This is a genomic window from Pseudomonas sp. R4-15 (assembly GCF_055768815.1).
Genome location: NZ_CM147293.1, coordinates 112,489 through 168,606 on the forward strand (window position 1 = coordinate 112,489; position 56,118 = coordinate 168,606).

Annotated in this window: 59 protein-coding genes, 6 tRNA genes and 3 rRNA genes (2 of these 68 cut by a window edge); 6 read left to right on the top strand and 62 right to left on the bottom strand. The window is 60.1% G+C overall.

Features of this window, described 5'->3' with window-relative positions; all coding sequences use genetic code 11:
- Positions 1–111: the end of an OmpW/AlkL family protein gene (locus tag ACYRGX_RS00565; protein ID WP_473054689.1), read on the top strand. Its footprint begins 555 nt before the window's first position; 111 of the gene's 666 nt are visible here — the last part of the coding sequence; its start codon lies beyond the left edge, outside the window; its stop codon occupies positions 109–111.
- A 53-nt stretch (positions 112–164) separates the two neighbouring features.
- Here the strand turns inward: ACYRGX_RS00565 and ACYRGX_RS00570 are convergent, their stop codons facing one another.
- The 4 genes from ACYRGX_RS00570 to ACYRGX_RS00585 are packed head-to-tail and all read right to left on the bottom strand — an operon-like array spanning position 165 to position 3,879.
- On the bottom strand, positions 165–1,085 hold the full coding sequence (locus ACYRGX_RS00570; protein WP_473054690.1) for an NAD-dependent epimerase/dehydratase family protein: 921 nt from the start codon (positions 1,083–1,085) through the stop codon (positions 165–167).
- Positions 1,078–1,962, bottom strand: a complete 885-nt coding sequence (locus ACYRGX_RS00575) for a sugar nucleotide-binding protein (protein ID WP_473054691.1) — start codon at positions 1,960–1,962, stop codon at positions 1,078–1,080. The genes ACYRGX_RS00570 and ACYRGX_RS00575 overlap by 8 nt, the downstream gene beginning before the upstream one ends.
- A gap of 21 nt (positions 1,963–1,983) precedes the next feature.
- Positions 1,984–2,475: a single-stranded DNA-binding protein gene (locus ACYRGX_RS00580; protein WP_473054692.1), complete on the bottom strand. Its 492-nt coding sequence runs from the start codon at positions 2,473–2,475 to the stop codon at positions 1,984–1,986.
- Between the two features lie 15 nt (positions 2,476–2,490).
- Positions 2,491–3,879 (bottom strand): MFS transporter, encoded by a 1,389-nt coding sequence (locus tag ACYRGX_RS00585; RefSeq protein ID WP_473054693.1) that lies wholly within the window; start codon positions 3,877–3,879, stop codon positions 2,491–2,493.
- A gap of 188 nt (positions 3,880–4,067) precedes the next feature.
- On the opposite strand from ACYRGX_RS00585, the gene uvrA reads away from it, so the two are divergent.
- Entirely contained in the window at positions 4,068–6,899 is a 2,832-nt protein-coding gene (uvrA, locus tag ACYRGX_RS00590; RefSeq protein WP_473054694.1) for an excinuclease ABC subunit UvrA, read from the top strand.
- A gap of 62 nt (positions 6,900–6,961) precedes the next feature.
- Here uvrA and bfr read toward each other — a convergent pair whose 3' ends face one another.
- From bfr to tyrS, 56 genes are all read right to left on the bottom strand, one after another.
- Positions 6,962–7,426 (bottom strand): bacterioferritin, encoded by a 465-nt coding sequence (bfr, locus tag ACYRGX_RS00595; RefSeq protein ID WP_473054695.1) that lies wholly within the window; start codon positions 7,424–7,426, stop codon positions 6,962–6,964.
- A gap of 258 nt (positions 7,427–7,684) precedes the next feature.
- Positions 7,685–9,967, bottom strand: a complete 2,283-nt coding sequence (katG, locus tag ACYRGX_RS00600) for a catalase/peroxidase HPI (RefSeq protein ID WP_473054696.1) — start codon at positions 9,965–9,967, stop codon at positions 7,685–7,687.
- A 169-nt stretch (positions 9,968–10,136) separates the two neighbouring features.
- Positions 10,137–10,523, bottom strand: a complete 387-nt coding sequence (gene rplQ, locus ACYRGX_RS00605) for a 50S ribosomal protein L17 (protein WP_473054697.1) — start codon at positions 10,521–10,523, stop codon at positions 10,137–10,139.
- A gap of 46 nt (positions 10,524–10,569) precedes the next feature.
- Positions 10,570–11,571: a DNA-directed RNA polymerase subunit alpha gene (locus ACYRGX_RS00610; protein ID WP_473054698.1), complete on the bottom strand. Its 1,002-nt coding sequence runs from the start codon at positions 11,569–11,571 to the stop codon at positions 10,570–10,572.
- Between the two features lie 22 nt (positions 11,572–11,593).
- Positions 11,594–12,214, bottom strand: coding sequence for a 30S ribosomal protein S4 (gene rpsD / locus ACYRGX_RS00615; protein ID WP_473054699.1), 621 nt, complete (start codon positions 12,212–12,214; stop codon positions 11,594–11,596).
- Between the two features lie 16 nt (positions 12,215–12,230).
- Positions 12,231–12,620, bottom strand: a complete 390-nt coding sequence (rpsK, locus tag ACYRGX_RS00620; protein ID WP_068387654.1) for a 30S ribosomal protein S11 — start codon at positions 12,618–12,620, stop codon at positions 12,231–12,233.
- A gap of 30 nt (positions 12,621–12,650) precedes the next feature.
- Positions 12,651–13,007 carry a 30S ribosomal protein S13 gene (gene rpsM / locus ACYRGX_RS00625; protein ID WP_473054700.1) on the bottom strand — a complete coding sequence of 119 codons (357 nt, stop codon included), beginning with the start codon at positions 13,005–13,007 and terminating at the stop codon, positions 12,651–12,653.
- A gap of 130 nt (positions 13,008–13,137) precedes the next feature.
- Positions 13,138–13,254, bottom strand: a complete 117-nt coding sequence (gene rpmJ, locus ACYRGX_RS00630) for a 50S ribosomal protein L36 (protein WP_003281814.1) — start codon at positions 13,252–13,254, stop codon at positions 13,138–13,140.
- Positions 13,255–13,278: 24 nt separating this feature from the next.
- Entirely contained in the window at positions 13,279–14,607 is a 1,329-nt protein-coding gene (gene secY / locus ACYRGX_RS00635) for a preprotein translocase subunit SecY (RefSeq protein WP_473054701.1), read from the bottom strand.
- Positions 14,608–15,042 carry a 50S ribosomal protein L15 gene (gene rplO, locus ACYRGX_RS00640; protein WP_473054702.1) on the bottom strand — a complete coding sequence of 145 codons (435 nt, stop codon included), beginning with the start codon at positions 15,040–15,042 and terminating at the stop codon, positions 14,608–14,610.
- A 4-nt stretch (positions 15,043–15,046) separates the two neighbouring features.
- Entirely contained in the window at positions 15,047–15,226 is a 180-nt protein-coding gene (rpmD, locus tag ACYRGX_RS00645; RefSeq protein WP_473054703.1) for a 50S ribosomal protein L30, read from the bottom strand.
- A complete protein-coding gene (gene rpsE / locus ACYRGX_RS00650; protein ID WP_473054704.1) occupies positions 15,226–15,753 on the bottom strand; it encodes a 30S ribosomal protein S5 in 528 nt (175 codons plus the stop codon). The genes rpmD and rpsE overlap by 1 nt, the downstream gene beginning before the upstream one ends.
- Position 15,754: 1 nt before the next feature.
- Positions 15,755–16,105, bottom strand: coding sequence for a 50S ribosomal protein L18 (gene rplR / locus ACYRGX_RS00655; RefSeq protein WP_473054705.1), 351 nt, complete (start codon positions 16,103–16,105; stop codon positions 15,755–15,757).
- A 10-nt stretch (positions 16,106–16,115) separates the two neighbouring features.
- Entirely contained in the window at positions 16,116–16,649 is a 534-nt protein-coding gene (gene rplF / locus ACYRGX_RS00660; RefSeq protein WP_473054706.1) for a 50S ribosomal protein L6, read from the bottom strand.
- Positions 16,650–16,662: 13 nt separating this feature from the next.
- Positions 16,663–17,055, bottom strand: coding sequence for a 30S ribosomal protein S8 (gene rpsH, locus ACYRGX_RS00665; protein WP_473054707.1), 393 nt, complete (start codon positions 17,053–17,055; stop codon positions 16,663–16,665).
- Positions 17,056–17,231: 176 nt separating this feature from the next.
- Positions 17,232–17,537: a 30S ribosomal protein S14 gene (rpsN, locus tag ACYRGX_RS00670; RefSeq protein ID WP_473054708.1), complete on the bottom strand. Its 306-nt coding sequence runs from the start codon at positions 17,535–17,537 to the stop codon at positions 17,232–17,234.
- Positions 17,538–17,549: 12 nt separating this feature from the next.
- Positions 17,550–18,089, bottom strand: coding sequence for a 50S ribosomal protein L5 (gene rplE, locus ACYRGX_RS00675; RefSeq protein WP_473054709.1), 540 nt, complete (start codon positions 18,087–18,089; stop codon positions 17,550–17,552).
- 18 nt (positions 18,090–18,107) lie between these two features.
- Complete coding sequence (rplX, locus tag ACYRGX_RS00680) at positions 18,108–18,422, bottom strand: 50S ribosomal protein L24 (protein WP_473054710.1); 315 nt, start codon at positions 18,420–18,422, stop codon at positions 18,108–18,110.
- 12 nt (positions 18,423–18,434) lie between these two features.
- Positions 18,435–18,803, bottom strand: a complete 369-nt coding sequence (gene rplN / locus ACYRGX_RS00685) for a 50S ribosomal protein L14 (protein WP_003448734.1) — start codon at positions 18,801–18,803, stop codon at positions 18,435–18,437.
- Between the two features lie 23 nt (positions 18,804–18,826).
- A complete protein-coding gene (gene rpsQ, locus ACYRGX_RS00690; RefSeq protein ID WP_473054711.1) occupies positions 18,827–19,093 on the bottom strand; it encodes a 30S ribosomal protein S17 in 267 nt (88 codons plus the stop codon).
- Between the two features lie 2 nt (positions 19,094–19,095).
- A complete protein-coding gene (gene rpmC / locus ACYRGX_RS00695; RefSeq protein ID WP_003093720.1) occupies positions 19,096–19,287 on the bottom strand; it encodes a 50S ribosomal protein L29 in 192 nt (63 codons plus the stop codon).
- Positions 19,287–19,700 carry a 50S ribosomal protein L16 gene (gene rplP / locus ACYRGX_RS00700; protein WP_028238758.1) on the bottom strand — a complete coding sequence of 138 codons (414 nt, stop codon included), beginning with the start codon at positions 19,698–19,700 and terminating at the stop codon, positions 19,287–19,289. The genes rpmC and rplP overlap by 1 nt, the downstream gene beginning before the upstream one ends.
- 12 nt (positions 19,701–19,712) lie before the next feature.
- Entirely contained in the window at positions 19,713–20,399 is a 687-nt protein-coding gene (rpsC, locus tag ACYRGX_RS00705) for a 30S ribosomal protein S3 (protein ID WP_473054712.1), read from the bottom strand.
- Between the two features lie 13 nt (positions 20,400–20,412).
- Positions 20,413–20,745 carry a 50S ribosomal protein L22 gene (gene rplV, locus ACYRGX_RS00710; protein ID WP_473054713.1) on the bottom strand — a complete coding sequence of 111 codons (333 nt, stop codon included), beginning with the start codon at positions 20,743–20,745 and terminating at the stop codon, positions 20,413–20,415.
- 12 nt (positions 20,746–20,757) lie between these two features.
- Entirely contained in the window at positions 20,758–21,033 is a 276-nt protein-coding gene (gene rpsS, locus ACYRGX_RS00715; RefSeq protein ID WP_473054714.1) for a 30S ribosomal protein S19, read from the bottom strand.
- Positions 21,034–21,049: 16 nt separating this feature from the next.
- Complete coding sequence (gene rplB, locus ACYRGX_RS00720) at positions 21,050–21,871, bottom strand: 50S ribosomal protein L2 (RefSeq protein WP_473054715.1); 822 nt, start codon at positions 21,869–21,871, stop codon at positions 21,050–21,052.
- Between the two features lie 11 nt (positions 21,872–21,882).
- Positions 21,883–22,182, bottom strand: coding sequence for a 50S ribosomal protein L23 (rplW, locus tag ACYRGX_RS00725; protein WP_473054716.1), 300 nt, complete (start codon positions 22,180–22,182; stop codon positions 21,883–21,885).
- Positions 22,179–22,781 carry a 50S ribosomal protein L4 gene (rplD, locus tag ACYRGX_RS00730; RefSeq protein ID WP_473054717.1) on the bottom strand — a complete coding sequence of 201 codons (603 nt, stop codon included), beginning with the start codon at positions 22,779–22,781 and terminating at the stop codon, positions 22,179–22,181. The genes rplW and rplD overlap by 4 nt, the downstream gene beginning before the upstream one ends.
- A 14-nt stretch (positions 22,782–22,795) precedes the next feature.
- Positions 22,796–23,425, bottom strand: coding sequence for a 50S ribosomal protein L3 (gene rplC / locus ACYRGX_RS00735; RefSeq protein WP_473054718.1), 630 nt, complete (start codon positions 23,423–23,425; stop codon positions 22,796–22,798).
- Positions 23,426–23,508: 83 nt separating this feature from the next.
- Positions 23,509–23,820: a 30S ribosomal protein S10 gene (gene rpsJ / locus ACYRGX_RS00740; RefSeq protein WP_003463313.1), complete on the bottom strand. Its 312-nt coding sequence runs from the start codon at positions 23,818–23,820 to the stop codon at positions 23,509–23,511.
- A gap of 151 nt (positions 23,821–23,971) precedes the next feature.
- Positions 23,972–25,165 (bottom strand): elongation factor Tu, encoded by a 1,194-nt coding sequence (gene tuf / locus ACYRGX_RS00745; protein WP_473054719.1) that lies wholly within the window; start codon positions 25,163–25,165, stop codon positions 23,972–23,974.
- A gap of 30 nt (positions 25,166–25,195) precedes the next feature.
- Positions 25,196–27,343 carry an elongation factor G gene (gene fusA, locus ACYRGX_RS00750; protein WP_473054720.1) on the bottom strand — a complete coding sequence of 716 codons (2,148 nt, stop codon included), beginning with the start codon at positions 27,341–27,343 and terminating at the stop codon, positions 25,196–25,198.
- A gap of 30 nt (positions 27,344–27,373) precedes the next feature.
- Positions 27,374–27,844 (bottom strand): 30S ribosomal protein S7, encoded by a 471-nt coding sequence (gene rpsG, locus ACYRGX_RS00755; RefSeq protein ID WP_131298958.1) that lies wholly within the window; start codon positions 27,842–27,844, stop codon positions 27,374–27,376.
- Between the two features lie 99 nt (positions 27,845–27,943).
- Positions 27,944–28,315, bottom strand: a complete 372-nt coding sequence (gene rpsL, locus ACYRGX_RS00760; protein WP_473054721.1) for a 30S ribosomal protein S12 — start codon at positions 28,313–28,315, stop codon at positions 27,944–27,946.
- A 157-nt stretch (positions 28,316–28,472) separates the two neighbouring features.
- A complete protein-coding gene (rpoC, locus tag ACYRGX_RS00765) occupies positions 28,473–32,672 on the bottom strand; it encodes a DNA-directed RNA polymerase subunit beta' (RefSeq protein ID WP_473054722.1) in 4,200 nt (1,399 codons plus the stop codon).
- A 63-nt stretch (positions 32,673–32,735) separates the two neighbouring features.
- Positions 32,736–36,809, bottom strand: a complete 4,074-nt coding sequence (rpoB, locus tag ACYRGX_RS00770; protein ID WP_473054723.1) for a DNA-directed RNA polymerase subunit beta — start codon at positions 36,807–36,809, stop codon at positions 32,736–32,738.
- A 212-nt stretch (positions 36,810–37,021) separates the two neighbouring features.
- Positions 37,022–37,390, bottom strand: a complete 369-nt coding sequence (gene rplL / locus ACYRGX_RS00775; RefSeq protein ID WP_473054724.1) for a 50S ribosomal protein L7/L12 — start codon at positions 37,388–37,390, stop codon at positions 37,022–37,024.
- 75 nt (positions 37,391–37,465) lie between these two features.
- Positions 37,466–37,966 carry a 50S ribosomal protein L10 gene (gene rplJ / locus ACYRGX_RS00780; RefSeq protein ID WP_473054725.1) on the bottom strand — a complete coding sequence of 167 codons (501 nt, stop codon included), beginning with the start codon at positions 37,964–37,966 and terminating at the stop codon, positions 37,466–37,468.
- Positions 37,967–38,168: 202 nt separating this feature from the next.
- The gene (rplA, locus tag ACYRGX_RS00785; protein ID WP_473054726.1) at positions 38,169–38,864 is read right to left on the bottom strand and encodes a 50S ribosomal protein L1; all 696 of its coding nucleotides are present in this window, start codon (positions 38,862–38,864) and stop codon (positions 38,169–38,171) included.
- Positions 38,864–39,295, bottom strand: coding sequence for a 50S ribosomal protein L11 (gene rplK / locus ACYRGX_RS00790; protein ID WP_473054727.1), 432 nt, complete (start codon positions 39,293–39,295; stop codon positions 38,864–38,866). Before rplK ends, rplA begins: the two co-directional genes overlap by 1 nt.
- Positions 39,296–39,412: 117 nt before the next feature.
- Entirely contained in the window at positions 39,413–39,946 is a 534-nt protein-coding gene (gene nusG / locus ACYRGX_RS00795) for a transcription termination/antitermination protein NusG (RefSeq protein WP_473054728.1), read from the bottom strand.
- A gap of 9 nt (positions 39,947–39,955) precedes the next feature.
- Positions 39,956–40,324 (bottom strand): preprotein translocase subunit SecE, encoded by a 369-nt coding sequence (gene secE / locus ACYRGX_RS00800; RefSeq protein ID WP_473054729.1) that lies wholly within the window; start codon positions 40,322–40,324, stop codon positions 39,956–39,958.
- A 46-nt stretch (positions 40,325–40,370) separates the two neighbouring features.
- Positions 40,371–40,446, bottom strand: a tRNA-Trp gene (locus tag ACYRGX_RS00805).
- Positions 40,447–40,498: 52 nt separating this feature from the next.
- On the bottom strand, positions 40,499–41,692 hold the full coding sequence (tuf, locus tag ACYRGX_RS00810; RefSeq protein WP_473054719.1) for an elongation factor Tu: 1,194 nt from the start codon (positions 41,690–41,692) through the stop codon (positions 40,499–40,501).
- 81 nt (positions 41,693–41,773) lie between these two features.
- A tRNA-Thr gene (locus tag ACYRGX_RS00815) sits at positions 41,774–41,849 on the bottom strand.
- A gap of 25 nt (positions 41,850–41,874) precedes the next feature.
- Positions 41,875–41,948 (bottom strand) — tRNA-Gly (locus ACYRGX_RS00820).
- Positions 41,949–41,973: 25 nt separating this feature from the next.
- Positions 41,974–42,058: transfer RNA gene (locus tag ACYRGX_RS00825), tRNA-Tyr, on the bottom strand.
- Positions 42,059–42,203: 145 nt separating this feature from the next.
- Positions 42,204–42,887 carry an SPOR domain-containing protein gene (locus ACYRGX_RS00830; protein WP_473054730.1) on the bottom strand — a complete coding sequence of 228 codons (684 nt, stop codon included), beginning with the start codon at positions 42,885–42,887 and terminating at the stop codon, positions 42,204–42,206.
- Between the two features lie 2 nt (positions 42,888–42,889).
- Positions 42,890–43,633 carry a pantothenate kinase gene (locus tag ACYRGX_RS00835; RefSeq protein ID WP_473054731.1) on the bottom strand — a complete coding sequence of 248 codons (744 nt, stop codon included), beginning with the start codon at positions 43,631–43,633 and terminating at the stop codon, positions 42,890–42,892.
- Complete coding sequence (birA, locus tag ACYRGX_RS00840) at positions 43,630–44,577, bottom strand: bifunctional biotin--[acetyl-CoA-carboxylase] ligase/biotin operon repressor BirA (RefSeq protein ID WP_473054732.1); 948 nt, start codon at positions 44,575–44,577, stop codon at positions 43,630–43,632. Before birA ends, ACYRGX_RS00835 begins: the two co-directional genes overlap by 4 nt.
- A 135-nt stretch (positions 44,578–44,712) precedes the next feature.
- Positions 44,713–44,828, bottom strand: a 5S ribosomal RNA gene (gene rrf, locus ACYRGX_RS00845).
- 146 nt (positions 44,829–44,974) lie between these two features.
- A 23S ribosomal RNA gene (locus tag ACYRGX_RS00850) occupies positions 44,975–47,865 on the bottom strand.
- A gap of 250 nt (positions 47,866–48,115) precedes the next feature.
- Positions 48,116–48,191 (bottom strand) — tRNA-Ala (locus ACYRGX_RS00855).
- Positions 48,192–48,197: 6 nt separating this feature from the next.
- Positions 48,198–48,274, bottom strand: a tRNA-Ile gene (locus ACYRGX_RS00860).
- A gap of 95 nt (positions 48,275–48,369) precedes the next feature.
- Positions 48,370–49,906, bottom strand: a 16S ribosomal RNA gene (locus ACYRGX_RS00865).
- The 16S, 23S and 5S rRNA genes sit together here with 2 tRNA genes alongside, the layout of an rRNA operon.
- Before the next feature lie 500 nt (positions 49,907–50,406).
- Entirely contained in the window at positions 50,407–51,606 is a 1,200-nt protein-coding gene (tyrS, locus tag ACYRGX_RS00870) for a tyrosine--tRNA ligase (protein WP_473054733.1), read from the bottom strand.
- 187 nt (positions 51,607–51,793) lie between these two features.
- On the opposite strand from tyrS, the gene ACYRGX_RS00875 reads away from it, so the two are divergent.
- Complete coding sequence (locus tag ACYRGX_RS00875) at positions 51,794–53,200, top strand: peptidoglycan DD-metalloendopeptidase family protein (RefSeq protein ID WP_473054734.1); 1,407 nt, start codon at positions 51,794–51,796, stop codon at positions 53,198–53,200.
- Positions 53,200–54,288, top strand: a complete 1,089-nt coding sequence (locus tag ACYRGX_RS00880; protein WP_473054735.1) for an anhydro-N-acetylmuramic acid kinase — start codon at positions 53,200–53,202, stop codon at positions 54,286–54,288. Before ACYRGX_RS00875 ends, ACYRGX_RS00880 begins: the two co-directional genes overlap by 1 nt.
- A gap of 39 nt (positions 54,289–54,327) precedes the next feature.
- Here ACYRGX_RS00880 and erpA read toward each other — a convergent pair whose 3' ends face one another.
- Positions 54,328–54,678 (bottom strand): iron-sulfur cluster insertion protein ErpA, encoded by a 351-nt coding sequence (gene erpA / locus ACYRGX_RS00885; RefSeq protein ID WP_473056606.1) that lies wholly within the window; start codon positions 54,676–54,678, stop codon positions 54,328–54,330.
- Between the two features lie 224 nt (positions 54,679–54,902).
- Between erpA and hemJ the strand changes: the two genes are divergently transcribed.
- Positions 54,903–55,328 carry a protoporphyrinogen oxidase HemJ gene (hemJ, locus tag ACYRGX_RS00890; RefSeq protein ID WP_473054736.1) on the top strand — a complete coding sequence of 142 codons (426 nt, stop codon included), beginning with the start codon at positions 54,903–54,905 and terminating at the stop codon, positions 55,326–55,328.
- An 83-nt stretch (positions 55,329–55,411) separates the two neighbouring features.
- Entirely contained in the window at positions 55,412–56,062 is a 651-nt protein-coding gene (coq7, locus tag ACYRGX_RS00895; protein WP_473054737.1) for a 2-polyprenyl-3-methyl-6-methoxy-1,4-benzoquinone monooxygenase, read from the top strand.
- A 54-nt stretch (positions 56,063–56,116) separates the two neighbouring features.
- Here coq7 and ACYRGX_RS00900 read toward each other — a convergent pair whose 3' ends face one another.
- Positions 56,117–56,118 carry a 2-nt sliver of an OsmC family protein gene (locus ACYRGX_RS00900; protein ID WP_473054738.1) on the bottom strand. 421 nt of this gene lie beyond the right edge of the window, so just 2 of its 423 coding nucleotides fall inside the window; its start codon lies off the right edge, out of view; only part of the stop codon is in view: it crosses the right edge, with 2 bases visible at positions 56,117–56,118.

Here is a 56,118-nt window from a genome sequence, read left to right on the forward strand (position 1 = left end):
TACATGGATATCGATACCAAGGCGACCGTCGACCTGGGCGCTAGCCGGGTCAAGGCGGATGTGGACATCGACCCCTGGGTCTACATGGTCGGCCTGGGCTACAAGTTCTAAGTCGAACCACGAAAGAAAACAGGCGCCTCGGCGCCTGTTTTCGTTTCATCGTTTCAAGCCTGGAGCAAACGCCGCAAGCCACTATCGATGGGCGTGGGCTGCCCCAGCCGATAGTGCTGGAGCAAACGCGCGTTGTCCGCCCGGGAATGGCGAATATCACCGGCACGCGACGGCTGGTAATTGATCGCCGGCAACCCTCCACAGAGTTTCCCCAGTGCCTCGAGCAACTGGTTCAAGCTCGTCGCACCGCCCAGCCCCACGTTCACCGCCCCCTGAGCAGGGCAGCGATCCAGCGCCTGCAGCAGCAACTGCACAAGATCGCCTACATAGAAGAAGTCACGGGTCTGCTCGCCATCGCCAAAGACGGTGATCGGCAAACGGCGACGCACGCGATCGACGAAAATGCTGATCACCCCCGAATAGGGCGAAGCGGGATCCTGGCGGGGACCGTAGACGTTGAAGAAACGAAACACCGCCGGCTCGAGCGCATGTTCGCGACGGTAGAAATCCAGGTAGTGCTCGCTGGCCAGCTTGTCCGCCGCATAGGGCGTCAGCGGCGCCAGCGGCGTGTCCTCGCGAATCGCCTCGCCTTCACCGTTCTGCCCATACACTGCCGCGCTGGAGGCAAACACCACACGGCGCACGCCCTGTTCGCGCATCGCCTCGCACAACGTCAGGGTTCCGATGAAGTTGCTCCGGTGCGTACCCGCCGGATCCTCCACCGAGGCTTGTACCGAGGCCACCGCGGCTAGGTGCACCACCGCCTGGCAGCCGCGCAAGGCAGTGGCAACGCGGGTAGCGTCAGCCACATCGCCCTCGATGAAGCGCAGCGCAGGATGCTCCAGCGGCAGGTTGTGACGATGCCCTGCAGAGAGATTATCAAGCACCGTGACCCGATCGCCCCGCGCCAGCAGTGCGTCGACCAGGTGCGAACCAATGAAGCCGGCGCCGCCGGTTACCAGGATGTCAGCCACGGCGGTAATAACGCTCCAGCAGGGCCGGCAGGGCCGCACGCCAGGCGCGCGGCTTGACGCCGAAGGTGTTGAAAATCTTCTTGCAGGCGAGCACTGCGTTCTGCGGTTCCAGGGCGGTATCGCTCAGGCTGCCATGGGCCTGGGCCTCGATCTGCGCCGGCAAAACGGCGCGCAGGTTGCGCGCCTCGGCGATGATCGCCTGCCCAAGGGCCAGCGCCGTCGTAGCCTCCTGACCACCGTAATGGTAGGTGCCCCAGAGCGGTGCCTCGCAGTCCAGTTGCTTGAGTACCGCCAGCATTACCCGGGCGACGTCATCCACCGGGCAGGGATTGCCACGCCGGTCGTCCGCCAGCGGCAGCAAGCCATCCTGCGCGGCGCGACCGAGGAAGCGGCCGAGCAGGCCGTCCTCGCTGTCGTCTAGCAGCCAGCCGAAACGCAGCAGCACATGCCGCGGACAGAGCTCGCGCACGCGCTGCTCGATCCGCCACAGCGCGTGGCCGCGAGCCCCCAGTGGCGCGGGCTCGTCGCGCTCCGAATAAGCGGTGGCACGCGCGCCATCGAAGAGCAGATAGCTGGACGGCTGCAGCAGCACGATGTGATGGTGCTGGCACAGCTCGGCGAGGCGTTCGACGGCCTGTTCCTGTTCGGCCAGACGCGCGGGATCGACCTGTTCGAGCTGGAACCAGTCCCGGTAGAAAGCCAGATTGACCAGAGCGTCCGGACGGGTGTCGTCGAGTAGCTGGGTGAGGCTGGCAACATCCCAGCCTGCCGCCGGCGGGCGCGGCGCGAGGAAGCTGATGTCATCCTCGGCACCGAGCCGGATCAGGGCGTGGCCCAGTGCGTTACCGCCACCGAGCAGCATGAGGCGCATGCGCATGTCGCGTGTTCGGACCTGCGCTTAGAACGGGATGTCGTCGTCGAAGCTGTCGTAGTCCGGTGCCGGTTGCGGCGCAGGCTGCGAGGGCTGCGGACGCTCCTGGCGCGGTGCGGCCTGCGGACGCTCCTGACGCGGCGCACGGGGGGCGTCGTCGCCGGCGTTGCCACCACGGCTACCGAGCAGCTGCATGGTGCCGCCCATGTCCACCACGATCTCGGTGGTGTAACGATCCTGGCCGTCCTGCCCCTGCCATTTACGCGTCTGCAGGCGTCCTTCGACGTAGCATTGCGAACCCTTGCGCAGGTACTCACCAGCGATTTCCGCAACCTTGCCGAAGAACACCACGCGGTGCCATTCGGTACGCTCCTGGAGCTGGCCGGTCTGCTTGTCCTTCCAGCTGTCGGTGGTGGCCAGGGTGACGTTGGTCACCGCATTGCCATTGGGCAGGTAGCGAGTTTCCGGATCGCCACCGATGTTACCGACCAGGATGACTTTGTTAACCCCACGGGCCATGACGATCTCCTCGACTCAAGCGTTCCCCGCCGCCGGGTCGAGCAGGCGTTGCAGGGAAGCGCGATCAATAATTTTGGTATCCACTTTGACGTAGACGGCCGACTCCTCGTCGGCTATCAGGGCATCCGTCACCCCGGGCACTGCCAACAAGCGCTCGGTGAGCCCGGCATCGCTCGCCTGGAGAGGCGACAGCGGCAGGCGCAGACTGGTGACGTACGGCGGTTCACGCATGGTAACAGTAATGCCAAGCCAGATCACACCAAGCAGCGCACAACCCAAAAACACCCCCGACAATCCACCATGCTGGAATAGCCAGCCGCCGAGGATGCCGCCCAGCGCAGCACCGAGAAACTGGCTGGTCGAGTAGATCCCCATCGCCGTGCCCTTGCCACCGGCGGGTGCCACCTTGCTGATCAGCGATGGCAGGGAGGCCTCGAGCAGGTTGAACGCCGTAAAGAACAGCACGCAGCCGGCGACCAGCGCACCGAGATGCTCGCCGAAGCCCCAGAAGAACAGCTCGCAGGCCGTCAGCAGTGCGACTGCACCGATCATCACCCGGCGCATGCGTCGACGCTTCTCGGCGTAGATGATGAACGGCACCATGCCGAAGAAGCCCAGCAGCAGCGCGGTCAGATACACCCACCAGTGCTGCTCGCGCGGCAGCCCGGCCTGCTCCACCAGGGCCAACGGCAAGGCCACGAAACTGGCCATCAACAGTGCATGCAAACAGAAAATGCTGGCATCGAGCTTGAGCAGTTCCGTGTGCTTGAGCGTGGCCAGCAGGTTCTGCCCCGCGACCGCAGACTCCCGGTGCATCAATTGCCGGGGGGCCGACGGGACTACCAGGGCCACCAGACCTATACCGATCACCGCCATCGCGGCGGTGACGAGAAACAAGCCGCTCAACCCATACCAACGGGTGATCACCGGCCCCAGCACCATCGCCACGGCGAACGACAGGCCGATGCTCATGCCGATCATCGCCATGGCCTTGGTACGGTGCTGCTCCCGGGTGAGGTCCGACAGCAAGGCCATGATCGCCGCCGAGATCGCCCCGGCGCCCTGCAGCACGCGTCCGGCGATGACCCCCCAGATCGAATCGGCCTGCGCCGCTAGCAGGCTGCCAGCGGCGAACACCAGCAGACCGAAGAAAATGATCGGACGCCGCCCGATGCGGTCAGAGAGCATGCCGAAGGGAATCTGCAGCACGGCCTGAGTCAGACCGTAGGCACCGATGGCCAGACCGATCAGCGCGGGCGTAGAGCCGGCCAGATCCTGGCCGTAGGTCGCCAGGACCGGCAGCACCATGAACATACCAAGCATGCGGAAGGCGAACACCAGCGCCAGGCTGCCGGCCGCACGCAGCTCTGTCGGGCTCATGCTATCGCTGTGCGGATCGTGCATTGAATTGTCCCATTGATAAGCAAGGCGGCGATTCTAGCAGTCAACCCTCTGCATTACTTCCCGCCGCAGGCGCGATGGCCGCCCAGGCGCGTTTCCTGGCCCGGACAGACAGCTCCCGTTCCGCTTTGCCGTGACATTCGCCACAGACCTATAATCGCGGGTTTTCCCGCTCGCCCAGCGAGGCCGTTTTGGACAAGATCCTGATTCGTGGGGCACGCACCCACAACCTGAAGAACATCGACCTGACCCTGCCCCGCGATCGCCTCATCGTGATCACCGGGCTGTCCGGCTCGGGCAAGTCCTCTCTGGCCTTCGACACCCTCTATGCCGAAGGCCAGCGGCGCTACGTGGAGTCCCTGTCGGCCTACGCGCGGCAGTTCCTGTCGATGATGGAAAAGCCCGACGTGGACACCATCGAAGGCCTTTCACCGGCGATTTCCATCGAGCAGAAGTCCACCTCGCATAACCCGCGCTCCACCGTCGGCACCATCACCGAGATCTACGACTATCTGCGCCTGCTCTACGCCCGCGTGGGTACGCCACGCTGCCCCGACCACGACATCCCGCTGGAGGCGCAGACCGTCAGCCAGATGGTCGACCAGGTGTTGGCCATGGAGGAAGGTGCTCGTCTGATGCTGCTGGCGCCGATCGTCCGCGAGCGCAAGGGCGAGCACCTGGCAGTGTTCGACGAACTGCGCGCCCAGGGCTTCGTGCGTGCGCGGATCGACGGTCGCCTCTACGAACTCGATGAAATACCCGCGCTGGACAAGCAGAAGAAGCACAGCATCGACGTGGTGGTGGACCGCTTCAAGGTACGTAGCGATCTCCAGCAGCGCCTGGCGGAATCCTTCGAAACCGCCCTGGGCCTGGCCGACGGCATCGCCCTGGTGGCGCCGATGGAAGGTGAGGGAGAAGAAACCATCTTCTCCGCACGCTTCGCCTGCCCGGTTTGCGGACACTCGATCAGTGAGCTCGAACCCAAGCTGTTTTCCTTCAACAACCCCGCCGGCGCCTGCCCGACCTGCGACGGCCTGGGCGTGAAGCAGTACTTCGACGCCAAGCGCGTGGTCAACGCCGAACTCAGCCTGGCCGAGGGCGCCATCCGCGGCTGGGACCGACGCAACGTCTACTACTTTCAGATGCTCGGCTCGCTGGCCGCGCACTTCGGCTTCAGCCTGGAGAAGCCCTTCGGCACGCTCGATGCGGAACAGCAGAAGTTGATCCTGCAGGGCTCCGGACGCAACAACGTCGAGTTCCGCTACCTCAACGACCGTGGCGATATCGTCAGCCGTGCCCACCCTTTCGAGGGCATCCTGCCGAACCTGGAGCGCCGCTATCGCGAGACGGAGTCACAGAGCGTGCGCGAGGAACTCGCCAAGTACCTGTCGACCCAGCCCTGCCCCGATTGTCACGGCACCCGCCTGCGTCGCGAAGCACGCCACGTCTGGGTCGGCGAGAAGACCCTGCCGGCGGTGACCCGCCTGCCGGTCGGCGATGCTTGCGATTATTTCGGCGGCCTGAGCCTGAGCGGCCAGAAAGGGCAGATCGCCGACAAGATCCTCAAGGAAATCCGTGAACGCCTCGAATTCCTGGTCAACGTCGGCCTGGACTACCTGACCCTCGACCGCAGCGCGGACACCCTTTCCGGAGGCGAAGCCCAGCGGATCCGTCTGGCCAGCCAGATCGGTGCCGGCCTGGTCGGCGTGATGTACATCCTCGACGAGCCCTCCATCGGCCTGCACCAGCGTGACAACGAGCGGCTGCTGGGCACCCTCACCCACCTTCGCGACCTGGGCAACACGGTGATCGTGGTCGAGCATGACGAGGACGCCATCCGTCTCGCCGACCACGTCATCGACATCGGTCCCGGAGCCGGCGTGCACGGCGGTCAGATCATCGCCGCCGGCACGCCCCAGGAGGTGATGGACCACCCGGACTCACTGACCGGCAAGTACCTTTCCGGGCGGATGAAGATCGTCGTCCCAGCCAAGCGTACGCCTCGAGACAAGAAGAAGCTGCTCAAGCTCAAGGGCGCGCGCGGCAACAACCTGCAAAAGGTCGACCTGGAAATTCCGGTGGGCCTGCTCACCTGCATTACCGGCGTGTCCGGCTCGGGCAAGTCGACGCTGATCAACAATACGCTGTTCCCGATCACCGCCACCGCGCTGAACGGTGCTACCAGTCTCGAGATCGCTGCCCACGACAGCTTCGACGGCCTGCAGCATCTGGACAAGGTGGTGGACATCGACCAGAGCCCCATCGGCCGCACCCCACGCTCCAACCCGGCGACCTATACCGGATTGTTCACTCCCATCCGCGAGCTGTTCTCCGGCGTGCCGGAAGCCCGCGCGCGCGGCTACGGCCCGGGGCGCTTCTCCTTCAACGTCAAGGGCGGTCGCTGCGAAGCCTGCCAGGGCGATGGCGTAATCAAGGTGGAGATGCACTTCCTGCCGGACATCTACGTGCCGTGCGACGTCTGCAAGGGCAAACGCTACAACCGCGAAACCCTGGAAGTGAAATACAAGGGCAAGAACATCCACGAGGTCCTGGAAATGACCATCGAGGATGCGCGGACCTTCTTCGATGCCGTACCCGCCCTGGCGCGCAAACTGCAGACGCTGATCGACGTGGGCCTGTCCTACATCAAACTGGGGCAGAGCGCGACCACGCTATCCGGCGGCGAGGCGCAGCGCGTCAAGCTGTCCCGCGAGCTCTCCAAGCGCGGCACCGGCAAGACGCTGTACATCCTCGACGAGCCAACCACCGGCCTGCACTTCGCCGATATCCAGCAACTGTTGGTGGTACTGCATCGACTGCGTGACGAGGGCAATACGGTGGTGGTCATCGAACACAACCTGGACGTGATCAAGACCGCCGACTGGCTGGTGGACCTCGGCCCGGAAGGTGGCTCCAAGGGGGGGCAGATCATCGGCAGCGGCACACCGGAGCAGCTCGCCGAGCTGCCGCAGTCCTACACCGGGCACTTCCTCAAACCACTGCTGGAGCGCGACCGCGAATAACTGTTGGCCGCATGAAAAAGCCCCGCGGTTTGCGGGGCTTTTTCATGACACAGGAGAAGCGTCTACATCTTCGACTGCAGGTAGTTCTGCAGGCCGATCTTGTCGATCAGCCCCAACTGTTGCTCGATCCAGTAGGCGTGGTCTTCCTCGGTGTCCTTGAGTTGACGTTCGAGGATCTCGCGGCTTTCGTAGTCGCCACAGCGCTCGCACAGCTCGATGCCCTTCGCCAGCGCTTCACGCACCTGATACTCCAGCGCCAGATCGTTGCGCAGCATCTCGGGGACGCTGTGACCGATGTTGACCGGCTCCGGGGTCATATCCGGCGCCCCTTCGAGGAACAGGATCCGGCGCATCAGCGCATCGGCATGCTCGGTCTCTTCCTGCATCTCATGGTTGATGCGCTCATAGAGCTCGGTCAGCCCCCAGTCGGCATACATCCGCGAATGCAAAAAGTACTGGTCACGAGCGGCCAGCTCTCCCTTGAGAAGGTCGATGAAGTAACCGATGACCTGCGGATTGCCTTGCATGGGTGCGTCCCTCCGAAATACCCGTCGCGATGGCGGATATGCTGCGCCGCAGAGCGCGGCAAGGCAACCGCAAAGGAGGTAAAAAACGAAAAAACGGGGGCTTATCTACGGCTTTCTTCGGGGAAAACGCCCCTATTGCGCAACGCTATCAAGATCGATTCCCAGTCCAGCGGAAATCGGCCATGAAATGGCTCGCAACCGTAGGCGCAAACGAGAAGGGCTGCCTCTCGGCAGCCCTTCCGTAGCCCGTGCGCGAGGTCAGGCGAGGTCGAAGCGATCCAGGTGCATCACTTTGATCCAGGCTGCGGCGAAATCGGCAACGAACTTCTGCTGCGCATCGCTGCTCGCATAGACTTCCGCCTGCGCCCGGAGGATCGAGTTGGAACCGAATACCAGATCGGCGCGGGTGGCTCTCCACTTTTTCTCGCCGGAGCTGCGATCGCGCCCTTCGAACAGGTTGCGATCCTCGGAGACCGCTTTCCAAACGGTGCCCATATCCAACAGATTGACGAAAAAGTCATTGCTCAGTACGCCGGGACGCTCGGTCAGAACGCCATGCATAGCACCACCGACGTTGATATTGATGGCACGCAGGCCACCCAGCAATACCGTCAGCTCGGGCGCGGTCAGCGTCAACAACTGCGCCTTGTCGATCAACTGATGCTCGGCCGGAACGCCCGTCGCACCCTTGAGGTAATTACGGAAACCGTCGGCGAGTGGCTCGAGCACCGCGAAGGACTCCACATCGGTCTGCGCCTGCGCTGCATCCACCCGCCCCGGATTGAAGGGTAACTGCAGCGTCTGCCCTGCCAGGCGCGCGGCCTCCTCGACACCGGCATCACCGGCCAGGACGATTAGATCCGCCAGGGATATCCGCTTGCCGCCGGTCGATGCATTGAATTCACCTCGCACCCGCTCCAGGGTTTCCAGCACGCGGGCCAGTTGCTCGGGCTGGTTGACCGCCCAATCCTTCTGCGGAGCCAGACGAATGCGCGCACCATTGGCGCCGCCGCGCTTGTCCGAGCCCCGGAAGGTCGAGGCGGACGCCCAGGCAGTCCCCACCAGTTCCGCAACGGACAATCCGCTGGCCAGAACTCGCGCCTTGAGGGCGATGACGTCGGCAGCGTCGACGAGGGCGTGCTCGACAGCCGGCAGCGGATCCTGCCAGATCAGATCCTCGAAAGGGACCTCCGGGCCAAGGTAGCGAGACTTCGGCCCCAGGTCTCGGTGAGTCAGCTTGAACCAGGCGCGGGCGAAGGCTTCGGCGAACGCCTGGGGATTCTCCAGGAAACGCCGGGAAATCTTCTCGTAGGCCGGATCGAAGCGTAGCGAGAGGTCCGTGGTCAGCATCGTCGGCAGACGCTTCTTGGACGGGTCATGGGCGTCCGGGATGATCGCCTCGGCGTCCTTTGCGACCCATTGATGCGCACCGGCCGGGCTCTTGCTGAGCTCCCAGTCGAATTTGAACAGGTTCTCGAAGAAGAAGTTGCTCCACTGCGCAGGGGTCTGCGTCCAGGTCACTTCCAGTCCACTGGTGATAGTGTCCGCCCCCCTGCCGCTGCCGAAGCCGCTGGCCCATCCCAACCCCTGGCTTTCCAGGTCGGAAGCTTCCGGATCGGCGCCCACATTGTCCGCAGGGCCTGCCCCGTGAGTCTTACCGAAGGTGTGGCCGCCAGCGATCAGGGCCACGGTTTCTTCGTCGTTCATAGCCATGCGCGCGAACGTCTCGCGAATATCATGGGCCGCGGCGATGGGATCAGGCACTCCCTCGGGTCCTTCGGGGTTAACGTAGATGAGGCCCATGGTCGTAGCGCCCAACGGACGCTCCAGGTTACGTCCTGCCTCGTTGCGCTCATGCTCGTGGCCGTGCGCCTCGGCGTCGGCGACCAGCACGGCATCATCGTCCTTCTGGTTCTTGCCATAACGCAGATCGGTACCCAACCAGGTCTTTTCCGCACCCCAGTAAACGTCCTGATCCGGCTCCCAGGTATCCGCCCGCCCACCGGCGAAGCCGAACGTGCGAAAGCCCATGGTTTCCAGGGCAACGTTACCGGTGAGGATCATGAGATCGGCCCAGGAAATGCTCTGCCCGTACTTCCGCTTGATCGGCCACAAGAGGCGCCGAGCCTTGTCCAGACTCACATTGTCAGGCCAGCTGTTGAGCGGCGCGAAGCGCTGCTGCCCGCGCCCGGCACCCCCACGCCCATCGCCAATGCGATAGGTACCGGCGCTGTGCCAGGCCATGCGGATGAACAGCGGACCATAGTGCCCGAAGTCGGCAGGCCACCAGTCCTGCGAGTCGGTCATCAGCGCCCGCAGGTCACGCTTGAGACCTTCGTAATCGAGTTGCTTGAACGCATCGGCGTAATCGAAGCCTTCGCCGAGCGGATTGGATTTGGCCGAGTGCTGATGCAACAGGTCTACGCGCAACTGCTGCGGCCACCAGTCCAGGTTGGAGGTTCCGCTGCCCGAGGTGTGCTTGGGTGCGTCCGGAATCGCGGCCCCGGAAAACGGGCATTTACTCTCGCTCGACTGGCTCATGTCTTACTCCTCTCGTGCTCAGGCCGGCTAACGGCAGATGTAGGGAGTCTAGAAGAATGCCAAGCAGAGATATAATTTATTGAATAAACGTGCTCGATAGAAAAAATCATTATCCAAGACAACAAAAAGCCGGGCGCTAGGCCCGGCTTCTTGTTGTAGCGCGATCCGCTTATTCGGCGGCAACGACCTCACCGGTGACCGGGCGGTCAACCAGCTCGACGTAGGCCATCGGGGCGTTGTCGCCCGGACGGAAACCGCACTTCAGGATACGCAGGTAGCCGCCCTGACGGTTGGCGTAGCGCTTGCCCAGATCGTTGAACAGCTTGCCTACGGCCGCTTTCGAACGAGTACGATCGAAGGCCAGGCGACGGTTGGCGACGCTGTCTTCCTTAGCCAGGGTGATCAGCGGCTCGGCAACGCGACGCAGTTCCTTGGCTTTGGGCAGGGTGGTCTTGATCAGTTCGTGCTCGAACAGCGACACCGCCATGTTCTGGAACATGGCCTTGCGGTGGGCGCTGGTGCGGCTCAGGTGACGGCCACTTTTACGATGACGCATGATTGAAATTCCTTACCAAACGTTGAGTTCGGTGATCAGGGACGAATCAGGCCGTGGCCTTATCGTCCTTCTTCAGGCTTGCCGGCGGCCAGTTGTCGAGGCGCATGCCGAGGGACAGACCACGCGAGGCCAGCACGTCCTTGATTTCGGTCAGGGACTTCTTGCCCAGGTTCGGCGTCTTGAGCAACTCCACTTCGGTGCGCTGGATCAGGTCACCGATGTAGTAGATGTTCTCAGCCTTCAGGCAGTTGGCCGAACGGACGGTCAGCTCCAGGTCGTCGACCGGGCGCAGCAGGATCGGATCGATCTCGTCTTCCTGCTCGACCACGACCGGCTCGCTGTCACCCTTGAGGTCGACGAACGCGGCCAACTGCTGCTGCAGGATGGTCGCGGCGCGGCGAATGGCCTCTTCGGGATCGAGGGTGCCGTTGGTCTCCAGATCGATGACCAGCTTGTCCAGGTTGGTGCGCTGTTCGACGCGGGCGTTCTCCACGACGTAAGCCACGCGGCGGACGGGGCTGAACGAAGCATCGAGCTGCAGACGGCCGATGGAACGGCTTTCGTCTTCCTCTTCCTGGCGCGCATCGGCGGGCTCGTAACCCCGACCGCGCGACACCTTCAGCTTCATGTTCAGTGCGCCGTTGTCCGCCAGGTTGGCGATGACGTGGTCACCGTTGACGATTTCGACATCGTGATCCAGCTGAATATCGGCGGCGGTAACAACGCCGGCACCCTTCTTGCTCAGGCTCAGCGTGACTTCATCGCGGCCGTGCAGCTTGATCGCCAGACCCTTGAGGTTCAGCAGGATCTCGATGACGTCCTCCTGGACGCCCTCGATGGCGCTGTACTCGTGGAGTACGCCGTCGATCTCGGCCTCGACCACAGCGCAGCCGGGCATGGAGGACAACAGGATGCGACGCAGCGCGTTGCCCAGGGTGTGGCCAAAACCACGCTCGAGAGGCTCGAGGGTGATCTTGGCGCGGGTTTGACTGACCGCCTGTACGTCGATGTGACGCGGGGTCAGGAACTCATTTACCGAACTCTGCATGGATACACCTATTTTCTAGCCCTTACTTGGAGTAGAGCTCGACAATCAGGTTTTCGTTGATGTCGGCGGACAGATCACTACGAGCCGGCACGCTCTTGAACACGCCGGATTTCTTCTCGCTATCGACCTCGACCCACTCGACGCGGCCGCGCTGAGCGCAGAGATCGAGAGCCTGGGCGATACGCAGCTGGTTCTTGGCTTTCTCGCGAATGGCAACCACGTCACCGGCTTTCACCTGGAAGGACGGGATGTTCACGGTCTGGCCGTTGACGGTGATCGCTTTGTGCGACACCAGCTGACGGGATTCGGCGCGGGTGGCACCAAAGCCCATACGGTAGATCACGTTGTCCAGACGGCATTCGAGCAGCTGCAGCAGGTTCTCACCGGTAGCGCCCTTACGACGGGCAGCTTCCTTGTAGTAACCGCTGAACTGGCGCTCGAGAACGCCGTACATACGACGGACTTTCTGCTTCTCGCGCAGCTGGGTGCCGTAGTCGGACAGGCGACCACGACGGGCGCCATGCTGACCGGGGACCTGCTCAGCCTTGCACTTGGATTCGAGCGCGCGCGCACCACTCTTCAGGAAGAGATCGGTGCCTTCACGGCGAGACAGTTTGCACTTGGGACCAATGTAACGAGCCATTTCTCACTGTCTCCTATTACACGCGACGCTTCTTCGGCGGACGGCACCCGTTATGCGGGATAGGCGTCACGTCGGTGATGCTGGCGATCTTGTAGCCACATGCGTTCAATGCACGCACGGCGGATTCGCGACCCGGACCGGGACCCTTGACGTTGACGTCGAGGTTCTTCAGACCGTATTCCAGAGCGGCCTGACCGGCGCGCTCAGCGGCCACCTGGGCTGCGAACGGGGTGCTCTTACGCGAGCCACGGAAACCGGAACCACCGGAGGTGGCCCAGGAAAGCGCGTTACCCTGGCGATCGGTGATGGTGATGATGGTGTTATTGAAAGACGCGTGGATATGGGCGATGCCATCCACCACTGTCTTTTTGACTTTCTTGCGAGGACGAGCTGCGGGCTTAGCCATGACTTAATTCCTGTCGATTCGCGAACGCAATTACTTGCGGATCGGCTTACGCGGACCCTTACGGGTGCGGGCGTTGGTCTTGGTGCGCTGACCATGCACGGGCAAGCCGCGACGGTGACGCAGACCACGGTAGCAACCCAGGTCCATCAGGCGCTTGATGTTCATGTTGATTTCGCGGCGCAGGTCACCTTCGGTGGTGAGCTTGGCGACTTCGCCACGCAGCTGCTCGATCTGTTCGTCGGACAGATCCTTGATCTTTGCCGCCGGATTAACGCCGGTGGCAGCGCAGATGTTCTGCGCCTTGGTGCGACCAACACCGTAGATGTAGGTCAGCGAGATAACAGTGTGCTTGTTATCTGGAATGTTGACGCCTGCAATACGGGCCATTCAGTGGAACTCCAATTGACAGCTACCTGCGCCCCGGAAGCCAAGAAAAGGGCGCGAGATATTATCGCTGTAGTAACAAATATACAACCCGGCAGCACACTAGCTGCCGGGTTATCTAGCTAGACCACACTCAGCCTTGGCGCTGTTTGTGGCGCGGCTCCGCGCTGCAGATCACGCGCACGACGCCGTCGCGACGAATGATCTTGCAGTTGCGGCACAGCTTCTTCACCGATGCACGAACTTTCATTTCTAGCTCCTAGAACCTTACGGGTCAGCGCAGCATGCCGCTGCCGTAGCCCTTCAGGTTCGCTTTCTTCATGAGGGAATCGTACTGGTGCGATACGAGGTGCGACTGCACCTGGGCCATGAAATCCATCACGACCACGACGACGATCAGCAGCGAGGTCCCGCCGAGGTAGAACGGTACGTTGGCTGCGACCACCAAAAACTGCGGCAGCAGGCAAACGCCGGTAATGTACAGGGCTCCGAACAGGGTCAGACGAGTCAGCACGCCATCGATATAGCGCGCGGACTGCTCACCCGGCCGAATGCCCGGAATGAAGGCACCGGACTTCTTCAGGTTTTCCGCCACGTCCTTCGGGTTGAACATCAGCGCCGTGTAGAAGAAGCAGAAGAAAATGATCCCTGCGCTAAACAGCAAGATGTTCAAGGGCTGCCCGGGCGCGATGGCCTGGGCGACATCCTGCAGCCAGCCCATATTCTCGGACTGACCGAACCACTGCCCGAGCGAAGCCGGGAAGAGCAGGATGCTGCTGGCGAAAATGGCCGGAATGACACCGGCCATGTTTACCTTCAGCGGCAGGTGGCTGGTCTGCGCAGCATAGACCTTGCGGCCCTGCTGACGCTTGGCGTAGTGCACGGCGATGCGCCGCTGACCACGCTCGATGAACACCACGAAACCGATGATGGCAACCGCCAGAAGTGCGATGGCGAGCAGCGCGATAATGTTGATATCGCCCTGCCGCGCCGACTCGAAGGACTGCCCGATCGCCCGCGGCAAGCCAGCCACGATCCCGGCGAAGATCAGCATCGAGATGCCGTTGCCGACACCCCGCTCGGTGATCTGCTCACCGAGCCACATCATGAACATCGCCCCTGCCACGAAGGTAGTGACGGCCACGAAGTAGAAGCTGAAGCCGGTGGAGAAAGCCACCTGCTGGGTAGCCAGACCGACGGACATGCCGACAGCCTGAACCAACGCCAGCACGAGCGTCAGGTAGCGGGTGTACTGGCTGATCTTGCGACGGCCAGCTTCCCCTTCCTTTTTCAACTGTTCCAACTGCGGGCTGACGGCGGTCATCAACTGCATGATGATCGATGCCGAGATGTACGGCATGATCCCCAGTGCAAAGATGCTCATCCGCTCCAGCGCGCCGCCGGAAAACATGTTGAACAGGCTAAGAATGGTCCCCTCGTTCTGTCGAAACAGGTCGGCCAGCCGGTCAGGGTTGATACCGGGCACCGGGATGTGCGCACCTATTCGATAGACGATGATCGCCATCAACAGGAAACGCAGACGAGCCCAGAGTTCGGACAACCCGCCATTGCTGAGCGCGGAGAGAGCACCTTGCTTAGCCATTTAGTCCTCGAACTTGCCGCCAGCGGCTTCAACGGCAGCGCGCGCACCTTTGGTGGCGCCGATGCCTTTCAGGGTAAATGCGCCGGCCACTTCACCAGACAGCACCAGCTTGACGCGCTGGACGCTGCGATTGATGACGTTCGCATCTTTGAGCGCCTGCAGGGTGACAACGCCACCTTCGACCTTGGCCAGTTCCGAAGTACGCACTTCGGCACGGTCCATGGCTTTCAGGGAGACGAAGCCGAACTTCGGCAGACGGCGATGCAGCGGCTGCTGACCACCCTCGAAGCCCGGAGCCACCTTGCCGCCGGAGCGCGAGGTCAGACCCTTGTGACCACGGCCACCGGTCTTACCCAGACCGCTACCGATACCACGACCGGGGCGATGCTTTTCGCGACGGGCACCCGGCGCGGAACGCAGATCGTTCAGTTGCATGGAATCAGCCCTCCACACGAAGCAGGTAGTGAGCCTTGTTGATCATGCCGCGGTTTTCCGGAGTATCCAGAACCTCGACGGTATGACCGATACGACGCAGGCCGAGACCTTTGACGCAGGCTTTGTGATTGGCCAGACGGCCATTGGTGCTCTTGATCAGAGTCACTTTGACGGTGTTAGCCATCAGAGAATCTCCTCGACGCTCTTGCCACGCTTGGCTGCCACCGAGTTCGGGGACTGCATGGCTTTGAGACCTTCGAAGGTGGCATGCACGACGTTGACCGGGTTGGTCGAGCCGTAGCACTTGGCCAGCACGTTCTGCACGCCAGCCACTTCGAGAACGGCACGCATGGCGCCGCCGGCGATGATCCCGGTACCTTCGGAAGCCGGCTGCATGAACACCTTGGAGGCGCCATGGGCCGAGCGAATCGGGTACTGCAGCGTGGTACCGTTGAGGTCCACCTGGATCATGTTACGGCGTGCAGCTTCCATCGCTTTCTGGATGGCCGCAGGCACTTCGCGGGACTTGCCACGGCCGAAGCCGACGCGACCTTTGCCATCACCGACCACGGTCAGTGCGGTGAAGGTGAAGATACGGCCACCCTTCACGGTCTTGGCAACGCGGTTAACCTGAACCAGTTTCTCGATGTAGCCTTCGTCGCGGCTGTCGTCGCGGTTGTCGCGATCGCGTCTTTGCTCGTGATTTGCCATCTTAGAACTCCAGCCCGCCTTCACGAGCAGCATCGGCCAGCGCTTTCACACGACCGTGGTACTTGAAGCCAGAACGGTCGAACGCCACGCGGGTGACGCCAGCCGCCTTGGCACGCTCGGCGACCAGCTGACCAACTTTCTTGGCCGCTTCGACGTTGCCGGTAGCGCCTTCGCGCAGTTCCTTGTCCAGGGTCGAGGCGCTGGCCAGGACCTTGCCGCCGTCGGCCGAGAGGACCTGGGCGTAGATGTGCTGGGAGGAGCGGTACACGCAAAGGCGTACGTTTTCCAGCTCGCGCATCTTCAGGCGTGCCTTGCGAGCGCGACGCAGACGAGTTTCTTTCTTTACGCTCATTTGCTATGCCCTACTTTTTCTTGGCTTCTTTGCGAAGGACGACTTCGTCCGCATAACGCACGCCTTTGCCTTTGTACGGCTCGGGACGACGGTAATCGCGGATTTCAGCGGCCACCTGACCAACCAGCTGCTTGTCGATACCCTTGATCAGGATGTCGGTCTGGCTGGGGGTCTCGGCAGAGATGCCCTGAGGGAGCTTGTAGTCGATCGGGTGGGAGAAGCCGAGCGCCAGGTTGAGAATTTCACCCTTGGCCTGAGCTTTGTAACCAACGCCGACGAGCTGCAGCTTGCGCTCGAAGCCCTGGCTGACACCGATCACCATGTTGTTGACCAGCGCGCGGGTGGTCCCGGCCATGGCCTTGTTCTGCTGATCGCCATTGCGAGCAGCGAAACGCAGCTCACCAGCTTCCTGGGTAACTTCCACGGAAGGATGGACAACCAGATCCAGAGCGCCTTTGGCACCCTTCACCGAGAGCTGCTGGCCGTCCATCTTGACTTCGACGCCGGCGGGCAGTTTGACGGGGTTCTTAGCAACGCGAGACATGCTTGACCCCCCCTTAGAACACGGTGCAGAGCACTTCGCCACCCACGCCAGCGGCGCGTGCAGCGCGATCAGTCATCACACCTTTGTTGGTGGAGACGATCGAGACACCCAGGCCGCCACGAACTTTCGGCAGCTGGTCTACGGATTTGTACTGGCGCAGACCAGGACGGCTGGTGCGCTTGAGCTCTTCGATGACCGGACGGCCTTCGAAGTACTTGAGCTCGATGGACAGCTGCGGCTTGGCCTCGCTGCTGACCTGGTATCCGGTAATGTAGCCTTCGCTCTTGAGAACGTTGGCAACTGCCACCTTCAGCTTGGAAGACGGCATGCTAACCACGGTCTTCTCAGCCATCTGGGCATTACGGATACGAGTTAGCATGTCCGCTAACGGGTCCTGCATACTCATGGGCTAATTGCTCCTGAAACAATAAAAGGGCCTTTCGGCCTCGTGCCACCCCACCAGCAAAAGACACAGGCTCGGGCGAGCCGGGTATTCTAGAGACGGGGCAGAAATGAATCAAGCCCCATAAGGGGCTTGATTCATACAACGAGGAGCCGAGCGAACCCGACTCCGACGTTCGCTTACCAGCTGGCCTTGACCAGACCCGGTACGTCGCCGCGCATGGCAGCCTGGCGCAGCATGTTGCGCGACAGGCCGAACTTGCGATAGACGCCGTGGGGACGACCGGTCAGACGGCAGCGATTACGCAGGCGCGATGCGCTGGCATCACGCGGCTGCTTCTGCAGTGCGACCTGTGCGGCCCAACGCTCTTCCGGAGTGCTGTTCGGGCTGACGATGGTGGCTTTGAGTTCAGCACGCTTTTTGGCGTACTTGGCAACCGTCTGCTGACGCTTCAGCTCGCGGTTTTTCATGCTCTGCTTGGCCATTTCCTGCTCCGATCAGTTGCGGAAGGGGAAGTTGAACGCGCGCAGCAGCGCACGGCCTTCTTCGTCGGTACGGGCGGTGGTGGTCAGGGTGATATCCAGACCACGCAGCGCATCGATCTTGTCGTAATCGATTTCCGGGAAGATGATCTGCTCTTTCACGCCCATGCTGTAGTTACCGCGGCCGTCGAACGACTTGGCGTTCAGACCACGGAAGTCGCGCACGCGCGGCAGGGAGATCGACAGCAGACGATCCAGGAACTCGTACATCCGGTCACGGCGAAGGGTAACCTTCACGCCGATCGGCCAGCCCTCACGGACCTTGAAGCCGGCAACCGATTTGCGAGCGTGGGTGACCACGACCTTCTGGCCGGTGATCTTTTCAAGATCGGCTACTGCGTTGTCGATGATCTTCTTGTCACCGATCGCTTCGCCCAGACCCATGTTCAGGGTGATCTTGGTGATGCGCGGAACTTCCATCACGTTGGCCAGCTTCAGTTCATCCTTCAGCTTGGGCGCGATTTCCTTCCGGTAAATCTCTTTAAGTCGTGCCATGGTGATCTACCTGTATGCTCAAGCGCCAACCGGCTTCTGGGTGGACTTGAAGACACGAATCTTCTTACCGTCCTCGACCTTGAAGCCGATGCGATCGGCCTTGTTGGTTTCGGCGTTGAAGATGGCCACGTTGGAGATGTGCAACGGGGCCTCCTTCTCGACGATCCCACCCTGAACGCCAGCCATCGGGTTCGGCTTGGTGTGGCGCTTCACCAGGTTGACGCCAGCGACGACCAGACGGTCGTCGGCGAGCATCTTGAGCACCTTGCCACGCTTGCCCTTGTCTTTACCGGCGATGACGATGATCTCGTCGTCGCGACGAATCTTTTGCATGACGCCTTCTCCTTACAGCACTTCGGGTGCGAGCGAGACGATCTTCATGAACTTCTCGGAACGAAGCTCACGGGTCACGGGCCCGAAGATACGGGTACCGATGGGTTCCTGCTTGTTGTTCAGCAGAACCGCGGCATTGCCGTCGAAGCGAATGATGGAACCGTCAGGACGGCGTACGCCGTGCTTGGTACGGACGACAACCGCGGTCATGACCTGGCCTTTTTTGACCTTGCCGCGCGGGATGGCTTCCTTGACGGTCACCTTGATGATGTCACCGATGCCGGCGTAACGACGATGCGAGCCGCCAAGCACCTTGATGCACATGACGCGACGAGCACCACTGTTGTCGGCGACGTCGAGCATGGATTGAGTCTGAATCATAACTTTCTCCGACCCTTAGCCTTTTAGACTTCCACCGCGCGCTCGACGACATCAACCAGCGCCCAGCACTTGGACTTGGCGACGGGACGGGTCTCACGAATGGTGACCTTGTCGCCGATCTTGCACTGGTTGGTTTCGTCGTGGGCGTGCAGCTTGGTCGAACGCTTCACGTATTTGCCGTAGATCGGGTGCTTGACGCGACGCTCGATCAGAACGGTGATGGTTTTGTCCATCTTGTCGCTGACGACGATGCCGGTCAGCGTACGAACGGTTTTCTGAGCTTCAGCCATGTTCACTTACCTGCCTGCTGGTTGAGCACAGTCTTGACGCGAGCGATGTCGCGCTTCACTTGCGAGAGCAGGTGAGACTGCCCCAGCTGACCGGTTGCTTTCTGCATGCGCAGATTGAACTGGTCGCGCAACAGACCGAGCAGTTGCTCGTTCAGTTGCTCAACGGATTTTTCCCGAAGTTCATTCGCTTTCATCACATCACCGTCCGCTTAACAAAGGAGGTGGCGAGCGGCAGCTTCGCAGCAGCCAGGGCGAAAGCCTCACGCGCCAGCTCTTCGGAAACACCCTCGATTTCGTAGAGCACCTTGCCCGGTTGAATCTGGGCTACCCAGTACTCGACGTTACCCTTACCTTTACCCATACGAACTTCGAGGGGCTTCTTGGTGACAGGCTTGTCGGGGAATACGCGGATCCAGATCTTGCCGCCACGCTTGACGTGACGAGTCAGCGCACGACGTGCAGCTTCGATCTGGCGAGCGGTCAGACGACCACGGGAAACCGACTTCAGCGCAAATTCGCCGAAGCTCACTTTGCTACCGCGCTGAGCCAGGCCACGGTTGTGACCGGTCATCTGCTTGCGGAATTTTGTACGCTTGGGTTGCAGCATTTTGCGTACTCCTTACTTGGCAGCTTTCTTACGAGGAGCGGGCGCCTGAGGCTTGAGCTCTTCCTGGCGGCCACCGATGACCTCGCCCTTGAAGATCCAAACCTTCACACCGATCACACCGTAGGTGGTGTGCGCTTCGTAGGTGGAGTAATCGATATCGGCACGCAGGGTGTGCAGGGGCACACGACCTTCGCGATACCACTCGGTACGGGCGATCTCGGCGCCGCCAAGACGGCCGCTAACCTGGATCTTGATACCTTTGGCGCCGATACGCATGGCGCTCTGTACCGCGCGCTTCATGGCGCGACGGAACATCACACGACGCTCCAGCTGCTGAGCTACGCTCTGGGCGACCAGCATCGCGTCGAGTTCCGGCTTGCGGATTTCCTCGATGTTGATGTGGACCGGAACACCCATCTGCTTGGTCAGGTCCTGACGCAGCTTCTCGACGTCCTCACCTTTCTTCCCGATCACGATGCCGGGACGAGCGGTGTGGATAGTGACGCGCGCGGTCTGAGCCGGACGCGCGATGTCGATGCGGCTTACGGACGCGCTTTTTAGTTTGTCTTGGAGGTACTCACGCACCTTCAGGTCGGCCAGCAGATAGTCGGCATAAGTGCGCTTGTCTGCATACCAAACGGAGGTGTGCTCCTTGACGATTCCCAGGCGAATGCCTACGGGATGTACTTTCTGACCCATCTGATCGACTCCGTTACTTGTCCGCAACCTTGACAGTGATATGGCAAGACCGCTTGACGATGCGATCAGCACGGCCCTTGGCGCGCGGCATGATGCGCTTCAGCGAACGCCCTTCGTTGACGAAAACGGTGGAGACTTTGAGATCGTCCACGTCTGCGCCTTCGTTGTGCTCGGCGTTGGCAACGGCCGACTCCAGCACTTTCTTCATGATTGCGGCGGCTTTCTTGCTGCTGAAAGCCAGCAGGTTGAGCGCTTCGCCCACTTCTTTCCCGCGGATCTGGTCGGCGACCAAGCGGGCTTTTTGAGCGGAGATGCGAGCGCCCGACAACTTAGCGGCTACTTCCATTTCCTTGACCCCTTAACGCTTGGCTTTCTTGTCCGCTACGTGACCGCGATAGGTGCGGGTAGCAGCGAATTCGCCCAGTTTGTGGCCGACCATGTCTTCGTTCACGAGAACCGGGACATGTTGACGACCGTTGTGCACGGCGATGGTCAGACCGACCATCTGCGGCAGGATGATGGAGCGACGCGACCAGGTTTTCACCGGTTTGCGATCGTTCTTTTCCACCGCCGTTTCGACTTTCTTCAACAGATGAAGGTCGATGAAGGGACCTTTTTTCAGAGAACGTGGCACTGTCGTAACCCTCTATTTACTTGCGGCGGCGAACGATCATGTTATCGGTGCGCTTGTTGGAGCGGGTCTTCGCGCCCTTGGTCGGGAAGCCCCACGGCGACACCGGATGACGACCACCGGAAGTACGACCTTCACCACCACCATGCGGGTGATCAACCGGGTTCATCGCCACGCCGCGAACGGTCGGACGAACGCCACGCCAGCGCTTGGCACCGGCTTTACCCAGCGAACGCAGGCTGTGCTCGGAGTTGGAAACCTCGCCGAGGGTAGCGCGGCACTCGCAGAGCACCTTACGCATCTCGCCGCTACGCAGACGCAGGGTCACGTAGGCACCTTCACGAGCGACCAGCTGAGCGGAACCGCCAGCCGAACGAACCATCTGCGCGCCCTTGCCAGGCTTGAGCTCGATCGCGTGGACGGTGGAACCGACCGGGATGTTGCGCAGCTGCAGGGTGTTACCGGGCTTGATCGGAGCCTGCTGGCCGGAGATCAGCTGATCGCCAGCGCTCACGCCTTTCGGCGCGATGATGTAGCGACGTTCGCCGTCGGCATACTTCAGCAGAGCGATGTGCGCGGTACGGTTCGGATCGTATTCGATACGCTCGACCACAGCAGGGATGCCATCTTTGTTGCGACGGAAGTCGACAACGCGATAGTGCTGCTTGTGACCACCACCGATGTGGCGGGTGGTGATGCGACCGTTGTTGTTACGACCGCCGGACTTGGATTTCTTTTCCAGCAGCGGTGCGTAGGGAGCGCCCTTGTGCAGCTCCTGGTTGACCACCTTGACCACGAAACGGCGGCCAGCGGAGGTCGGCTTGCATTTAACGATTGCCATGGAAAGCCCCTTTACTCAGCACTGCTGGAGAAATCGAGATCCTGGCCAGGCGCAAGGCAGATGTATGCCTTTTTCCAGTCATTGCGCTTGCCCATACCGCGAGCGGTGCGTTTGGTCTTGCCCTGAACGTTCAGGGTGGTGACCTTGGCGACCTTCACTTCGAACAGGCTTTCGACGGCCTTCTTGATTTCCAGCTTGGTCGCATCGGTAGCGACCTTGAAAACGAATTGCTTCTTGCTGTCCGCCAGCACCGTGGCCTTCTCGGAGATATGCGGGCCCAGCAGGACTTTGAATACGCGTTCCTGGTTCATCCCAGCAGCTCCTCGAATTTCTTCACGGCCGACACGGTTACCAGCACCTTGTCATAGGCGATCAGGCTCACCGGATCGGAGCCATTGACATCGCGCACGTCGACATGGGGCAGGTTGCGGGCGGCGAGGTACAGGTTTTCGTCCACGGACTCGGTGACGATCAGCACGTCATTCAGGCCCAGACCGCTCAGCTTGCTCAGCAGACCTTTGGTCTTCGGTGCGTCGACAGCGAAGTTCTCGACCACGACCAGACGCTCGCTACGAACCAGCTCGGCAAGGATGGAGCGCAGGGCTGCGCGATACATCTTCTTGTTGAGCTTCTGCGAGTGATCCTGGGGCTTGGCCGCGAAGGTGGTGCCACCGGAGCGCCAGATGGGGCTGCGGATGGTACCGGCACGAGCGCGACCGGTGCCTTTCTGGCGCCAGGGCTTCTTGCCACCGCCGGAGACTTCGGAGCGGGTCTTCTGGGCACGGGTGCCCTGACGACCAGCTGCCATGTAGGCCACGACGGCCTGATGGACCAGAGTCTCGTTGAATTCGCCGCCAAAGGTGGCGTCGGACACTTCGATCGCCTGAGCGCCGTTTACGTTCAGTTGCATCTCGAATACTCCCCTTACGCCTTGACTGCCGGACGAACGATCACGTCGCCGCCAGTAGCGCCCGGAACGGCACCCTTGACCAGCAGCAGATTACGTTCGGCATCGACGCGAACCACTTCCAGGGACTGCACGGTAACGCGCTCGGCACCCATATGACCGGACATCTTTTTGCCCTTGAACACACGACCAGGAGTCTGGCACTGGCCGATGGAACCGGGGACGCGGTGGGATACGGAGTTACCGTGGGTGTTGTCCTGACCACGGAAGTTCCAGCGCTTGATGGTACCGGCGAAGCCCTTACCTTTGGACTGGCCCGTGACATCAACCATCTGGCCGGCCTGGAACAGCTCGACATTGACCTGATCGCCAGCCTGGTAATCGCCCTCTTCCAGGCGGAATTCCCAGACGCCGCGACCGGCGGCAACGTTGGCCTTGGCGAAGTGACCGGCCTGAGCCTTGGTCACACGGGAGGCGCGACGCTCACCGACGGTGACCTGCACCGCGCGATAGCCATCGGACTCTTCCGATTTGAACTGGGTGACACGGTTCGGCTCGATCTCGATGACCGTAACCGGAACGGAGACACCATCTTCGGTGAAAATGCGGGTCATGCCGCACTTACGACCGACTACACCAATAGTCATGTTTAAAACCTCATGAGTGTACGGGGCTTTCACCCGCTATGGCCGCCCATTTCAGAGCGTTACACGACTGAAACCGGGTGGTTTCAGCCGAGGCTGATCTGCACTTCGACGCCAGCCGCCAGATCGAGCTTCATCAGCGCATCGACGGTCTTGTCGGTGGGCTGAACGATGTCGAGCACGCGCTTGTGGGTACGGATTTCGTACTGATCACGCGCGTCCTTGTTGACGTGCGGAGAGACCAGAACGGTGTACCGCTCCTTGCGAGTGGGCAGAGGAATCGGACCACGCACCTGAGCACCAGTACGTTTCGCGGTTTCCACGATTTCCTGGGTGGATTGATCGATCAGGCGATGGTCAAAAGCCTTCAACCGAATACGGATTTGTTGGTTTTGCATTTTGACCTCAGACTCTAGTTACTCCCTACCGGACGCACTACGCCCGATAAAAGGAGGCGTGATTTTACGGATGCGGCCACGGGGTGTCAATAAATGACCAACGAAAAGAAAAGGGGCCCCGAGGGGCCCCTTTTCCAGACGCAACCTTCGATTATTCGAAGATCTTGGCAACCACGCCGGCGCCGACGGTACGACCGCCTTCGCGAATGGCGAAGCGCAGGCCGTCTTCCATGGCGATCGGAGCGATCAGGGTGACAACCATTTTGATGTTGTCGCCCGGCATCACCATCTCGACGCCTTCGGGCAGTTCGCAGTTACCGGTCACGTCAGTGGTACGGAAGTAGAACTGCGGGCGGTAGCCTTTGAAGAACGGCGTGTGACGACCGCCTTCTTCCTTGCTCAGCACGTACACTTCAGCTTCGAACTTGGTGTGCGGCTTGATGGTGCCCGGCTTGGCCAGAACCTGGCCACGCTCCACGTCTTCACGCTTGGTGCCGCGCAGCAGTGCGCCGATGTTCTCGCCTGCACGACCTTCGTCGAGCAGCTTGCGGAACATTTCAACGCCGGTGCAGGTGGTCTTGGTGGTCGCCTTGATACCGACGATTTCCACTTCCTCACCTACCTTGACGATGCCGCGCTCGACACGACCGGTCACCACGGTGCCACGGCCGGAGATCGAGAACACGTCTTCGATCGGCATCAGGAAGGGCTGGTCGATGGCACGAACCGGCTCGGGGATGTAGGCATCCAGGGTTTCCACCAGCTTGCGCACAGCGGAGACGCCGATTTCGTTGTCGTCTTTGCCTTCCAGCGCCATCAGCGCGGAACCGATGACGATCGGGGTGTCGTCGCCCGGGAAGTCATAGGTGGACAGCAGGTCGCGAACTTCCATCTCGACCAGTTCCAGCAGCTCGGCGTCGTCGACCATGTCGGCCTTGTTCAGGAACACGACGATGTAAGGAACGCCAACCTGACGGGACAGCAGGATGTGCTCGCGGGTCTGCGGCATGGGGCCGTCAGCAGCGGAGCAAACCAGGATCGCGCCGTCCATCTGAGCGGCACCGGTGATCATGTTCTTCACATAGTCAGCGTGACCGGGGCAGTCAACGTGCGCGTAGTGACGGATGGACGAATCGTACTCGACGTGCGAGGTGTTGATGGTGATACCGCGAGCCTTTTCTTCCGGCGCGTTATCGATCTGCGAGAAATCGCGAGCGGCACCGCCCCAAGTCTCGGCGCAGACTTTGGTCAGCGCAGCAGTCAGCGTGGTCTTACCATGGTCAACGTGACCGATGGTGCCCACGTTCAGGTGCGGTTTGTTACGTTCGAATTTTTCTTTAGCCACGACAGTGAACCTCTTGCCTAAAGGGCTGGATTAGCCTTGTTTCTTAACGAGTGCTTCGACGATGTTAGCCGGAGCCTCAGCGTATTTGGAGAATTCCATGGAGTAGCTTGCGCGACCCTGAGACATGGAACGAACGTCGGTCGCGTAACCGAACATTTCCCCAAGCGGAACTTCAGCCCGAATCACCTTACCGGAGACCGAGTCTTCCATACCCTGGATCAGGCCACGACGACGGTTCAGGTCACCCATCACGTCGCCCATGTAGTCCTCAGGGGTCACTACTTCCACCTTCATGATCGGCTCGAGCACCTTGCCGCCACCCTTCTGGGCCAGCTGCTTGGTCGCCATCGAGGCAGCAACCTTGAACGCCATCTCGTTGGAGTCGACGTCGTGGTAGGAGCCGTCAAAGACGGTAGCCTTCAGACCGATGAGCGGATAGCCGGCGACGACGCCGTTCTTCATCTGCTCCTCGATACCCTTCTGGATCGCTGGGATGTATTCCTTCGGAACCACACCACCCACGACTTCGTTGGTGAAGGCCAGGCCCTCGGTGATGTTTCCGTTTTCATCGATGTCAGGCGTCGAGAAGCGGATCCAGCAGTGACCAAACTGACCACGACCACCGGACTGACGAACGAACTTACCTTCGATCTCGACATTGTCCTTGGTGATGGTCTCGCGGTAGGAAACCTGCGGCTTACCGATGTTGGCCTCGACGTTGAACTCGCGCTTCATGCGGTCAACGAGGATGTCCAGGTGCAGCTCACCCATACCGGAGATGATGGTCTGGCCGGTCTCTTCGTCGGTCTTGACGCGGAACGACGGGTCTTCCTGAGCCAGCTTGCCCAGAGCGATACCCATCTTCTCCTGGTCAGCCTTGGTCTTCGGCTCTACAGCAACCGAGATGACAGGCTCCGGGAAGTCCATACGCTCGAGGATGATCGGCTTGTCCGGATCGCAGAGGGTTTCACCAGTGGTGACGTCCTTCATACCGATCAGAGCCGCGATATCGCCCGCGCGCACTTCCTTGATCTCTTCACGCTGGTTGGCGTGCATCTGCACCATACGACCAACGCGCTCTTTCTTGCCCTTGACGGAGTTGATGACCGACTGGCCAGACTCCAGCACGCCCGAGTAGACACGCACGAACGTCAGGGTACCGACGAACGGGTCAGTGGCGATCTTGAACGCCAGAGCAGAGAACGGCTCGTCATCGTCAGCGTGACGCTCGTCGTACTCCGACTCTTCCATCTGCTCTTTCGGCTTTTCAGCCAGATCAGGATGGATGCCCTTGATTGCAGGAATCTCGGTCGGGGCAGGCAGGAAGTCGATCACGGCGTCGAGAACCAGGGGAACGCCCTTGTTCTTGAACGAAGAACCGCATACGGCCGGAACGATCTCGCTGGCCAGGGTGCGCAGACGCAGACCCGCCTTGATCTCTTCCACCGACAAGTCACCTTCTTCGAGGTACTTGTTCATCAGCTCTTCGTTGGCCTCGGCTGCCGCCTCGACCATGTTGTTACGCCATTCGTTGGCCAGCTCGACCAGCTCGGCGGGAATCTCTTCCTCACGGTAGCTGGTACCCTTGTCGTCTTCGTTCCAGTAGATAGCCTTCATGTTGATCAGGTCGACCTGACCCTGGAAGTTATCTTCTGCACCGATGGCGAGCTGGATCGGCACCGGGGTGTGACCCAGGCGCGTTTTGATCTGGCCGACGACGCGCAGGAAGTTGGCACCCGCACGGTCCATCTTGTTCACGTAGACGATACGCGGAACGCCGTACTTGTTGGCCTGACGCCATACGGTTTCGGACTGCGGCTCCACGCCGGAGGTACCACAGAACACCACAACCGCGCCGTCGAGTACGCGCAGCGAGCGCTCTACTTCAATGGTGAAGTCGACGTGACCGGGGGTATCGATGACGTTTACGCGATACTTGTCGTACTGACGACGAGAACCTTCCCAGAAGGTGGTGATTGCAGCGGAGGTGATGGTGATACCACGCTCCTGCTCCTGCACCATCCAGTCGGTCGTCGCAGCGCCGTCATGCACCTCGCCCATCTTGTGGCTAAGGCCTGTGTAAAACAGGATCCGCTCGGTCGTAGTGGTCTTGCCCGCATCGACGTGCGCACAAATACCGATGTTACGGTAGCGGTTGATAGCTGTGTTACGAGCCATAAAACCCTCGCAAATTGAGTGACGCTGAGTTTAGAAACGGTAGTGCGAGAACGCTTTGTTGGCCTCGGCCATACGGTGCACGTCTTCACGCTTCTTGACTGCAGCGCCTTTGCCTTCGGATGCATCGAGCAGCTCGCCAGCCAGACGCAGGGCCATGGACTTCTCGCCACGCTTGCGCGCGGAGTCCACCAACCAGCGCATGGCCAGGGCGTTACGACGGGACGGGCGAACTTCGACCGGAACCTGGTAAGTAGCACCGCCAACACGGCGGGACTTCACTTCGACCAGCGGAGCGATGGCGTCGAGAGCTTTCTCGAAGATTTCCAGGGGATCGCTGTTCTTGCGGGTCTTGACGGTGTCCAGGGCGCCATAAACGATGCGCTCGGCCACGGCCTTCTTACCGCTTTCCATCACGTGGTTCATGAATTTGGCGAGGATCTGGCTTCCGTATTTCGGATCGTCCAGGATCTCCCGCTTTGCTGCTACACGACGTCTTGGCATTGATAAGCCCTCAAACGGTCTTCAGGTTAGCCCGGGACCATGACATTCAGTCACGCCCGACCTTACTCTTATCGACTCAGAAAAATAGAAAGGCCCGAATTACTTCGGACGCTTGGTACCGTACTTGGAACGGCCCTGCTTACGATCCTTGACGCCGGTGGTGTCGAGGGAACCACGCACGGTGTGATAACGCACACCCGGAAGGTCCTTCACACGGCCGCCACGGATCAGCACGACGCTGTGTTCCTGCAGGTTGTGGCCTTCACCGCCGATATAGGAGGTGACTTCGTAGCCGTTGGTCAGGCGTACACGGCACACTTTACGCAGTGCCGAGTTCGGCTTCTTCGGAGTGGTGGTGTACACGCGAGTGCACACGCCACGGCGCTGCGGGCAGTTCTGCAGCGCAGGCACGTCGGATTTCTCGACGATGCGCTTGCGCGGCTGACGCACGAGCTGGTTGATCGTTGCCATCTTAAAGCTCCACTGGTTGTCTTTCGACGTATTGCCCTAAAACAAACCGACAGGACATGACGCCCTGTCGGATTTAAGGGGTGCACGAGTCTAATGAGAGGCCCGTGTCCCGTCAAGGCGACAGCGGCCGGCGGGCAAGCCGGCCGCTGTTCTTCCTTTAGTTGCCGCTGGAATTCAGCGCTTCGGTCAGCGCTGCTTCCACTTCGTCGGCGCTCACGCGCAGCGGCTTGTCGGCGTCACGCTTGCGCTTGCGCTCGCTGTGATAGGCCAGACCGGTACCGGCCGGAATCAGACGACCGACCACGACGTTTTCCTTCAGACCGCGCAGGTAGTCGCGCTTGCCGGTGACCGCCGCCTCGGTGAGGACGCGGGTGGTCTCCTGGAAGGAGGCCGCGGAGATGAACGACTCGGTCGACAGCGAGGCCTTGGTGATACCCAGCAGCACGCGATCGAACTTCGCCACGAAGCGATCGTCGGTTGCCAGGGTCTCGTTCTCCTCGAGCACCTGGGTGAGCTCCATCTGGTCGCCCTTGATGAAGCTGGAGTCGCCGGACTCGGTGATCTCGACCTTGCGCAGCATCTGCCGCAGGATGGTCTCGATGTGCTTGTCGTTGATCTTCACGCCCTGCAGGCGGTACACGTCCTGGATCTCGTTGACGATGTACTTGGCCAGCGCGCTGACGCCCAGCAGACGCAGGATGTCGTGCGGGTTGCTCGGGCCGTCGGAGATGACCTCGCCGCGCTGAACCTGTTCGCCTTCGAAGACGTTCAGGTGGCGCCACTTCGGAATCAGCTCTTCGTACGGATCGCTGCCATCGGTCGGCGTGATCACCAGGCGACGCTTGCCCTTGGTTTCCTTGCCGAAGGAGATGGTGCCGCTGATCTCTGCGAGAATCGACGGTTCCTTCGGACGACGCGCTTCGAACAGGTCGGCAACGCGCGGCAGACCACCGGTGATGTCGCGGGTCTTCGAGGTTTCCTGCGGGATACGCGCGATGATGTCACCCACGCCCACCTGCGCGCCGTCGGCAACACCGACCAGTGCGTTCGGCGGCAGGAAGTACTGTGCAGGCACGTCGGTACCGGGCAGCAGCAGTTCCTTGCCGGAAGCGTCGACCAGCTTCACGGCCGGACGGATGTCCTTGCCGGCAGCCGGACGATCCTTCGCGTCCATCACCTCGATGATGGTCAGACCGGTCAGTTCGTCGGTCTGACGCTTGATGGTGATGCCCTCTTCCATCCCGACGAAGGCCACGGTGCCCTTCATCTCGGTGACGATCGGGTGAGTGTGCGGATCCCACTTGGCAACCACGGCACCCGGCTCGACCTTATCACCTTCCTTGATGGAGATGACCGCACCGTACGGCAGCTTGTAGCGCTCGCGCTCACGACCGAAGTCATCGGCAACCGCCAGCTCGCCGGAACGCGACACCGCCACCAGGGCGCCATCGGCACGCTCGACGTGCTTCAGGTTGTGCAGGCGAATGGTACCGCCGTTCTTCACCTGGACGTTGTCCGCGGCGGAGGTCCGGCTGGCCGCACCACCGATGTGGAAGGTACGCATGGTCAGCTGGGTACCCGGCTCACCGATCGACTGGGCAGCGATGACGCCGACCGCTTCGCCGATATTCACGCGATGACCGCGAGCCAGGTCGCGACCGTAGCACTTGGCGCAGATGCCGTAGCGGGTGTCACAGGTGATCGGCGAACGCACGACCACTTCGTCGATGCTGTTCAGTTCGATGAACTCGACCCACTGCTCGTCGATCAGGGTACCGGCCGGGAGGATGACCTCGTCGCTGCCGGGCTTGAACACGTCACGGGCGATAACACGGCCGAGTACGCGCTCACCAAGCGGTTCGACGACGTCGCCGCCTTCGATGTGCGGCGTCATCAGCAGACCATGCTCGGTGCCGCAGTCGATCTCGGTAACCACCAGGTCCTGCGCCACGTCGACCAGGCGACGGGTCAGGTAACCGGAGTTAGCGGTCTTCAGTGCGGTATCCGCCAGACCTTTACGAGCACCGTGAGTGGAGATGAAGTACTGCAGTACGTTCAGGCCTTCACGGAAGTTCGCAGTGATCGGGGTCTCGATGATCGAGCCGTCCGGCTTGGCCATCAGGCCGCGCATGCCCGCCAGCTGGCGGATCTGCGCCGCGCTACCACGCGCACCGGAGTCGGCCATCATGTACATGGAGTTGAAGGACTCCTGGGCGACTTCCTGACCTTCGCGGTCGATGACCTTCTCCTTGGAGAGGTTGGCCATCATCGCCTTGGACACTTCGTCGTTGGCCTTGGACCAGAGGTCGATGACCTTGTTGTACTTCTCGCCCTGGGTGACCAGGCCGGAGGCGTACTGGGTCTCGATTTCCTTCACCTCGGCGGTGGCGGCGTCGATGATGCGCGCCTTCTCGTCGGGGATCACGAAGTCGTTCACACCGATCGACACGCCGGAGATGGTCGAGTAGGCGAAACCGGTGTACATCAGCTGGTCGGCGAAAATCACGGTCTCCTTCAGACCCACCGTGCGGTAGCACTGGTTGATCAGCTTGGAGATCGCCTTCTTCTTCATGGGCTGGTTGACTACGTCGAAGGCCATGCCGTCCGGAACGATCTGGAACAGCAGCGCACGGCCGACGGTGGTGTCGACGATGCGGGTGTTGTGGGTCAGGCTGCCGTCTTTCTCTTTGACGACTTCGTTGATGCGCACCTTGATGCGCGCATGCAGCGAGGCTTCGCCACCACGGAATACGCGGTCGACTTCCTGCAGGTCGGCGAACGCGCGACCTTCGCCCTTGGCGTTCACCGCCTCACGGGTCATGTAGTAAAGACCCAGGACGACGTCCTGCGACGGCACGATGATCGGCTCACCGTTGGCGGGCGACAGGATGTTGTTGGTCGACATCATCAGCGCGCGCGCTTCCAGCTGGGCCTCGAGGGTCAGCGGAACGTGGACGGCCATCTGGTCACCGTCGAAGTCGGCGTTGTATGCCGCGCAAACCAGCGGGTGCAGCTGGATGGCCTTGCCTTCGATGAGCACCGGCTCGAACGCCTGGATACCCAGACGGTGGAGGGTTGGCGCGCGGTTGAGCAGCACGGGGTGTTCACGGATGACTTCGGCGAGAACGTCCCAGACCTCGGGCAGTTCGCGCTCGACCATCTTCTTGGCGGCCTTGATGGTGGTCGCCATGCCGCGGGCTTCAAGCTTGCCGAAGATGAACGGCTTGAACAGCTCGAGCGCCATTTTCTTGGGCAGACCGCACTGGTGCAGACGCAGGGTCGGGCCCACGGTGATCACGGAACGACCGGAGTAGTCCACGCGCTTGCCGAGCAGGTTCTGACGGAAACGGCCCTGCTTGCCCTTGATCATGTCGGCCAGGGACTTCAGCGGGCGCTTGTTCGAGCCGGTGATGGCACGGCCACGACGGCCGTTATCCAGCAGGGCGTCGACGGCCTCCTGCAACATGCGCTTTTCGTTGCGCACGATGATGTCCGGCGCAGCCAGGTCGAGCAGGCGCTTCAGACGGTTGTTACGGTTGATGACGCGACGATACAGATCGTTCAGGTCGGAGGTCGCGAAGCGGCCACCATCCAGCGGCACCAGCGGACGCAGGTCCGGCGGCAGCACCGGCAGGACGGTCAGCACCATCCACTCGGGCAGGTTGCCCGAGCCATGGAAGGCTTCCATCAGCTTCAGGCGCTTGGACAGCTTCTTGATCTTGGTTTCCGAGTTGGTTTGCGGAATCTCTTCGCGCAGGCGACCGATCTCGTGCTCCAGGTCGATCTGGTTCAGCAACTCGCGCACGGCCTCGGCACCCATGCGGGCGTCGAACTCGTCACCGAACTCTTCGAGGGCTTCGAAGTACTGTTCGTCGTTGAGCAGCTGGTTCTTCTCGAGGGTGGTCATGCCCGGATCGATGACGACATAGCTCTCGAAATAGAGCACGCGTTCGATGTCGCGCAGAGTCATGTCCAGCAGCAGGCCGATACGGGACGGCAGCGACTTCAGGAACCAGATGTGGGCGACCGGCGAAGCCAGCTCGATGTGCGCCATGCGCTCACGACGCACCTTGGCCAGGGCGACTTCTACGCCGCACTTCTCGCAGATCACGCCACGATGCTTGAGGCGCTTGTACTTGCCGCACAGGCACTCGTAGTCCTTCACGGGCCCGAAGATCTTGGCGCAGAACAGACCGTCGCGCTCAGGCTTGAAGGTACGGTAGTTGATGGTCTCCGGCTTTTTAACTTCGCCGTAGGACCAGGAGCGAATCATCTCGGGCGAGGCGAGGCCGATACGGATGGCATCGAACTCCTCGACCTGACCCTGGTTTTTCAGCAGATTCAGCAAGTCTTTCAAGGTCTTTCCTCCTCACGGAGCAAGGGAGCGGGCAACCCACTCCCGCTCCCGATGCGCGGCGCGTTATTCGGTTTCCAGTTCGATGTCGATGCCCAACGAACGGATCTCTTTGATCAGTACGTTGAAGGATTCCGGCATACCGGCCTCCATGCGGTGATCGCCATCCACGATGTTCTTGTACATCTTGGTACGGCCATTCACGTCGTCCGACTTGACGGTGAGCATTTCCTGCAGGGTGTAGGCGGCACCGTAGGCTTCCAGCGCCCAGACCTCCATCTCCCCGAAACGCTGACCGCCGAACTGCGCCTTGCCGCCCAGCGGCTGCTGGGTGACCAGGCTGTAGGAACCGGTGGAACGCGCGTGCATCTTGTCGTCCACCAGGTGGTTCAGCTTGAGCATGTACATGTAGCCGACCGTGGTCGGGCGCTCGAACTGGTTGCCGGTACGGCCATCGATCAGGCGCATCTGGCCGCTCTCCGGCAGGTCCGCCAGCTTGAGCATCGACTTGATCTCGGCTTCCTTGGCGCCATCGAACACCGGGGTCGCCATCGGCACGCCCTTGCGCAGGTTGTTCGCCAGGTCGACGATTTCGCTGTCGCTGAAGGTATCCAGCTCTTCCTTGCGACGGCCGCCGATCTCGTTGTAGACCTGCTCCAGGAACTGACGCAGCTCAGCGATCTTGCGCTGCTCTTCGAGCATGCGATTGATCTTCTCGCCCAGCCCCTTGGCCGCGAGGCCCAGGTGAGTTTCGAGAATCTGGCCGACGTTCATACGCGACGGTACGCCCAGCGGGTTGAGGACGATGTCCACCGGCACGCCGTGTTCGTCGTGCGGCATATCCTCGACCGGCATGATCACCGAGACCACACCCTTGTTACCGTGACGGCCTGCCATCTTGTCGCCCGGCTGGATGCGACGCTTGATGGCGAGGTAGACCTTGACGATCTTCAGTACGCCCGGCGCCAGGTCGTCGCCCTGCTGCAGCTTGCGCTTCTTGTCCTCGAACTTCTCGTCGAGCAGCTGACGGCGGTCGGAGAGGTAGGCCTGGGCCTTCTCCAACTGCTCGTTCAGCGCGTCGTCGGCCATGCGCAGCTTGAACCACTGGCCACGTTCGAGTTCGTCGAGGGTCGCGTCAGTCAGCTCGGTGCCTTTCTTCAGACCAGCGCCGCCTTCGGCGGTCGCGCCGACCAGCGCCGAACGCAGACGTTCGAAGGTAGCGCCTTCGACGATGCGGAACTCCTCGTTGAGGTCCTTGCGGATCTCGTCGAGTTGCATCTTCTCGATAGCCAGGGCGCGCGAGTCGCGCTCCACGCCGTCGCGGGTGAAGACCTGCACGTCGATAACGGTGCCCTTGGTGCCGGTCGGCACGCGCAGGGAGGTGTCCTTCACGTCGGACGCCTTCTCACCGAAGATCGCACGCAGCAGTTTCTCTTCCGGAGTCAGCTGGGTCTCGCCCTTCGGGGTGACCTTGCCGACCAGGATGTCGCCCGCCTGCACTTCCGCGCCGACGTAAACGATACCTGCCTCATCCAGCTTGTTCAGCGCAGCCTCGCCGACGTTCGGGATGTCCGCGGTGATCTCTTCTGGGCCGAGCTTGGTGTCGCGAGACACGCAGGTCAGCTCCTGGATGTGGATGGTGGTGAAGCGATCTTCCTGAACCACGCGCTCCGAGAGACAGATGGAGTCCTCGAAGTTGAAGCCGTTCCAGGGCATGAACGCAACGCGCATGTTCTGACCCAGAGCCAACTCGCCCATGTCGGTGGACGGGCCGTCAGCCATGATGTCGCTGCGCGCAACCTTGTCACCCTTGCTCACCAGCGGACGCTGGTTGATGCAGGTGTTCTGGTTGGAACGGGTGTATTTGGTCAGGTTGTAGATGTCGACACCGGCTTCGCCAGTTTCGACTTCGTCGTCATTGACGCGCACCACGATACGGCTGGCATCGACCGAGTCGATCACACCGCCACGACGGGCCACGACGCAGACGCCGGAGTCACGGGCGACGTTACGCTCCATGCCGGTACCGACCAGCGGCTTGTCCGAACGCAGGGTCGGCACGGCCTGGCGCTGCATGTTCGAACCCATCAATGCGCGGTTGGCGTCATCGTGCTCGAGGAACGGAATCAGCGAAGCAGCCACGGAAACGACCTGCTTGGGCGACACGTCCATCAGGGTGACGTCTTCCGGCGCCTTGACGGTGAACTCGTTCAGGTGACGCACGGCCACCAACTCGTCGACCAGCTTGCGACCTTCCAACTTGGCGGAGGCCTGGGCGATCACGTGATCGGCCTCTTCGATGGCGGAAAGGAACACGATGTCGTCGCTCACTTCACCGTCCTTCACCACGCGGTACGGGCTTTCCAGGAAGCCGTACTGGTTGGTGCGGGCGTAGGTAGCCAGCGAGTTGATCAGACCGATGTTCGGACCTTCAGGGGTTTCGATCGGGCAGACGCGACCATAGTGGGTCGGGTGCACGTCGCGCACTTCGAAGCCGGCGCGCTCGCGGGTCAACCCACCTGGGCCGAGTGCAGAGACACGGCGCTTGTGGGTGATCTCGGAAAGCGGGTTGTTCTGGTCCATGAACTGCGAGAGCTGGCTGGAACCGAAGAACTCCTTCACCGCCGCCGCGACAGGCTTGGCGTTGATCAGGTCCTGCGGCATCAGGCCTTCGCTTTCGGCCATCGACAGGCGTTCCTTGACCGCGCGCTCGACACGCACCAGACCAACGCGGAACTGGTTCTCGGCCATCTCGCCGACGCAACGTACGCGGCGGTTACCCAGGTGGTCGATGTCGTCGACGATGCCTTTACCGTTGCGGATGTCGACGAGGGTCTTGAGAACCTCGACGATGTCTTCGCGGCTGAGCACACCGGCGCCTTCGATCTCGGTACGACCGATGCGACGGTTGAACTTCATGCGACCGACGGCCGACAGGTCGTAACGTTCGGCGCTGAAGAACAGGTTGTTGAACAGCGTCTCGGCGGCATCCTTGGTCGGCGGCTCGCCGGGACGCATCATGCGATAGATCTCGACCAGCGCTTCGAGCTGATTGGCGGTGTTGTCGATCTTCAGCGTATCGGAGATGAACGGGCCGCAGTCGATGTCGTTGGTGTACAGCGTTTCGATGCGTGCGACCTGAGATTTGGCGATCTTCACCAGCAGATCGGTGGTCAGCTCGGTGTTGCACTCAACGACGATTTCACCGGTCGACGGATGCACGATGGCCTTGGCCGTGGTGCGACCCAGCACGTAGTCCAGCGGAACTTCGAGCTCCTTGATGCCGGCCTTCTCGAGCTGGTTGATGTGACGCGCAGTGATACGACGGCCCTGCTCGACGATGACCTTGCCGGTCTCGTCCTTGATGTCGAACGCGGCGATTTCACCACGCAGACGCTGCGGCACCAGCTCCAGCGCCAGGCCTTCACCACGCACGTGGAACACGTTGGTATCGTAGAAGGCGTCGAGGACTTCCTCGGTGCTGTAACCCAGCGCACGCAGCAGCACCGAAGCCGGCAGTTTGCGGCGGCGGTCGATACGCACGAACACGGCGTCCTTCGGATCGAACTCGAAGTCCAGCCAGGAGCCGCGGTAGGGGATGATGCGAGCGGAGTACAGCAGCTTGCCGGAGCTGTGGGTCTTGCCACGGTCGTGGTCGAAGAACACACCCGGGGAACGGTGCAGCTGGGAAACGATGACGCGCTCGGTACCGTTGATGATGAAGGTACCGTTCTCGGTCATCAGGGGGATTTCCCCCATGTAGACTTCTTGTTCCTTGATGTCTTTGATGGCCTTGTTCGACGATTCCTTGTCGAAAATGATCAGACGCACTTTGACCCGCAGCGGTACGGCAAAGGTCACGCCCCGCAGGACGCATTCCTTGACGTCGAAAGCCGGCTCACCCAGGCGATAGCCGACGTATTCCAGCGCCGCATTGCCGGAATAGCTGATGATCGGGAAAACAGACTTGAAGGCCGCATGCAGGCCGATATCCCGGAACTGCTCCTTGCTCATGCCCGCCTGCAGGAATTCGCGATACGAATCCAGCTGGATGGCCAGGAGGTAGGGGACATCCATGACGTCCGGCAACTTGCTAAAGTCCTTGCGGATACGTTTTTTCTCAGTGTATGAGTAAGCCATCAGCGTTCCCCAGCTTGGTCACCTGCTTGTTCGGCCGCACCTCACGGAGCAGGCCGGAAATCGTGCAGACATCGCGTCTGCGCCACCGCTGTCCGGTGGACGTCATAGGGGCTCGACGGGCGAGCCGCCCATAACGGAAAAAGGCCGGTGGCCTCAGCCACCAGCCGTCAGCCTCGGGCTTAGCCCGCCGGCTGGATACGCAAGGCGCGAGCTTACTTGAGCTCGACCTTGGCGCCTGCTTCTTCCAGGGACTTCTTGGCCGCTTCGGCCTCTTCCTTGGAAACGCCTTCCTTGACCACGCCAGGAGCGCCGTCAACGACAGCCTTGGCTTCTTTCAGGCCCAGGCCGGTCAGTTCACGAACGACCTTGATCACGTTCACTTTCTTGTCGCCGGCTTCGGTCAGCATGATGGTGAACTCGGTCTGCTCTTCGGCAGCCGCAGCAGCCGGGCCAGCAGCAGCAACGGTAGCAGCAGCGGCGGTAACGCCGAACTTCTCTTCCATCGCCTTGATCAGTTCGACGACCTGCATGACGGTCATTTCGGATACGGCGTTGATGATGTCTTCGTTGGTCAGAGCCATGACTCTATTCCTGTAATTGCTTGATGGCCGTCGGCCATCCGATTGAAGGGGTATGAAGGAAACGACGTCGCGCCATCAGGCGGCGGCGGATTCCTTCTGATCGCGGATGGCCGCCAGAGTACGAGCCAGCTTGCTGGTAGCGCCTTGAATCACGCTCATCAGCTGGGAAATGGCTTCGTCATAGGTCGGCAGAGTTGCCAGTACGTCGATCTGATTGGCTGCGAGGAACTGACCCTCGTAGGCAGCCGCCTTGATCTCGAACTTGTCCTGACCCTTGGAGAACTCCTTGAAGATACGGGCAGCAGCGCCCGGATGCTCGTTGGAGAACGCAATCAGGGTCGGGCCTTTGAACACGTCGTTGAGGATCTCGAACTGAGTGCCTTCAACGGCGCGACGAGCCAGGGTGTTACGTACGACTTTGACGTACACACCAGCCTCGCGGGCCTCTTTACGGAGTCCGGTCATGGCGCCTACGGTCACGCCACGGGCATCAGCCACGACAGCGGACAGGGCAGCTTTGGCAGCCTCGTTGACTTCAGCGACGATGGCCTTCTTGTCTTCGAGTTTAATTGCCACGGGTTTACTCCTGGATGTTACCGTTGCGATCGGCCGAGGCCGCTCGCCGTTTTGGTGTCTGATTCGGTACGAATCGGGAGCACCATCTGCGTAGGCTCCGTACTGCGTTTTAAGGCTTGCGCCACCTACGGTCTTGGATAGCCCCCGCCAGGCAGGGACCCCAATAGTTCGCGCATGGCCGCGGCCATGCGCGGGGTATTGCTTAGGCCTCGAGAGAGCCCTGATCGATCTGCAGGCCCGGACCCATGGTGCTGCTCAGGGTCACGCGCTGGACGTAGACACCCTTGGAGGTCGACGGCTTCAGGCGCTTGAGGTCAGCCAGCAGGGCTTCGACGTTCTGCTTGAGCTTGACCGGCTCGAAGTCGATCTTGCCAACGGAAGCGTGGATGATGCCGTTCTTGTCGGTACGGAAACGCACCTGACCAGCCTTGGCATTCTTCACGGCGGTAGCCACGTCCGGGGTCACGGTACCGACCTTCGGGTTCGGCATCAGGCCGCGCGGACCGAGGATCTGGCCCAGCTGACCGACGACACGCATGGCGTCCGGGGAGGCGATGACTACGTCGTAGTTCAGATCGCCCCCTTTCATTTCGGCAGCCAGCTCGTCCATGCCAACGCGCTCGGCACCTGCGGCCAGAGCAGCTTCGGCGTTGGCGCCCTGGGTGAACACGGCAACGCGAACGGATTTACCGGTGCCGTTCGGCAGCACGGTAGCGCCACGCACGACCTGGTCGGATTTACGCGGATCAACGCCAAGGTTGATGGAGATATCCACCGACTCCTTGAACTTGATGGTGGAGAGCTCGGCCAGCAGGCTGGCGGCTTCCTCGAAGGCATACTGCTTGCCGGCGACGACTTTCTCGGCAATCGCCTTCTGGCGCTTGGTCAGCTTGGCCATTACAGACCCTCCACGTTCAGGCCCATGCTACGGGCAGAGCCGGCGATGGTGCGCACGGCGGCATCCAGGTCAGCAGCGGTGAGGTCAGCCTGCTTGGCTTTGGCGATCTCTTCCAGCTGGGCACGGGTGACGGTGCCGACTTTCTGGCTGTTCGGACGGCTGGAGCCGCTAGCAATGCCAGCAGCCTTCTTCAGCAGCACCGAAGCCGGGGTGCTCTTGGTTTCGAACGTGAAGCTACGGTCGCTGTAGACGGTGATGATCACGGGAGTCGGCAGACCGGGCTCCATACCCTGGGTCTTGGCGTTGAACGCCTTGCAGAATTCCATGATATTGACACCGTGCTGGCCCAGAGCGGGACCGACCGGCGGCGACGGGTTGGCCTGACCGGCCTTCACTTGCAGCTTGATATAAGCCTGAATCTTCTTAGCCATGATGACTCCAGTTGCGGGTTCCAGCGCCCGAAGGCTCCCCGTTTGCTTACGCGTACATCCCAGTGACGACAAAACCCCGCAACCTTTGGCTGCGGGGTATGGGATCCATTAACCAGGTTAAACCTTCTCGACCTGGCTGAATTCCAGCTCCACCGGCGTGGAGCGCCCGAAAATGAGCACAGCGACTTGGATGCGGCTCTTTTCGTAGTTAACTTCTTCGACCACGCCATTGAAGTCCGCGAACGGACCATCGATGACACGAACGGTCTCACCCGGCTCGAACAGCGTTTTCGGCTTCGGACGGTCACCGCTATCGGCAACGCGACGCAGAATGGCCTCGGCCTCTTTGTCGGTGATAGGCGCGGGCTTGTCAGCGGTACCGCCGATGAAGCCCATGACGCGAGGCGTATCCTTGACCAAGTGCCAAGTCCCCTCGTTCATCTCCATCTGCACCAGCACATAGCCCGGAAAGAACTTACGTTCACTTTTGCGCTTCTGGCCATTACGCATTTCCACCACTTCTTCGGTGGGAACCAGAATCTCGCCGAACTCGTCTTCCATCCCGGCCAGCTTGACGCGCTCGATCAGCGAGCGCATGACATGCTTTTCATAACCTGAATAAGCATGCACGACGTACCAACGCTTAGCCACGGCGCACCCTTAACCTACGATGATCGAAACAACCCAACCCAGCAGGGAGTCGAGCCCCCAGAGCAGAAGCGCCATGATCAGCACCACCGCCACGACGATAAGCGTCGTCTGAGTGGTTTCCTGGCGCGTCGGCCAGACAACCTTGCGAATTTCGGCGCGAGCTTCCTTTGCAAGAACAAAGAAAGCCTGCCCCTTGCTGGTCTTGATCGCCACAGCGGCAGCAATCACCGCCAGAACCAGGACACCGAGCACGCGATACAGAATCGGCTCGCCAGCATAGTACTGGTTGCCGACAACCCCCACGACCACCAGCGCAGCCACTACGGCCCACTTGGCAAGATCGAAGCGAGAGTCTTTGGCTTCAGCCTTGGCGTTCATCTGCTGGATCCTGTGAAAAATGCCAGATTCACTTACTTCGGGAATCTGGCAGGCCAGGAGGGAATCGAACCCCCAACCTGCGGTTTTGGAGACCGCCGCTCTGCCAATTGAGCTACTGGCCTGTAACAAAGTCAGGCCGACCATTATGCCGGCCCGAGAGTTTCAGATCAACGATTATTCGAAGATCTTGGCAACCACGCCGGCGCCGACGGTACGACCGCCTTCGCGAATGGCGAAGCGCAGGCCGTCTTCCATGGCGATCGGAGCGATCAGGGTGACAACCATTTTGATGTTGTCGCCCGGCATCACCATCTCGACGCCTTCGGGCAGTTCGCAGTTACCGGTCACGTCAGTGGTACGGAAGTAGAACTGCGGGCGGTAGCCTTTGAAGAACGGCGTGTGACGACCGCCTTCTTCCTTGCTCAGCACGTACACTTCAGCTTCGAACTTGGTGTGCGGCTTGATGGTGCCCGGCTTGGCCAGAACCTGGCCACGCTCCACGTCTTCACGCTTGGTGCCACGCAGCAGTGCGCCGATGTTCTCGCCTGCACGACCTTCGTCGAGCAGCTTGCGGAACATTTCAACGCCGGTGCAGGTGGTCTTGGTGGTCGCCTTGATACCGACGATTTCCACTTCCTCACCCACCTTGACGATGCCACGCTCGACACGACCGGTCACCACGGTGCCACGGCCGGAGATAGAGAACACGTCTTCGATCGGCATCAGGAAGGGCTGGTCGATGGCACGAACCGGTTCGGGGATGTAGGCATCCAGGGTTTCCACCAGCTTGCGCACAGCGGAGACGCCGATTTCGTTGTCGTCTTTGCCTTCCAGCGCCATCAGCGCGGAACCGATGACGATCGGGGTGTCGTCGCCCGGGAAGTCATAGGTGGAGAGCAGGTCGCGAACTTCCATCTCGACCAGTTCCAGCAGCTCGGCGTCGTCGACCATGTCGGCCTTGTTCAGGAACACGACGATGTAAGGAACGCCAACCTGACGGGACAGCAGGATGTGCTCGCGGGTCTGCGGCATGGGGCCGTCAGCAGCGGAGCAAACCAGGATCGCGCCGTCCATCTGGGCGGCACCGGTGATCATGTTCTTCACATAGTCAGCGTGACCGGGGCAGTCAACGTGCGCGTAGTGACGGATGGACGAATCGTACTCGACGTGCGAGGTGTTGATGGTGATACCGCGAGCCTTTTCTTCCGGCGCGTTATCGATCTGCGAGAAATCGCGAGCGGCACCGCCCCAGGTCTCGGCGCAGACTTTGGTCAGCGCAGCAGTCAGCGTGGTCTTACCATGGTCAACGTGACCGATGGTGCCCACGTTCAGGTGCGGTTTGTTACGTTCGAATTTTTCCTTAGCCATCACCGTCTCCCGTCAGAGGAATTGAGCGAGTACGCCACCATTAAAACAAAGGCAGATATTTTCATATCTGCCTTTGCGAGATGGAGCTCATGAGCGGATTTGAACCGCTGACCTCACCCTTACCAAGGGTGTGCTCTACCAGCTGAGCTACATGAGCGAACCTTTTGCGACACCTGAAAAACTGGAGCGGGTAGCGGGAATCGAACCCGCATCATCAGCTTGGAAGGCTGAGGTTCTACCACTGAACTATACCCGCGGAGCCTTCAGCTCACGCTTGAATCTGGTGGAGGGGGAAGGATTCGAACCTTCGAAGTCGTAGACGTCAGATTTACAGTCTGATCCCTTTGGCCACTCGGGAACCCCTCCAAAGGAGGCGGCATTCTCATCGCTTGCCACCCTACTGTCAAGCATTTTCTCATTAAAAACTTGAGGTTAGCTTATCGACAGCCACTTCGTTGGGACCTTTCTAGAAAGCCTACCCCGCGAAGCGGGCGCCATTCTATTCAAACTATCAGGGCGTTGCAACGCTTTCGCACGACAATAGTTCCTGGCGCATCGTGGGGAAGTCCCTGACCAACTGAACCAGCAGCGCATCACCGAGCAAGGGTCGCTGAGAAGCGCTCAAGCGCAACCAGTAACTGCTCTCGGAGCGAGGTTGCTCTCGCATTTCTGCTCGATACCCGAGCGCCCTAACCCGATCGAGCAGCTTCCGAGCTGGCTCGGGCCTGGAGAAACTGCCAAGAGACAAGCCTCCAGCAAAGGCACCCTCGCCGATCAGATAGGCCTCGACCTCGCGTGCCTGCAACTCTCGCAACTGGCGTAGAGCGGCATCTCGCGATTCAAGCGGCGGCAGATACACCCAGTAATCCACCGCACGAACGGTCTCAAGCGTCCTTGGCTCCGCTGCGATATCCAGCCCATTCAGTCGCTGACCTAGCGCAAGCTGTGCATCGCGCCCGGCAAAGCCCCCAATAAACAGACAAACGCCAGGGGCCACCTCCGCGGGTGGGTTACCTTGAACAGGCGCCGATGGCGGAGCTTGCTCATCGACCTCATTGAGCAGACGTATAGGCGCAGCCCCACCCGTCACGAGCTCGAGCGGCGAGATCTCTCGAGCACGCAAAGGCGTCTGCTGTTGATGCCAGAGCCAGTAAAAAGTGTTGAGTACCAATAACAACAGGAATAGCCAGCGCATGCTTACTCCAACGGGCAAGCCAATGCCAACCCTCTGAACACAAGGTCCGGCACTACCTGGACTTCGGGCAAATGCGCCGTCACCAAATCCGCATCCCCTCCCGTCAGGTAAACATCGAACACATCCCCGAGATGCGCTTCCGCCAATGCCCACTGACCCTCGACGAATCCCCGCAGCATCAGCAAGCACCCACGCTCCACCGCCTGAACCGTGGTAACGCCCGGACGGGTGTCATGCAACGCGCGTTCGGCAGCCGTGTCGTCGTAGCGAATACGTCGCGTATGAGTTCGCAGCTCACTACGCATCAGCGGCATCCCCGGACAGATATAGCCTCCCAAGTGCACCCCATCAGCACTTACGAAATCGCACGTTACCGCCGTCCCCAGATCGATGACGAGACAAGCTCGACGGCGCACGCTATAAGCACCCACCAACGCCAACCAGCGATCCAGGCCCAGTCGCCGATAGTCTTCATAACCATTGCGCACGCCACCTAGCGAAAGGGCAGGCTGAGCACAAAGGGGGACTACCGAAAAAGCCTCGGCCAGCAGCCGGCAAAGACGGGCGGTTTCCTCGTCACTGCGCACGCTTACCAAGCGACACGCATCGATCTGCAAACCAGTGCGCAGGACATCCTCGAGTAACGCTTCATCGGAGGAGGCCAAACCCGCCGCCACCTGCAGCGCAGACTCAGAGACAACTCGCCATTTGAGCAGGCTGTTACCACAGTCCAATTCGAGAATCATGCCTGCAGCCTCAAACTGATTTCTCCTCCGCTGAATACCTGCTCACGTCCTTCAACCTGCAACCTCAGCGCACCACGCTCATCCACGCCCAGGACCTTTCCATATACCGGTTGCGCAGCACCACTAAGGGTAACATCGCGCCCCTGCCATAGATGAGCACGCTCCCACTCGGCACGCAGCGCGAGGAATCCTTCGGCAGCCAAACGTCGCAAGTAGCCTGTCAACAAGTGGTAAAAGCTCACGCACAGGCGATTACGGTCGCAAATCCGCCCCGTCTCCATGCGCAGGGAAGTCCAGGGCCTATCGATGGCGGTCTCGTCTCGCATGTTTACATTGATCCCGACACCAATCACGACCTGGCAGCTATCCGCCGGATCTCCAAGCAACTCCAACAAGACACCACTGATCTTGCGTTCGGCCACCAGAACATCATTCGGCCATTTGAGGCCTGCCGAAACACCCTCTCCCAGCAACAAGTCGCGAACAGCAAGACCCACGACCAGACTCAGCCCGTCCAAACCTTGCAGACCGAAAGGCAGCGGCCAGGCCAGAGAGAAATACAGATTCTTGGCAAAAGGGCTAATCCAGGACCGACCCCGACGACCGCGCCCCTGCGTCTGTTGCTCGGCCAAGACCAGCAAAGGCTCGCCACCGCTCTCCCGCAATAACCGAGAAGCCTGACTGTTGGTCGAATCAATTTCGTCGTAGGTGAATACACGTCCAACCAACCCTGTTTCCGTGGCGATCAGAACGGGATCCAAAAGGTCGACAGGTTCGGCGAGTCGATAACCCTTGCCAGGGACACGATGGACAATCAGGCCATAGTCACGCTGCAAGTTCTGCAAACGCTTCCACACCGCAGCGCGACTGACGCCCAGCGCAGCACCTAGCGCCTCGCCGGAGTGGAACGAGCCGTCCTGCAGCAGCTCAAGCAATGAACGCATGGAGGCCTCTCTCAAGGAAGGGACGCATCATAGCCACGCAAGCAGACCTTGCAAAGGAAGTACCGGGGACTTTTCTGCCGCCGAAAAGACCAAACCCCAGCCTGATTGCTCAGGCTGGGGTTTGGCGGAATAGAAGCTTGACGATGACCTACTCTCACATGGAGAAGCTCCACACTACCATCGGCGATATGTCGTTTCACTACTGAGTTCGGGATGGGATCAGGTGGTTCCAACACTCTATGGTCGTCAAGCAATGGGGTTGGGGTATCGTGGTTTAGACGCGACCCCAAAACGGGTTTGTGATAGTGCTTTTTTGCGAATTCATGCGTGAACTTTCGGTTCACATCGACTTCACCATCACCCTCTGCAGCTAGGCCACAGATTGTTTGGGTGTTATATGGTCAAGCCTCACGGGCAATTAGTACAGGTTAGCTCAACGCCTCACAACGCTTACACACCCTGCCTATCAACGTCGTAGTCTCCGACGGCCCTTTAGGGAGCTCGAGGCTCCAGTGAGATCTCATCTTGAGGCAAGTTTCCCGCTTAGATGCTTTCAGCGGTTATCTCTTCCGAACATAGCTACCCGGCAATGCCACTGGCGTGACAACCGGAACACCAGAGGTTCGTCCAACCCGGTCCTCTCGTACTAAGGTCAGCCCCTCTCAAATCTCAAACGTCCACGGCAGATAGGGACCGAACTGTCTCACGACGTTCTAAACCCAGCTCGCGTACCACTTTAAATGGCGAACAGCCATACCCTTGGGACCGGCTTCAGCCCCAGGATGTGATGAGCCGACATCGAGGTGCCAAACACCGCCGTCGATATGAACTCTTGGGCGGTATCAGCCTGTTATCCCCGGAGTACCTTTTATCCGTTGAGCGATGGCCCTTCCATACAGAACCACCGGATCACTAAGACCTACTTTCGTACCTGCTCGACGTGTCTGTCTCGCAGTCAAGCGCGCTTTTGCCTTTATACTCTGCGACCGATTTCCGACCGGTCTGAGCGCACCTTCGTACTCCTCCGTTACTCTTTAGGAGGAGACCGCCCCAGTCAAACTGCCCACCATACACTGTCCTCGCTCCGGATAACGGAGCAGAGTTAGAACCTCAAGCATGCCAGGGTGGTATTTCAAGGATGGCTCCACGCAGACTAGCGTCCACGTTTCAAAGCCTCCCACCTATCCTACACAAGCAGGCTCAAAGTCCAGTGCAAAGCTACAGTAAAGGTTCACGGGGTCTTTCCGTCTAGCCGCGGATACACTGCATCTTCACAGCGATTTCAATTTCACTGAGTCTCGGGTGGAGACAGCGCCGCCATCGTTACGCCATTCGTGCAGGTCGGAACTTACCCGACAAGGAATTTCGCTACCTTAGGACCGTTATAGTTACGGCCGCCGTTTACCGGGGCTTCGATCAAGAGCTTCGCTTGCGCTAACCCCATCAATTAACCTTCCGGCACCGGGCAGGCGTCACACCCTATACGTCCACTTTCGTGTTTGCAGAGTGCTGTGTTTTTAATAAACAGTCGCAGCGGCCTGGTATCTTCGACCGGCATGAGCTTACGGGGTAAACCCTTCACCCTCACCGGCGCACCTTCTCCCGAAGTTACGGTGCCATTTTGCCTAGTTCCTTCACCCGAGTTCTCTCAAGCGCCTTGGTATTCTCTACCCGACCACCTGTGTCGGTTTGGGGTACGGTTCCTAGTTACCTGAAGCTTAGAGGCTTTTCCTGGAAGCAGGGCATCAACCACTTCGCGCTCTAAAGAGCACTCGTCATCAGTTCTCGGCCTTAAGATCCCGGATTTACCTAAGATCTCAGCCTACTACCTTAAACACGGACAACCAACGCCGTGCTGGCCTAGCCTTCTCCGTCCCCCCATCGCAGTAACTAGAAGTACGGGAATATTGACCCGTTTCCCATCGACTACGCATTTCTGCCTCGCCTTAGGGGCCGACTCACCCTGCGTCGATTAACGTTGCGCAGGAACCCTTGGTCTTTCGGCGTGGGTGTTTTTCACACCCATTGTCGTTACTCATGTCAGCATTCGCACTTCTGATACCTCCAGCAAGCTTCTCAACTCACCTTCACAGGCTTACAGAACGCTCCTCTACCGCTCATCCAGAGGATGAACCCGTAGCTTCGGTACCTGGTTTGAGCCCCGTTACATCTTCCGCGCAGGCCGACTCGACTAGTGAGCTATTACGCTTTCTTTAAAGGATGGCTGCTTCTAAGCCAACCTCCTAGCTGTCTGAGCCTTCCCACATCGTTTCCCACTTAACCAGGATTTTGGGACCTTAGCTGACGGTCTGGGTTGTTTCCCTTTTCACGACGGACGTTAGCACCCGCCGTGTGTCTCCCGTGCTCGCACTTGCCGGTATTCGGAGTTTGCATCGGTTTGGTAAGTCGGGATGACCCCCTAGCCGAAACAGTGCTCTACCCCCAGCAGTGATACACGAGGCGCTACCTAAATAGCTTTCGAGGAGAACCAGCTATCTCCGAGCTTGATTAGCCTTTCACTCCGATCCACAAGTCATCCGCTACCTTTTCAACGGGAGTCGGTTCGGTCCTCCAGTCAGTGTTACCTAACCTTCAACCTGCTCATGGATAGATCGCCCGGTTTCGGGTCTATACCCAGCGACTAAACGCCCTATTAAGACTCGCTTTCGCTACGCCTCCCCTATACGGTTAAGCTCGCCACTGAATATAAGTCGCTGACCCATTATACAAAAGGTACGCAGTCACCTAACAAAGTAGGCTCCCACTGCTTGTACGCATACGGTTTCAGGTTCTATTTCACTCCCCTCTCCGGGGTTCTTTTCGCCTTTCCCTCACGGTACTGGTTCACTATCGGTCAGTCAGTAGTATTTAGCCTTGGAGGATGGTCCCCCCATCTTCAGACAACGTTTCACGTGCGCCGTCCTACTCGTTTTCACTTCAAGGACCCTTTCGTCTACGGGGCTATCACCCACTATGGCCGCACTTTCCAGAGCGTTCGACTAAAATCCAAGAAGCTTAAGGGCTGGTCCCCGTTCGCTCGCCACTACTAAGGGAATCTCGGTTGATTTCTTTTCCTCAGGGTACTTAGATGTTTCAGTTCCCCTGGTTCGCCTCTTACACCTATGTATTCAGTGTAAGATACCGATCTTATGATCGGTGGGTTTCCCCATTCAGATATCTCCGGATCAAAGTCTGTTTGCCGACTCCCCGAAGCTTTTCGCAGGCTACCACGTCTTTCATCGCCTCTGACTGCCAAGGCATCCACCGTATGCGCTTCTTCACTTGACCATATAACCCCAAGCAATCTGCCTCTCGGCACGCTCGGTATGGCGGTGAAGACGACATTCGCCGAAAATTCGCGCTTGAACTCGCAAATTTTACCTTGAGCTGTTCGATTGCAGTGAAAACAATCAAACAGTCACTTCTATCACAAACCCGAATTTTTAAAGAACAGTTCTGGCGCAAAGTCCAGAACTCAACACCCTTCCCTCTTCAGGAAAAGCGCTCAGTTCTGAGCTTTCGAAGCAATCGTGGTAAATGGTGGAGCCAAGGAGGATCGAACTCCTGACCTCCTGCGTGCAAAGCAGGCGCTCTCCCAGCTGAGCTATGGCCCCATCGATTGGTGGGTCTGGGCAGATTCGAACTGCCGACCTCACCCTTATCAGGGGTGCGCTCTAACCAACTGAGCTACAGACCCAATCGTTTACCGCTCGGGTCTATCAACCCAATCGCTTCTTCGTCAGTGAATCAAGCAATTCGTGTGGGTGCTTATGGCAAGGGAGATCTGTCGATTAAGGAGGTGATCCAGCCGCAGGTTCCCCTACGGCTACCTTGTTACGACTTCACCCCAGTCATGAATCACTCCGTGGTAACCGTCCCCCCGAAGGTTAGACTAGCTACTTCTGGAGCAACCCACTCCCATGGTGTGACGGGCGGTGTGTACAAGGCCCGGGAACGTATTCACCGTGACATTCTGATTCACGATTACTAGCGATTCCGACTTCACGCAGTCGAGTTGCAGACTGCGATCCGGACTACGATCGGTTTTATGGGATTGGCTCCACCTCGCGGCTTGGCAACCCTTTGTACCGACCATTGTAGCACGTGTGTAGCCCTGGCCGTAAGGGCCATGATGACTTGACGTCATCCCCACCTTCCTCCGGTTTGTCACCGGCAGTCTCCTTAGAGTGCCCACCATAACGTGCTGGTAACTAAGGACAAGGGTTGCGCTCGTTACGGGACTTAACCCAACATCTCACGACACGAGCTGACGACAGCCATGCAGCACCTGTGTCTGAGCTCCCGAAGGCACCAATCCATCTCTGGAAAGTTCTCAGCATGTCAAGGCCAGGTAAGGTTCTTCGCGTTGCTTCGAATTAAACCACATGCTCCACCGCTTGTGCGGGCCCCCGTCAATTCATTTGAGTTTTAACCTTGCGGCCGTACTCCCCAGGCGGTCGACTTAATGCGTTAGCTGCGCCACTAAAGTCTCAAGGACCCCAACGGCTAGTCGACATCGTTTACGGCGTGGACTACCAGGGTATCTAATCCTGTTTGCTCCCCACGCTTTCGCACCTCAGCGTCAGTGTTGGTCCAGGTGGTCGCCTTCGCCACTGGTGTTCCTTCCTATATCTACGCATTTCACCGCTACACAGGAAATTCCACCACCCTCTACCACACTCTAGTCAGCCAGTTTTGGAGGCAGTTCCCAGGTTGAGCCCGGGGATTTCACCTTCAACTTAACAAACCGCCTACGCGCGCTTTACGCCCAGTAATTCCGATTAACGCTTGCACCCTTCGTATTACCGCGGCTGCTGGCACGAAGTTAGCCGGTGCTTATTCTGTTGGTAACGTCAAAATTGCAGAGTATTAATCTACAACCCTTCCTCCCAACTTAAAGTGCTTTACAATCCGAAGACCTTCTTCACACACGCGGCATGGCTGGATCAGGCTTTCGCCCATTGTCCAATATTCCCCACTGCTGCCTCCCGTAGGAGTCTGGACCGTGTCTCAGTTCCAGTGTGACTGATCATCCTCTCAGACCAGTTACGGATCGTCGCCTAGGTGAGCCATTACCTCACCTACTAGCTAATCCGACCTAGGCTCATCTGATAGCGTGAGGTCCGAAGATCCCCCACTTTCTCCCGTAGGACGTATGCGGTATTAGCGTTCCTTTCGGAACGTTATCCCCCACTACCAGGCAGATTCCTAGGCATTACTCACCCGTCCGCCGCTGAATCCAGGAGCAAGCTCCCTTCATCCGCTCGACTTGCATGTGTTAGGCCTGCCGCCAGCGTTCAATCTGAGCCATGATCAAACTCTTCAGTTCAATACTGATCGGGTTTTGAGAAAACCCTAAACTTGGCTCAGCAATCGCAAAAAACTCTCGAATTCACGAGTGTTGCTTGTGATGCTGATAATCTTGCGATCTCAGTCTTAATCCACAAGCACCCACACGAATTGCTTGATTCAACTTGTTAAAGAGCGTTTCGGTCAGGCTTTCGTCTCAACCGAGGCCGCGCATTCTACAGCAGCCTTTCAATCTGTCAAGCAACTTTTCGAAAATTTCTTTTCTACTCAACCGCTTGGCGCTTACCGTGTTCGGAGAACCTCGTTAAGCGGGAGGCGAATTTTACAGCGAGCAATCTCGCTGTCAACTCCTTTTTCCTCCTCCTTCCAGCGCTTCGAGCCTGACGGCAGCACCGCCATTCTCGCACCTTCTTAACCGCTAACCCCTTGATTCTCAAGGCCTTTTCGGTGACGACTGCGCCGGAAGTGGTGCGCATTCTATAGCCTTTCCAATTCCGGTCAAGCGCTTTTTGGAGGTTTTTACTCGGCCACCAGGGAAATCCGCGCAAAGGCCTTCTTGCCAGCCTGGCAGACATGCATGGAACCGACCTCGAAAAGAAATTCGCGATCGACCACCTCTCCGTCGATCTTCACCGAACCCGCATTGAGCAGGTCACGGGCCGCGGCGGAGTTCTTCGCCAAGCCCGCACGGTTGAGTACCGCAGCGATAGGCAGCGCCTCCGCCGAAGCCAATTCGACTTCCGGCAGGTCCTCAGGCAGCTCGCCGTCACGCATGCGGTTGCCAGCGGAGCGGTGAGCGCTGGCCGCAGCCTCTTCCCCATGGAAGCGCGCCACGATCTCTTCAGCCAATTTGATCTTGATGTCTCGAGGATTGGCACCCAGCTCCACATCACGGCGGAAACCGTCGATCTCCGCCATGTCACGGAAGCTGAGCAACTCGAAGTAGCGCCACATCAACGAGTCAGGCATCGAGACCAACTTGTTGTACATGACCCCGGGCGCTTCCTGGATGCCTATATAGTTACCCAGCGATTTGGACATCTTCTTCACGCCGTCCAACCCCTCGAGCAGGGGCATGGTAACGATGCACTGCGACTCCTGACCGTACGCGCGCTGCAACTCGCGCCCCATCAGCAGGTTGAATTTCTGGTCAGTGCCGCCCAGTTCGACGTCGGCATGCAGGGCAACGGAGTCATACCCCTGCACCAGCGGATAAAGGAACTCATGGATGGCGATGGGCTGATTGCTGTTATAGCGCTTGTCGAAGTCGTCACGCTCGAGCATCCGGGCAACGGTGTACTGCGAAGCCAGGCGAATGAAGTCGGCCGGTGACAGAGCGTCCATCCAACTGGAGTTGAAGGCCACCTCCGTCAACGCCGGATCGAGGATCTTGAAGACCTGCGACTTGTAGGTCTCCGCATTCTCGAGGACCTGATCGCGGGTAAGTGGCGGGCGCGTGGCGCTCTTGCCACTGGGGTCGCCGATCATCCCGGTGAAGTCGCCAATGAGGAAGATGACCTGATGCCCTAGCTGCTGGAATTGACGCAGCTTATTGATAAGCACCGTATGCCCCAGGTGCAGGTCGGGCGCAGTCGGGTCAAAACCCGCCTTGATGCGCAGTGGCTGCCCACGTTTGAGCTTCTCCACCAACTCGGTCTCTACCAGCACCTCTTCCGCCCCGCGCTTGATCAGCGCCAGTTGCTCTTCCACCGACTTCATGGCCGCACTCGTCTACCCAGGTTTACGAAGGAACGCAACCATACAAGATCAGCCGGTAAAAACAAATTTGCCGCTCGGCGCGACCGCCCGACGCATAAGCCCCGGAATGGGGCATTCAGGGTTGCCTGTTGCTTTTTTTGATTATATTTTAGGCAGTTATTCGTAGCCCCAAAAGCCAACGCCCGCCATGACGACCCCCGCTCCCCGAGGCTTGCTATACCCGAAGAGCCATATTTTGGCCGCCAGTGGTGTCGCAGCGCTGCTCAGCCTGGCGCTGCTGGTCTTTCCCACCCGTGAGGTGGAGGCCAAAAGAACCTATCTGGACCTTGAAATGGACAGTGGCTCGCAAGCCACGATCCAACAACCCGACGAACTGACCCAAGCCCCCGAGGCCGATCAGGAGACGCCGTTCGCCGAGATCGATGCGCCTGAGGCCGCCGCAGTCGCGGGAACCGACGCCGACGCACAGGGGGGCGAACCCTCTTCCGACTCGCTGAAGAGCATCGTGGTCAGCGACGGAGACACGCTCTCTACCCTGTTCGCCAAAGTCGGACTGTCTGCCGCGCTGCTGCACCAGTTGCTCGACGGCAACAAGGAAGCACGTCAGTTCAGCCAATTGAGAGTGGGCCAGCAGCTCGACTTCGACCTTTCTCCGGAAGGCGAACTGCTCCATCTGTCCACCCGTGAAGGCAAGCTGGTAACCATCAGCCTGGCGCGCCAGGATGACGGCAGCTACCAGTTCAGCCGTGAAGAAGCGACCCCAGAGGTACGCAACAGCTATGCCCACGGCGTGATCGATAGCTCTCTGTTCCTCGCCGCGCAACGTGCAGGCCTCTCGCACAACCTGACGATGGAACTGGCCAATATCTTCGGCTACGACATCGACTTCGCGCGCGAGATTCGCGAAGGCGATGAGTTCGAGGTGATCTACGAGGACAAGTACCACGACGGCAAGCGCGTCGGGGCTGGCAACATTCTCGCCGCACGCTTCGTCAACAACGGCAAGACCCACACGGCGGTTCGCTACACCAGCAAGGGTGGTACGACCAACTACTACACCGCTGATGGCAACAGTATGCGCCGCGCATTCATCCGCACTCCGGTGGAGTTCTCGCGCATCAGTTCGCGCTTCTCCATGGGCCGACGCCACCCGGTGCTGAACAAGATTCGCGCACACAAAGGCGTCGACTACGCAGCACCTACCGGAACGCCGATCAAGGCGGCCGGGGACGGCCGCATCGTCGAAGCTGGGCGCAAGGGCGGTTACGGCAACGCCGTGGTGATCAAGCACGGCCAGCGCTATTCCACCCTCTACGGACACATGAGCCGGATCGCCAAGGGCATTCGTGCCGGAAGCAATGTGAAACAGGGCCAGATCATCGGCTATGTCGGGATGACCGGCCTCGCCACGGGCCCTCACCTGCATTACGAGTTCCGCATCAACGGCCAGCATGTCGATCCGCTCGGCGTGAAGCTGCCGATGGCAGACCCCATTGCCGCCAGCGAGAAGAAACGCTTCATGCAGATCAGCCAGCCGCTCATGGCACGCCTTGATCAGGAAAAGGCGACGCTCGTGGCGATGAACAAGCGCTGATGCCACGTTACCTCGGGGTGATGTCCGGTACCAGCCTGGACGGACTGGACATCGCCCTGATCGAGCAGGAATCCAACCGGACTCGCCTGCTCGCCTCCCACTACACTCTGATGCCCGATGATCTTCGTCAGGACCTGCTCGCACTGTGCAGCAGCGGTGAGGACGAGCTCGCACGCGCCGCACTGGCAGAGAATCGCTGGGCAGCCCTCGCCGCAGAAGGCATCCAGCAGCTCCTGCACAACCAGCAACTGCACGCCAGGGACATACGCGCCATCGGCAGCCACGGGCAGACGGTACGCCACGAACCGGCACGCGGCTTCACCGTGCAAATCGGCAACCCGGCATTGCTTGCGGAACTGACCGGCATCAGCGTCGTGGCTGACTTCCGTCGTCGTGACGTCGCTGCCGGAGGTCAGGGCGCACCATTGGTTCCCGCCTTCCACGACAGCCTGTTCGGCGCGGACGGCACCCCCCGGGCGATTCTGAACTTGGGCGGCTTCAGCAACCTGAGTCTGGTGGGCAGCGGTCCGGTTCGCGGGTTCGACTGCGGCCCGGGAAACGTACTCTTGGACATCTGGATCGCCCGTAGCCTGGGCCAGAGCTATGACGCGAACGGCGCCTGGAGCGAAAGCGGAACACTGGACGAAGCATTGCTGCACGAACTGCTGAGCGATCCCTTCTTCGCCTTGCAAGGGCCCAAGAGCACAGGCCGGGAAACCTTCAATGAAGCCTGGCTGCTGGACAAGCTCGGCACCCGGCAGATTCCCGCAGAGAACGTACAGCGCACGCTGTTGGAGCTTACTGCAGCCTCTGTCAGCGATGCACTGCTCGCTTCCGGGCATGCGGCACAAGAGCTATTGGTCTGTGGTGGAGGTGCGCACAACGGTGCTCTACTCAGGCGCCTCGGCGAACGACTACCGGGCATCCGCGTGCGCACGACGGACGAGTGTGGCATTTCAGCAGACTGGATGGAGGCGATGGCCTTCGCCTGGCTGGCGCACTGCTGCCTGGAGGGCTTGCCAGGCAATCGGCCAGAGGTTACCGGCGCACAAGGACCACGAATTCTCGGCGCTATCTACCCCGCCTGAAGCGCCACCTCATGCGGCGCTCCGAAAAGGCCGGCATGGTCAGATCGAGAACGACTGACCGCAACCACAGGTGGTGGAGGCATTGGGGTTGTTGATGACGAAGCGAGAGCCCTCGAGCCCCTCTTGATAGTCAACTTCCGCACCGGCCAGGTACTGGAAACTCATCGGATCCACGACCAGACTCACGCCCTCGCGCTCGACGATGGTGTCGTCTTCCGCCACCTCCTCATCGAACGTGAAGCCGTACTGGAAGCCGGAGCAACCACCACCGGTGACGAAGACGCGCAATTTCAGCCGCGGGTTGCCTTCCTCATCGATCAGCGTCTTAACCTTGCTGGCCGCACCCGGGGTGAACTGCATGGCAGAAGGGGTGAAGCTTTCGACAGTCATCATGTATCTCCCGGCCGAAGGCCGTCATCCAAGCGGCTCATTATCCGCTTTCCCGACAAATTCAGTCAACTTTAGCGAAAGAAACTGACGCCGTATTCCTCGACAGGCGAGGCGCGCACGATGCCCCATGATACGGCGGGCCTATTGCAGCGGCCAAGCGCCCCGGTGACGAGCGTTCAAGGCTGCCTTAACATGCCAGATCAACCTGCACTGGAAGCACGCGCATGCTTTACCTCTGGATCAAGGCCTTCCACATCATCGCGGTGGTCTGCTGGTTCGCCGGTCTCTTCTATCTGCCGCGGCTGTTCGTTTACCACGCCATGAGCGACGACGCCCCCAGCCGCGAGCGCTTCTGCGTGATGGAGCGCAAGCTGTACCGCGGCATCATGGGTCCCTCGATGATCCTCGTGCTGGTCCTTGGCGCCTGGATGCTCTACCTCAACCCCGCCTGGCTGAAGATGGGCTGGCTGCACGTCAAGCTACTGCTGGTCGCCTTCCTGATCGGTTACCACCATGTCTGTGGCGCCCAGATCAAACGCTTCGCCCGAGGCGAGAACGGTCGCAGCCACGTCTACTTTCGCTGGTTCAACGAAGTCCCGGTGCTGTTTCTCTTGGTCATCGTGATACTGGTGGTGGTCAAGCCGTTCTGAGCCCGTACATGCGCCTACGTGTCCCACGAGCGCCCCGGCCAACTGCGTTAAACTGCCGCGTCATCCTGCTGTCGGAGAACCCCATGCCCGAGACCAGCCGTCATTACACACCGCTGGATCGCCTACTTCTTCAGGCCAATACCGCCTTGCGCACCCTCTTGCCGTTCAGTGGCCAGCCACACCGGCCATCCCCGGCGTTGCTCAAGGAGTCGGCGGAGCTGGACGAAGCACAAGGCCGCCACGTCGCCGGCCTGATGCGCATCAACCATACCGGCGAGGTCTGCGCGCAAGGGCTTTACCAGGGGCAAGCGCTCACCGCCAAGCTTCCCGAGATCCGCCAGGCGATGGAGCACGCGGCCGAAGAGGAAATCGATCATCTGGCCTGGTGCGAGCAGCGCATTCGTGAGCTGGGTAGCCACACCAGTGTGCTGAACCCGTTGTTCTATGGCATGTCCTTTGGCATCGGTGCGCTCGCCGGCGCCATCAGCGATCGCGTCAGCCTGGGCTTCGTGGCCGCCACCGAGGACCAGGTATGCAAGCACCTCGACGCCCACCTGGAGCAGATACCGGAAGCCGACCAGCGCTCCCGGGCGATTCTCGAACAGATGCGCGTCGATGAAGAGCAGCACTCGACCAACGCCCTGTCCGCAGGAGGCATACGCTTCCCAGCACCGGTCAAATTCGGCATGACGCTACTCTCCAAGGTAATGACCAAGACCACCTACCGCATCTGACGCACGACGAAGAAGGGCGCCCTCAGGCGCCCTTTTCATATACGGCCACGGCGTCT

Coding starts and splice junctions, on each gene's coding strand:
- rpsK (WP_068387654.1), bottom strand. CDS start 12,620: ATGGCTAAGCCCGCAGCTCGTCCTCGCAAGAAAGTCAAAAAGACAGTG.
- rplQ (WP_473054697.1), bottom strand. CDS start 10,523: ATGCGTCATCGTAAAAGTGGCCGTCACCTGAGCCGCACCAGCGCCCAC.
- rpsH (WP_473054707.1), bottom strand. CDS start 17,055: ATGAGTATGCAGGACCCGTTAGCGGACATGCTAACTCGTATCCGTAAT.
- coq7 (WP_473054737.1), top strand. CDS start 55,412: ATGCCCGAGACCAGCCGTCATTACACACCGCTGGATCGCCTACTTCTT.
- rpsG (WP_131298958.1), bottom strand. CDS start 27,844: ATGCCAAGACGTCGTGTAGCAGCAAAGCGGGAGATCCTGGACGATCCG.
- rpsD (WP_473054699.1), bottom strand. CDS start 12,214: ATGGCTCGTTACATTGGTCCCAAGTGCAAACTGTCTCGCCGTGAAGGC.
- hemJ (WP_473054736.1), top strand. CDS start 54,903: ATGCTTTACCTCTGGATCAAGGCCTTCCACATCATCGCGGTGGTCTGC.
- rplR (WP_473054705.1), bottom strand. CDS start 16,105: ATGAGCGTAAAGAAAGAAACTCGTCTGCGTCGCGCTCGCAAGGCACGC.
- rpsC (WP_473054712.1), bottom strand. CDS start 20,399: ATGGGTCAGAAAGTACATCCCGTAGGCATTCGCCTGGGAATCGTCAAG.
- ACYRGX_RS00880 (WP_473054735.1), top strand. CDS start 53,200: ATGCCACGTTACCTCGGGGTGATGTCCGGTACCAGCCTGGACGGACTG.
- tuf (WP_473054719.1), bottom strand. CDS start 41,692: ATGGCTAAGGAAAAATTCGAACGTAACAAACCGCACCTGAACGTGGGC.
- rplN (WP_003448734.1), bottom strand. CDS start 18,803: ATGATTCAGACTCAATCCATGCTCGACGTCGCCGACAACAGTGGTGCT.
- rplK (WP_473054727.1), bottom strand. CDS start 39,295: ATGGCTAAGAAGATTCAGGCTTATATCAAGCTGCAAGTGAAGGCCGGT.
- rpsL (WP_473054721.1), bottom strand. CDS start 28,315: ATGGCAACGATCAACCAGCTCGTGCGTCAGCCGCGCAAGCGCATCGTC.
- ACYRGX_RS00610 (WP_473054698.1), bottom strand. CDS start 11,571: ATGCAGAGTTCGGTAAATGAGTTCCTGACCCCGCGTCACATCGACGTA.
- rplL (WP_473054724.1), bottom strand. CDS start 37,390: ATGGCTCTGACCAACGAAGACATCATCAACGCCGTATCCGAAATGACC.
- rplX (WP_473054710.1), bottom strand. CDS start 18,422: ATGCAAAAGATTCGTCGCGACGACGAGATCATCGTCATCGCCGGTAAA.
- fusA (WP_473054720.1), bottom strand. CDS start 27,343: ATGGCTCGTAACACAGCTATCAACCGCTACCGTAACATCGGTATTTGT.
- rplO (WP_473054702.1), bottom strand. CDS start 15,042: ATGCAACTGAACGATCTGCGTTCCGCGCCGGGTGCCCGTCGCGAAAAG.
- rplE (WP_473054709.1), bottom strand. CDS start 18,089: ATGGCACGACTTAAAGAGATTTACCGGAAGGAAATCGCGCCCAAGCTG.
- rplC (WP_473054718.1), bottom strand. CDS start 23,425: ATGACTATTGGTGTAGTCGGTCGTAAGTGCGGCATGACCCGCATTTTC.
- rplW (WP_473054716.1), bottom strand. CDS start 22,182: ATGAACCAGGAACGCGTATTCAAAGTCCTGCTGGGCCCGCATATCTCC.
- ACYRGX_RS00875 (WP_473054734.1), top strand. CDS start 51,794: ATGACGACCCCCGCTCCCCGAGGCTTGCTATACCCGAAGAGCCATATT.
- rplB (WP_473054715.1), bottom strand. CDS start 21,871: ATGGCAATCGTTAAATGCAAGCCGACCTCCGCTGGCCGCCGTTTCGTG.
- katG (WP_473054696.1), bottom strand. CDS start 9,967: ATGAGCCAGTCGAGCGAGAGTAAATGCCCGTTTTCCGGGGCCGCGATT.
- rplA (WP_473054726.1), bottom strand. CDS start 38,864: ATGGCCAAGCTGACCAAGCGCCAGAAGGCGATTGCCGAGAAAGTCGTC.
- rpsM (WP_473054700.1), bottom strand. CDS start 13,007: ATGGCCCGTATTGCAGGCGTCAACATTCCAGATAACAAGCACACTGTT.
- rpsN (WP_473054708.1), bottom strand. CDS start 17,537: ATGGCCAAGCAGAGCATGAAAAACCGCGAGCTGAAGCGTCAGCAGACG.
- rpmJ (WP_003281814.1), bottom strand. CDS start 13,254: ATGAAAGTTCGTGCATCGGTGAAGAAGCTGTGCCGCAACTGCAAGATC.
- ACYRGX_RS00580 (WP_473054692.1), bottom strand. CDS start 2,475: ATGGCCCGTGGGGTTAACAAAGTCATCCTGGTCGGTAACATCGGTGGC.
- rplF (WP_473054706.1), bottom strand. CDS start 16,649: ATGTCTCGCGTTGCTAAGAACCCCGTCAAACTGCCCGCCGGCGTCGAA.
- tyrS (WP_473054733.1), bottom strand. CDS start 51,606: ATGAAGTCGGTGGAAGAGCAACTGGCGCTGATCAAGCGCGGGGCGGAA.
- rpoB (WP_473054723.1), bottom strand. CDS start 36,809: ATGGCTTACTCATACACTGAGAAAAAACGTATCCGCAAGGACTTTAGC.
- rpsJ (WP_003463313.1), bottom strand. CDS start 23,820: ATGCAAAACCAACAAATCCGTATTCGGTTGAAGGCTTTTGACCATCGC.
- ACYRGX_RS00575 (WP_473054691.1), bottom strand. CDS start 1,962: ATGCGCATGCGCCTCATGCTGCTCGGTGGCGGTAACGCACTGGGCCAC.
- ACYRGX_RS00585 (WP_473054693.1), bottom strand. CDS start 3,879: ATGCACGATCCGCACAGCGATAGCATGAGCCCGACAGAGCTGCGTGCG.
- rpmC (WP_003093720.1), bottom strand. CDS start 19,287: ATGAAAGCGAATGAACTTCGGGAAAAATCCGTTGAGCAACTGAACGAG.
- rpsE (WP_473054704.1), bottom strand. CDS start 15,753: ATGGCAAATCACGAGCAAAGACGCGATCGCGACAACCGCGACGACAGC.
- rplV (WP_473054713.1), bottom strand. CDS start 20,745: ATGGAAGTAGCCGCTAAGTTGTCGGGCGCTCGCATCTCCGCTCAAAAA.
- secE (WP_473054729.1), bottom strand. CDS start 40,324: ATGAACGCCAAGGCTGAAGCCAAAGACTCTCGCTTCGATCTTGCCAAG.
- birA (WP_473054732.1), bottom strand. CDS start 44,577: ATGCGTTCATTGCTTGAGCTGCTGCAGGACGGCTCGTTCCACTCCGGC.
- secY (WP_473054701.1), bottom strand. CDS start 14,607: ATGGCTAAGCAAGGTGCTCTCTCCGCGCTCAGCAATGGCGGGTTGTCC.
- rpsQ (WP_473054711.1), bottom strand. CDS start 19,093: ATGGCTGAAGCTCAGAAAACCGTTCGTACGCTGACCGGCATCGTCGTC.
- rpmD (WP_473054703.1), bottom strand. CDS start 15,226: ATGGCTAACACCGTCAAAGTGACTCTGATCAAGAGCACCAATGGCCGT.
- rplP (WP_028238758.1), bottom strand. CDS start 19,700: ATGCTGCAACCCAAGCGTACAAAATTCCGCAAGCAGATGACCGGTCAC.
- ACYRGX_RS00830 (WP_473054730.1), bottom strand. CDS start 42,887: ATGCGCTGGCTATTCCTGTTGTTATTGGTACTCAACACTTTTTACTGG.
- bfr (WP_473054695.1), bottom strand. CDS start 7,426: ATGCAAGGCAATCCGCAGGTCATCGGTTACTTCATCGACCTTCTCAAG.
- rplD (WP_473054717.1), bottom strand. CDS start 22,781: ATGCAACTGAACGTAAACGGCGCTCAGGCGATCGAAGTGTCCGACGCC.
- ACYRGX_RS00835 (WP_473054731.1), bottom strand. CDS start 43,633: ATGATTCTCGAATTGGACTGTGGTAACAGCCTGCTCAAATGGCGAGTT.
- erpA (WP_473056606.1), bottom strand. CDS start 54,678: ATGACTGTCGAAAGCTTCACCCCTTCTGCCATGCAGTTCACCCCGGGT.